We start from the raw sequence: 54,275 nt of genomic DNA on the forward strand, positions 1-54,275 counted from the left end.
TGCCCCTCTGCCCCCCTGCCCCCTTGTCTGCTTGCCCCTGCCCCTAGCCCCTGCCCGGTCTTCGAAGGCAGGGGCCAGGGGGCCTGCTCAGGCCGCTCGGACCTCGGTCCCGGCGCTCGTCGGCGCGGTGGTCGCGGGGCGTTCCTCCGGCTCCTCCGGCAGGCGCCGCATCAACAGCCCGTACCCGAGAGCCGCCGCCGTTCCCACCACCGCGCACATCCCCCACAGCCACCGCGCCCCGAACCGGTCGATGACGACCCCGGACATCAGCGGCGCGACGAGCGCGGCGGCGGACCAGGACATCGTGTACATCCCCTGGTACCGCCCCCTGCCCCGTACCGGCGAGAGCCGCACCACCAGCCCCGTCTGGGTCGGCGCGTTGACGATCTCGGCGAGCGTCCACACGCACACGGTGAGCGCGAACACCCCGACCGACCCGGCAAGGGCGGTGAGCCCGAACCCGTACCCCGCGAGGAGGGACGAGACGACGAGCAGGGACCGTGCGTCCCGGTGCTGGACGACCCGGGTCACCGGAATCTGGAGCACCACGATGAGCGCCCCGTTCACGGCGATGGCCATCCCGTAGTCGGCGGGCGAGAACCCGGCCTCCCCCATCGCCACCGGCAGTCCGACCGACCCCTGCTGGAAGACGAGGGCGATCAGGAACGAGAGCCCGACGACACCCATGTAGCGCCGGTCGCGCACCACGGTCCCGAGGCTGACCTCACGGCCCCCGGCGGCCTCGGCCGCGGCTCGCTCGGGCCGCGACTCGGGCAGCTTGAGGAAGACGAGGACGGCGCAGACGGCGGTCATCCCGGCCTCGATCAGGAACCCGGCGCGGTAGCTGACCTCGGCGATGAACCCGGCGCCCATGGAGGACACGGCGAAGCCGAGGTTGATCGCCCAGTAGTTGAGCGAGAACGCCCGTACCCGGTCCTCGGGCCGCACGATGTCGGCCATCATGGCCTGGACGGCCGGCCGGGAGGCGTTGGAGGCCACGCCGACCAGGAAGGCGACGGCGGCGATGGCGACCGGATCCCGGACGAACCCGAGCAGCGCGACGGCCGCGGCGGTCGAGGACTGGGCGACGAGCAGGGTCGGCCGCCGCCCCAGCCGGTCGGCCATCACCCCGCCCGCCAGCGAGGACACGACCCCGCCCAGCCCGTGCAGGGAGGCGACGAGCCCGGCGTACGACGCGCTGTAGCCCCGGTCGAGGGTCAGATACAGGGCCATGTACGTGGCGACGAAGGCCCCGAGCCGGTTGACGAGGGTGCTGGTCCACAGCCACCAGAACTCCCGGGGCAGACCGGTGACGGTCTCCCGGACGGCGCGGCGCAGGGCGGCGGACGGCATGGCTCCCCCAGGGCGAGGTGTAAGTGCTGCAAGGAATGTAGGGAACTTACTGACCGGCCGCTCGCCTGAGCCACTCAATTAACAGATGCAGTCAACTGTCCGCCCCCTGGGACGCCCCGCGGCCGCCCGCCCGCCGCCCGGAACACGTGGATTACGCTCTGACCCATGGCCGACGCACCGTACAAGCTGATCCTCCTCCGTCACGGCGAGAGTGAGTGGAACGCGAAGAACCTGTTCACCGGCTGGGTGGACGTCAACCTCAACGAGAAGGGCGAGAAGGAGGCAGTCCGCGGCGGTGAGCTCCTGAAGGACGCCGACCTGCTGCCCGACGTGGTCCACACGTCCCTCCAGAAGCGCGCGATCCGCACCGCGCAGCTCGCCCTCGAAGCGGCCGACCGCCACTGGATCCCGGTCCACCGCAGCTGGCGCCTGAACGAGCGCCACTACGGCGCCCTCCAGGGCAAGGACAAGGCGGCGACGCTGGCCGAGTTCGGCGAGGAGCAGTTCATGCTCTGGCGCCGCTCGTACGACACCCCGCCCCCGCCGTTGCCCGACGACTCCGAGTTCTCCCAGGCCGCGGACCCCCGCTACGCCTCCATCCCCCCGGAGCTGCGCCCCCGCACGGAGTGCCTGAAGGACGTCGTCAACCGGATGCTCCCGTACTGGTACGACGGCATCGTCCCGGACCTCCTGACGGGCCGCACGGTCCTGGTCGCCGCTCACGGCAACTCCCTCCGCGCCCTCCTCAAGCACCTGGACGGCATCTCGGACGCCGACATCGCCGGCCTGAACATCCCGACGGGCATCCCCCTCGCCTACGAACTGGACGCCGACTTCAAGCCGCTGACCCCCGGCGGCCAGTACCTCGACCCAACCGCGGCGGCAGCCGCCATCGAGGCAGTCAAGAACCAGGGCAAGAAGAAGTAAGCCTGCACGATCAAGCCCCTCACCTGCTGTTTCTCTGCGGGTGAGGGGCTTTTTGGTCACCTGGGGCCGTCTGTGGGCCGTCAGGTGCTTGATCGGACGACCGGGCCGTCAGACGCGTCGGCGCCAGCGGCGGACGCGGATGTCGAGGGCGATCAGCAGGGCCGTCGGGATGGCGACCTTGGCGGGGGCGTGGGCCCACAGGGCTAGCGTGCCGCCTGCCGTGCCGATGAGCGTGATCGGCAAGTCGCGGGGACAGATGTCGACGGTGACACCTGCACGTGGGACCATAAATATTCTCCTGAGGGTGATGCGAGTCGATAAACCAACGGAGACAGGGCCGTTCCCGCGCGAGGGGAGCGGCCCTGAATTGCTTGCGCAGCCTATTCAGCTAGGCGGTCTTCGGGCAAATCTCCAGGTGAAGGCAAGTGTGGTTTGAATGAGTGACGCATATAACTGAGTCTGCAGGCGCCTTTCGTATGTTCGGAACGCCTCCGAACATCGGGTCGATCTTGGTTGGGAGTGCGTGCATGCATGCTCAACGTGCGTGCATGCACGCATGGCGGGCCGTTGGCTAACCCTCTTTCTAATCGTGTTCGCTAACGGAGCTCGCTAACGGGGCTCGCTAACGGAGCTCGCTAACCGTGTTGGTTAAGAGTCCTCGCTAATTACACTTCATTGATCCTCCGGTAATCCCTGCCTGGCTTTCGCTCTTTCTGTCTTGGGTAAAGATTCGAGCGACAGCGCTGCGGGTGCGCTCCTGACTGGACGGCATGAGGTGTGCGTACACGCGAAGCGTTAGACCAGGGTCCGAGTGCCCGAGGTACTCGGCGAGGGCCTTGATGTTCTCCCCAGCATCCAGCAGCAGCGAGGCGTAGAAGTGGCGGAGAGCGTGCATGCCGTTCTCGCGTGACTCGGCGTACGACTGGCCTGGCGTCCGCTCGGGGATCACGCCGGCCGAGGCCAGCGCACGCTTCCACACCTCTTCGTTGAGCGACGTACGCCAGACATGCCCACCACGCGGCCCGGTGAAGATCAGCCGCTTGGTCACCGGAGGCCCGTCGGCCACCTTCCACGGCAAGGTGATCTCGACCGGCGGGAACCGCTTCATGTGGGCCCGCAACGCATCGGCGACCGGCGCGGGAAGCGGTACGTCCCGCAGCTTGCCGCCCTTGGGCGGAGCGAACACCGCCTTGCTCCGACTCAACTTGAGTTGCTGGACCACGTGAAGTGTGTCCGAGCCGAAGTCGATGGCGTCGACGGCGACGCCGAGGATCTCGCCTTGGCGGAGCCCGCAGCCGCCGCCCAGGTCGACCATGGCTTGGAAACGCTCGGGCATGCCGGCCCGGACGGCGAAGAGCCGTTCCGGTGTCCAAGGGGCGACCCGCTTCGTGTCGACTGTGGGCGGCCGGACCGAGCGGGCTGCGCACGGGTTGCGCGGAAGGTGTCCGTCGTCCACCGCCGCACTCAGGGCGGCACGAACGTTGGAGTAGATCGTCCGGGCGTACGAGCCCCGGACGCCGTTCTCCTGGAGCTTCCGCACCCAGTCGCGGATATGGGCGGGCTGGAATGACCCGAGCGGACGCGATCCCAGATGAGGGAAGGCGTGCAGGCGGAGTTGCGACTCCATCGAGGTCTGTGTGTTGGGGTCCGCTCCCTGCGTCTCCACCCAGGTCTCCGCGTACTGCTGGAAGGTGATCCGTGCCGCGCGCGGGTCGATGTACTGTCCGCGCGCCATGTCCGCCTCGATGTGGGCGAGCCACTGCTCGGCGAGTCGCTTTTGCCGGTCGGGGAAGCTCTTGGACTTCTCCGTGCCGTCCGGACCGACGTACCGGGCTCGGTAGCGCATGCCGGTGCCGTACCGCTCGGTCTTGACCCTGCGGTCCTTGCCGTCCTGTCCGCCCTCGGTTCTGTACCAGCGGTCTTGGATGTGTCCGGCCATCAGTCAGCCGCCCCCTCACGCTGCGAGTCCACCCAGCTCCGAACGTCGGCCGGGTCGAAGCGCAGGTGCCGACTGACACGGAAGCCACGGGGCCCAGTGCGCTTGCGGCGCCACTGGTAGACCGTCTCGATGCTGGGAAGCTCGAACATCTCCACTAGGTCCTCGGGGGTCAGGTACCGCGCGGGCAGGGCGCGCGGTTCGGCGGCCACGTCGGCCAGGGCGAGGCGTCGGCTAGTGCTCTGACCGGATAGGTTGGCCGGTTTGGTGATCGTGGCGGTTGGATGGGTGGTGACGTCCGATCCGACCGCTGGAGGTGCGGTGGCCGAGCCTGTCCGGGTGCGCAGACTGACCGACCAGGAGGGGCAGAAGCTGCAGCAGATCGTGCGTCGGGGCAGCACCAACTCGGTGCGCTATCGGCGTGCGATGATGCTGCTGGCCTCGGCGGGCGGGAACCGGGTGCCCGTGATCGCCCAGCTGGTGCAGGCCGACGAGGACACTGTCCGGGACGTGATCCACCGGTTCAACGAGATCGGCCTGGCCTGCCTGGACCCTCGGTGGGCGGGAGGCCGTCCCCGCCAACTCAGCCCTGACGACGAAGACTTCGTCATCCAGACGGCCATCACCCGCCCGGCCAAGCTCGGCCAGCCCTTCACCCGCTGGTCCCTGCGCAAGCTCGTCGCCTACCTCTGCAAAGCCCACGGCCACGTGATCCGTATCGGACGCGAGGCGTTACGCCGCCTGCTCGGCCGCCGCGGCATCACCTTCCAGCGCACCAAGACATGGAAGGAATCCCCGGACCCCGACCGCGAGGCGAAGCTGGACCGGATCGAGGAGGTCCTCGACCGCTTCCCGACCGGGTCTTCGCCTTCGACGAGTTCGACCCGCTCGGGGTCCGTCCACCGCGTGCTCAGGCTGGGCCGAGCAGAAGCGCCCCGACCGGCTGCCTGCCACCTACCACCGCACGCACGGCGTGCGCTACTTCCACGGCTGCTACTCGGTCGGCGACGACACTCTGTGGGGCGTCAACCGTCACAGAAAGGGCGCCGCCAACACGCTGGCCGCGCTGAAGTCGATCCGCGCTGCCCGGCCAGACGGCGCCCCGATCTACGTGATCCTGGACAACCTGTCCGCCCACAAAGGCGCCGACATCCGCCGCTGGGCCAGGAAGAACAAGGTCGAGCTGTGCTTCACCCCGACCTATGCATCCTGGGCGAACCCGATCGAAGCCCACTTCGGACCCCTTCGGCAGTTCACCATCGCCAACTCCCACCACCCCAACCACACCGTCCAGACCCGGGCCCTGCACGCCTACCTGCGCTGGCGCAACGCCAACGCCCCCGCCACCATGACGTCCAGGCCGCCGAACGCAAAGAACGCGCCCGCATCCGCAGCGAGAAAGGCATCCGCTGGGGCGGACGTCCCCTCAAGACCGCAGCGTGACCGCACTTCCCACCCAGTGCACGGCTCCTCGTGAAAGGCTGGGAGCATGTTGGGTGGACCGTCTGAGAACCCAGAACTCTGGGCCTTCCTCGAATCACTGCACCGCGGCGAACTCCTTTCCGGCACCGTCACAGCGATCGAACGGTTCGGTGTGTTCGTGGCGCTGGACGACGCTCCCGACCATCCGGTCTTCCCCGGCGTCGGATTCATCTCCTTCGCTGAACTGTCCTGGCGGCGTTTCGAGGCAGCCTCCGACGTCGTGCAGATCGGACAGCGCCTCTCATGCGAGTTCCTCCAGTTCGACACGTGGAACCTGGAGGCCAGACTGTCCTTGAAAGCCACACAGCCGGACCCCTTCCAGGTATTCGCTGACACCATCGCGGTGGGGCAGAAACTGCCTGGCCAGGTCACCAAGCTGATCCCGTTCGGCGTCTTCGTCCAGGTCGCCGACGGAATCGAGGGACTGGTTCACCTGCGAGAGCTCACCTGGACACCGGTGGAGACTCCATCAGATGTCGTCCAGGTAGGCGACAAGATCACGGTGGTCGTCACCGAGATCGACCGAGAGCGACGCAGGATAGCCCTCTCCCGACGACAAGGCTCATCCGCCGGCGTGTGATGCGCTGCCTTCCTGCGGCAGCTCCCTTGCGCGAGTGTTCCTGAACGTCTGCTCAGTCACAGGAGGCACACTCGGAAGGCCGGTGAACCTTTGCGCTCAGAGCACTAGCCCGGACCCGCTGCACATGGCGGCCTATCAGCACGAAGGAACTTGTATGCATGAGTATATGAGTCGAGTCCGAGTCTGGGGACTGACTTGCCCAGGATTTCCGGAAGAGGTCAGCCGGACCCGCCGCTGGACGAGAGACATCCTGCGCGGATCGCCCTGGCGGACGACGCGGCCCTGATCGTGAGCGAGCTGAGCACGAACGCGCTCCTGCACACGAGCAGCGGAGGGGAACGCGGGAGCTTCCACCTGGCCCTCGCGGTAGCCCCGCAGGTCATCGCCCTGTCGGTCACGGACGACGGGGGAGGGGGCAGCGCCCCGAAGGTCGAGCACCAGGTCCAGGACGCCGAGCACGGCCGGGGTCTGGGCATGGTCAGCGCCCTCGCGCACAGGGTCGTCGTCCAGGGCGCTGGCGGCGTTTACACCGTCACTGCGGAACTCTTCGTGAACGCCCAGCGGGGAGGCCACCCGTGCTGATGGACAAGCCCCGCCGAGGCTTCTGGTGCGAGTGCTGGACCGAGAACCTCAGCGACGGGACGGGATGGCCGGCGCTCCGGGCATCCTTCGACGCCTACTCCGCACCCCAGGCAGACAGATGGGTCGCCATCGCCCTGCGCACCATCTCACCGGCACTCGACCCGGACGCCTCGGACGAGGTCTGGGCCTGGCTCCACGACGGCCGCGCAGAAACCCGACGAGCCCTGCTGCGCTCAGAGCCCTGCACAGTGTCAGTCACCCAGGCCAGCACTCGCATCCGCTGGCCCACCGCCAAGACTCCGAACTCCCAGGTTGCGCATACGCCTTCAAGCCCCACGCAGGGTCCTCGACATCAGGCGAGCCTGATTAGGGTGCTTGCATGCAGGAGACGGACGGGACGAGACGCAGGCCCAGGCAACTCGGGGAACTTACCGACGTGTACGGCTTCCTGGAGGAAGTCCGACTCCGACCAGGCATGTGGGTTCACAGCAGCTCTCTGCAGCACCTGAACTCCATGCTTATCGGATACCGGGTTGCTTTGGGTATCCACGACATCGCGGAGCCCTACGACTTCTGGAACCCCGGCACTCAGGGCGGCTTTTCCGAGTGGCTGTGGCAGCGCCTGGGCCGCCATTCCGCCCTCGGCTGGGCAACGGAGATTGAGCGCGAAGCGGAGCGACTTGGCAGGCCCAGCGTGGAGATGTTCTTCGAGCTCCTGGACGAGTTCCGCACCACCGACCACCAACCTCGGGCCGAGCCAGGCACCAGCATCCGCATCCGGGCGGAGGCTCAACAGCCCCTCGCCTCAGACTGAGTTACAACTTTCTCTACTGGTTCAAGGCGGCTCGCTCCGCTCCCCGCGCGCGGCCCGGCCCCCGGCCGGGCCTGCGCTCCTGCCTCCGTCCCGCTCCAGCCCGGCCGGCGCCCGTGCCGCGCTCAGAGCGATCAACCATGAGATGCCGAAGCAGGGGTTCATCGCGGCTGGGGCGGTCGGCTACACAGCTTTACGCAGCCACTCTGGCGCGAGCCTCGAAGTTCACGGCCCCAAAAGTAGTTCTACCGACCTCATGCCGTGTTCAGGCCCGCATGCCGCCCAAGCGCTTCCAGATCGAGTACAGGCGATCGCCGCAACTCGTCTCGGAATAGAGTGCTTTTCAATTTCCTGAGCGTATTAGCCTTGCCGCTCAACCTGAAAGTCCATTTGCCGTCCTCAAGGTCAAGTACGTGCAGCCCCCGCTTCAAGCGCACATCTGAGTACTGACTTAGGTCGAGAATGTACGCCTCATACTTGACTCCCTGGCGGTGCTGGTCTGAAAGCGTAGCCTGAATCAGGTGCGCAAACCGGAGGTCAACGAGGCGTGCAAGAGTCTCATAGGCCGGGAGGGATTTTTGGGCAACATTGACGCGGAAGTAGGTGTACCCCTCTCCCCGAACATACGACGAAAGGTATTCGAGAGCCGAGGTCAAAGAATCGGCGTTATCTGCAGAAACATCCTGCTCTAGATCTCTCAATTTTCCTCGCGCCGCCTTACCGGCGGCATCTGCGACGTCTTCCTGTCCGACCTCCCGAGCGTTTGTCCGGGATCTAGCTGCCACGATCGAAGAGGCGAAAAGGTTCAAGTAATCCCTGGGTACACCACCTGAACCGAGAATCAGCCTGCCAAGCGCCGCGTCACGGGTAATACTCGACGGCTTAGAGATCCCCACGGTTTCCGTGTAGTTCGTAAGCACGGACTCCAAGAACTTCTGCGTGGCCTCAGGGTCTTCCAAAGTCACGTCCAGATCGATCTTGGATGCGTCATGCGGAATTTCAATGCCGATATGCGAGGACGGCTCGAAAGGCCGCGTCAAGCGTTCAATGCTCGCAACCTTCAGCCAGCCATCACAGTCGCGCAGCATGCTAGTCAAGTAGTCAAGCAGATGCGGTTGCGCGGAGGTGGGAAAAAGGTAGAAGTCATCGAGATACAGGTACAGGCGAACGATCTCCGCTCGCAGAACCGTGCGCAATCCCCTATTCAAATCAGCGATGATTTCGCCGAGCTCTGCATCTACTTGAGCGGCCCGGAGAGATGTGACTTTCTCGCCGAGATCCTTTAGGCGAGCGAAGGAATCACCCTGGGAAGTGCCTGCATGCTGAATCAAGGAGGTTAGTACAGTCTCCGCAACCATAAGGAAAGCGGAAGATGGGTTCATTAGTCGCAGGGTGTGGGCGTTCATCCACGCCGTTACGTGCCCTTCTCTCTCGGCGAGACGCTTAGCCTCAAGAAGGAGCGCCGTCTTCCCTACACCACGTCGACCGTAGACGAGGTGGTGACGTGACGCACCAATAGCGGCCAGACTAGCCCGGGGATCTTCCATGTACTTTAGACTGGGAAGTGCGTCAGATGTGCGCGACCTAGCTTCCAATAGCTGGATCAGTTGGTCAACTTTTGAAGAGGCGAGGACGCTCTTTGGTGTCGAGACCAAAGGCTTTTCAATATCGGTACGATGCGGCCTAAAGGTGACAGCGAGAGATTCATTCTCCGTATCGTGGACGGAATTTAGTTCTTGCTCAATAGGTCCAGCCAGACTCTGCGCTGCCGCTATCGAGTCTTCGTCCACCCAAACGAGAAACCATCGTTCGCCAGGAAATGACCTTTCCTCGACACGCACGATGGGGATGTCTGCATCGTCAAGTACCCGAGCGATGCGGGCTTCGTAATCACTTGCCGACATCAGATATATCCGTTCGTCAGGGCGAAAGATTCACACATCTGGACAAAATTGGCCGCTGTCGCTGAAAGTGCACGAGCATCGTTTTCCCAATCGGATTCGTTGATTGGGTAGATGTCATAATCAGCCTGATTGCGCAACAGGCGGGCATCCACGAGTTCAGCCTCGCGCACGACCGGGCTATCGATGCCCGCCGGGAGATTCCGCGGAAGGATGTTATGGCGCTCGTGATCGTCACCTTTAATTTCCGCGAAAGCGATGGCGCGCGCCGCTTGGTACATTGCGTAATAGAAACGACTGATAGCCGATCTGTATTGTGTCGCAAAAAGTAGAGCGTCACCCGCCCGGAGATGCCCTCCCGCTAGGAGCAGACGATCCGAGACGATCTGCTGCAGCAATTGAGCCGTGGGGAACGGATATTTGCTGCCACCTATTGGAAGTGCTGATATTGTCGCGCTCTTGCTGGTGGAAATGTGCAATAGCATTTGATCGGCAAGCGTGACTGTTGGCATGTAATCTGCACTACCCCCTGCGTAACCCTGGCCAGCGCCACAAGGTTAGTCGGCCCCGACAGCGTTCCACACTACCCACCAAACGATTGGCTCATCCAGTGTTTGCGGGATGGCTTGTAGCAGGTGCTTGCGTCGCAGGGACCCCACGTCGTTCAACGAGCGCCTGCACTCGCCGCACCACCCCGGCCGAGGGCTCGCGGACCGTCCGTCACGGGCCGGCAGTCGCGGCTTGTTCTGGTCGACGACACAAGCCAGTAGCGTGGCCGAGGCCGGTGGGGGTACAGCGAGGCATACGCGTGAGTGATCGGTCGACGCACCCGCCGTCGTGGCTGACTGTCGTCGGCTGAGGCTCAGACACTCCGGGGCCCAGCTCTGCCAAAGGACGTTCGAGGCGAAGAGTCCGTGCCATTCGCGTGCCAGATCCTGCGGGGAACCACGGGGAACAGCGGGGACTTGCCCCAGGTGCGACCAGGACTCCAACATCGCTCCGTCGCAGGTGACCACTGCAACCGCGGCCAAGAGCCCCGAGCTTCCCGAGCTGATGGCTCAGGCATCGTGGTTGCGGGTCGACCGTCGTGGCTTGCTCTGGTCGACGGCACCGGCAACGTGGTGGAGGCCGGTGGGGGTGCAGCGAGGCATACGCGCGCGTGATCGGTCGGCGTCCTCGCCGTCGTAGCTGGCTGTCGTCGGCCGGAGTAAGGACCAACCCGTATCCAGCTCTGAGCAGACGACATCGGTCACCCACCTGCGACCGCCGCGTCAGGGTCCTGCATCCTGGACACCATGACGAACCCCGAGGGTCCGTACGTGAAGGTGCACTTCCGGCTTGAGATTGAGGACGACTGGCCCCCAGCGTCGGTGGAGAGTCTGTGGGCTGTCGACCAGGGCGACGGCACCGCACGGCTCGACAACATCCCGTGGTTCGTTCGGGGCATTGCCTGCGGGGACATCGTGGCCACTGAGCCCGATGAGGAGGGGGTGCGATGGGCCGGCGAGGTGGTTCGGCGTTCCGAGAACTGCACCATCCGCCTCATCGTGTTCCGTGACAGCGGCTCGGGAGCCGCACGGCAGAGCGTGATCAACACGTTCAAGGAACTTGGCGTCGACGGCGAGGGCATAGAGCGGTTCGGCATGGTCGCCCTGGACGTCCCGCCCACCGCCGATCTCGCCAAGGTGCAACGGCTGCTCAGCCACGGCGTCGCCAAGGAGTGGTGGGACATGGAAGAGGGGTGCATCACCGCGCAGTGGCGGGCTACTTCCGTCGGCTGACGCCGTTCACGTGATCCACGGCTGGGCCGTCTCTGGGCCGTCCGAGGTCGCTCGACAGTGGCCAAGGATGACCAACGACGACCACCAGGCGCACGAGCCCACCGCCCCTGAGCAGCGAGAACGCAGGCCACCAAGATCTCAGACAACACCCAGGGCAAGAAGAAGTAGCCTTCGTGATCGCGCCCCCGGTCTGTGCTCATGGTGCGGATCGGGGGCGTGATCACGGCCTGGGCCCACTGGCCCTCAACGTCCCGGTTCTTGCGGTCGGAGCGCCAGGCCGAGGGCCTTCCAGGTGTGGTCCCCGCTACTGGGCATGGGGTGCGCGTACACCTTCAGCATCAGCCCCGGTGGGTTTCAGCGGTCTTGGGTCCGTGCAGGCAGACGGCATTACGTCCCATCTGTCCAATAACGTTGCACGCGGGCTACCGCATCTTCCTTCGTCAGTTCGGAAACCGTCTCCTCCGAGAGGCCGACGCGGTGGATCAACAGATAGACCAGATCGGCCGGCAGCGATTCCTTGGGCGTGGAGGGGGCTCCCCGGTCAGGGAGTTTTCCATCGATCACGCAGTCCCAGAACTCGCTTTCGGTGACGACCAACTGGTCGCGAAGAATGTGGCTCCACAACGCGGCCCCATAGACAGTGCGATCGACAGGGTGCGAAATACGGGTCCGCAGGATGCGCCCGTCATGCAGCGTCAACTCGTAGGTGACGTGATGAGTACCGGTACGCCCACGAGTATCCCGCACTCGCTCCCACCCCTCGACGACACAGAACCGCTCATGACGCTCACGGTCTGGTTGTGGTCGAGTCACCGCTGAACTCCCACCAGCCAGTCCACCAACTGACGGTCGTCACTCAGGGCAATCAGCTGAACCAATCCCCAGTTGTCCTGATGGTTGGGCGCTAGTCTCAGCCTCTCCTGCCAGTCGTCCGCGTACTCCCGCAAAGCGTCGACCATCTCGTTTACGGCGTCGTCAAACGTTGACCCGTCGGCCGCAATGGGGAGCCCCGGAATGAAGATCGACCATCCATCCGCCTCGGCGACGACCTCGGCCTTGGACGAACACACTGAGGACAGGTAGCGACGTAGCCGCTCGACATCCACAACCGCAGCGCAGCCACTGGCCCGACGCACCGTCGCAACCCGTCCCTCGTCTGCGGCGTCGAGAAGCTCCTTCAGGTGTGTACGCGCTTCGGTGTAGCTCTCGAAATGCACCGCGGACATGGCGACCTCCCGTAGGACTCGTGGAACCAGGGTGCCTTCCGCAATTAAGTACGTCAAGTACGTGAAGTACTTAGCCAGTGTCGGGACGCTCGGTGCAGAGCGGAGCGCCCCATGACCGCATGGTCGGCACGAGACCAACTGCCCCTGACCAGCGAAAACCCAGCTCGACAAGATCCCCAAAGTCCAGGGCGAGAAGTAAGCCTGACTGATCAAGCCCCCTACCTGCGGGTTCTCCGCTGGTGGGGGGCTTGTCGCGTTGCTGGGGCCGTCTCTGGGTTGTTAGGTCTCGTCTCGGCCTCCGCTCCGGCAGTGTGGAGGGCTGCCACGGCTGCCGTGGCGTCTTCCTGAGGGATGCCGTCGAGGATCACGGCGGGAACCTGCGTCGTGAGAATTTTGCTGCGCCACAGGCTCAGCCCCGTCAGCCGGCGCACGGCCTGAGCGACCTCCAGCACGCGGAGGCCGGCATCGGTGAGCACTACGTTAGGGGGGCGTACGAGTCCCTCTACGAGTTGTGCCCTGACGATCTTCTGACCGAGCTCAATGGTCAGGCGGACCAAGCGCAGATCACCGCGCTGATGAAGCGCTACCGAGCGCAGAAGCGATAGGCAAGGCCGAGTGTGAGTGGTGGACTACAACGGGGCGCACCACAAGAGCACCAGGGCCGTTCGCCCAGGTCGGCGCCCGAACCGGCCTCAAGTGCCCGCGACTTCACGCGGCGTGGCCATCGAGCCTGACGAGGAGGGTGACGTCGCGCCAACCGCCGACCTCGCAGTAACGCGGCGCGATCGAGGCCCCTGCCTGCGGTACAAGCGGCTTCGGTCGTCTGTTCGGGTTGGCTCAGGCGTTGGGGCGCTTGCCGTGGTTGGCCTTCTTCTTCTTGCGGCCGCGTCGTTTGTTCCCTCGCTTAGCCATGGTTCGTATCTCCCTGGTCGAGGATTTTCTACGCTTTTGTCAGTCTAGATTCGGCCCGTGGTACCCGCATCAGGGCGAAGCGGAGTTCCCTCCGGGGTGAACGAGTCGTGGAAGGTGAAGGCGTGCGGTGCGGAGCCGTGGCGGTGGAGGTGCTCCAGCCTGGAAACCCCGTCCCGCCAGGTGGGTGGCACGCCGTCGGAGGCCCACCAGAACACGTAATTCGGGTGCCCCGTCCTCTCGAACCAGTCGTAACGCCTGTTCAGCGCCTCACGGTGCGGGCCGGAGTAGACGGCGTCGAAGGCGGGGCGCAGGTCGGTCCAGAGTGAGAGGGTCGCGGCCAGGGCGGTGGTTTCCGCGGTGCGGCCCTTGCCGTACCAGGTCGGTACGGCGAACTCTCCCCATGCACCCCAGTCCGCCTCGAAGAGCGAGCCCCGGGCACCGTCTGCCGCTTCAGCATGCGCGAGGTATCCGGGGTGCCGGCTGATCCTCCGGTAGACGGCCTCACCGATGTCGTAGAACTCGTGCGTGAGAGGAGCGGGATCGGCGAGAGGTGACTTCAGGACGCCGAATGTGTACAGAGCAAGAGGGGGCATGCGTCTCTCCCTGGTCGGGGCCGTCCGGCGGGGACCCGGGCGTGGCCGACTCATCCCGTCGCGGGTGGCTCAGCCTGCGGGAACTCCCGTACGACCGTGGGCGATCGCCGAGGACGAGGTGAAGGTAGCCGCCTCCGGGGGCCATGTCGAAGTTGCGTTTTCCCTGTCCAGGTGGCCTCCTGCACCGGTCATCGCGGCATCGCGGCATCGCGCTCTCGCCCTCGCCTGATCGGCGGCGCCTCACGCCAGGGTGACGTGCATACCGCCCTCGGTCAGGGCGCCCAGGATCTCGGTGAAGAGGTCGTAGTCCTGGCCTTCCGGTGTCAGGGTCCGGGACAGGTGCTCGCGTGCGGTCGCGGCGTTCCGCCAGAGCAGGGTTGCGGGGGCGGTGTAGCCGAAGGTGCCGCGCAGACAGTCGTCGAGGGCGGCGAGGCAACCGCCGAAGTAGCCCCCCGGCCCGTTCACCGCCTCGCCGAGCGCCAGGTAGAGGCCCGGTTCGTCGGTGATGTGCCGGCCGTCGAGTTCGTAGGCGTGCCCGGCCGGCCGGTCACGGTGGGCGCGCCGGCAGGCCCGCTCGCGGACGAGATCGAGCCAGGCCCCGCGGCGCCGGGTGTCGAGGCCCGCCCAGGCATCCACGCTGTCCGGCGGTCCGACGAGCCACCGTTCCCAGATGGGCCGGGCGTGTTCGGGAACGGGTGGGAAAAGCTCTCCGCCGAGTTCCAGGTCGATCAGGTCCGTCCCGTGAGAGGACGGGCGCCAGGCAGTGACTTCGGTCCACAGCAGCCGATCGGTGAGTGGCCGGCCCTGGTCGTCATGGATCTCCAGGGCGGCCTCCTCCAGGTCCAGCGCCCGCCGGGTGCCCTTCGCCAGCGCGGCCCGCAGCTGGTCACCCTGGGTGAGTCCCCGCAGGACGAGTGGGGGTGCCGTCTGTTGGGCGGTCGGCAGGACGCGGACGAATTCCCGGCAGGAGCCCAGCCACCGGTGCCCGTCGTGCACCCGGACACGACCCGTGTGCCTCTCGGGCGGACCTTCGTAGTCGTCCAGGCCGTTGAGCACAAGGCTGTCCGCCCCCAGGAGCCGCCCCGGGCTCTCCGCGTCCTCCAGCAGCCAGGCGTCAAGTGCGTCGTCGTCCGGCACCAGCCATACCCGGCTCCCGACCCAGCCCCGCGGCTCGACGCTTTCCGCTGTCCAGCCGCACAGTTCGTACGTGCCGCGCCGAGGCTCCCCGAAGAGGCCCTCCACCGCATCGCACTCGCCCCAGACGCAGCCGTGCTTCGTCTCCGTCAGCCTGTACCGTCCATGCCCGCGATCCGCGCTGTCCCCCTGCACGTCGGCCATCATGCCCCTGCCGCCTGCTCAGAGCGAGTGAGTATGGGCACTCATGTGCGGGGTCATCGGCGGCCTGCATGTTGGGTGCATGAGATCAATGTCCCTTTCGAGGGCCGTGCTGGTGGCCGCCCTCGGCTGCTTGCTGCTGTCCGGCTGCGGTGATCAGAGGAGCACCACCGATCAGACTTCGGCAGGCGGTGCCGTTCCGGCGGTAACCCCGCCCCCGTTGGACGCTTCGTCGAGTGTCGGCGATCCGGAGACGAGGCTCCTCGCCCTGCTGACCCGCATCGAGCAGCGCTGCGCTCCCGGCACCCCCGGTGACAAGGGCCGTGGTGGCGTGCCCGAGCCCGAGGACCTGCCGGGCTGGGAGGGGGCGGCCTCTCCGGGATACGGGCCGGGTGAGACCCCGTCCGGTGTTCCCAACGCCTCGGGGGACATACCGGTTTCCGTGGCCGGCCCCACGCCCCGGACGAGAACGGCCCCTGACCTCGCCGAGGCCAAGCCGGTCGAGGAGGTCGCCCTGACCGGTGTCGAGGAGTGCGCCGGGGGCAGGCATGCCCAGCGCATCGGCGAGGCGTTCAAGGGCGTGAGGACGACCGGCTACCGGGCCATGCGCGAGAGGCTGGTGGACCTGGACTACCCGGAGTCGCGGATTCACCGGATGCCGGACCAGGCGGGCGCGCCCCGGGCCAGGCTGGACTTGCGGGTGATCGGCAGCCACCTGGCTCTGGAGGTCACCGGGGCCGACGGCAGTGTGACCGTCGAGGCGTTCGGGGTTCCGGGGACGGAGGGTGTGAGCGTGACCGATGTGCAGCGGAAGTCGAAGCAGAAACCGGAGCTGGAGCTGGAGTCGGAGTCGGACGTGCCTACGTCCTGACCGATCGGTGGATCGACGGTGTCGGGAGCTGAGCCGGTCGTCAGCGGATCGGTGGCAGCTTCCGGCGCTTCCGGGTGGTGCGGCCGATCCGGAACCGGGGCGTGGCGCCGTCGCGGATCACCAGGAGCCAGCCGGCCACGCTGAGCGCCGTGAAGCCGAGGGCGAGGATGACGCCGAGCGGCTGGCGGTCTCCGGCCAGGGAGCCTGCCGCGCGTATCAACTGCGCCACTCCGAAGGCCAGCGCGCCCCACCCCGCGAGGGTGCCGGCATGCCTACGGCGTTGCCGCCGGATGAGCCACATGCCGACGGTCAGCCAGATGGCGCCACTGGCACCGAACGCCGATGCGATGAACATCCCCGCCTCCGGACGGAAGAGAGCTGGTCGACTATGCGGCATCTGCAGGGAGAACAACGCGGCCGGTGCTCAGAGGAACCCCGTGCGGTGGGTGTCCGTGCCGCGGTGCAGGCGTACGAAGCGCAGGAGTCCGGGGACGATGCCCGCGTTGCCCATGGCCCAGCCGGTGCACGGTTCGAGGTCGCCGGGGGTGGCCCGGTGGTCGAAGTTGGACCAGCGGGCGCCTTCGCCGTCCCGGATCGCACGGGCGGTGAGGTCCGCGACGAGGACACGGGCGAAGTCGTACGAGTCCCGGTGCCTGGCCTGTTCGGTGTGCCCTGCCTGCCCTGCCTGCCCTGCCCGTTCGGTCCGTTCGGTCCGTTCGGTTTGTTCGGTTTGGGTGGTGATCCGGTCGCAGGCCAGGGCGAGGACGCCCGCGGTGCCGCAGCAGCGGCCGTTGTTGTCCCAGAAGCCGGGGCGCAGCCGCCGGGGCAGGCCGGAGTGGGTGACCGTGTGCCAGCAGCGGTCCGCGAGGGTGGTCCAGGCCGGGTCGGCGGTGACGTCCCCCAGCAGCCGGAAGACCTGTGCGTCCCCGGTCGGACCGTGGCACCAGCCGTAGCTGACGGGCTCGATGAGATCGGGGCGAAACTGAGGGGTGGAGTGCCGTACCAGGAAGCCCTCCGGACCCGCCTCGTCGCGGGCGACGACGTCCGCGGCGCCGGCCAGGGCCAGTTCGACCAGGTCCGTCCGCCCGGTCGCGTCGCCGACCCGGGCAAGCGCGAGGACGATCCCCAGCGTGCCGTGCGAGATGTGGTGCAGACGGGACTCGACATCCGGGCGGTGGGCCCAGTGGACACCGGCCGGAGTCCGTTCCGCCGTCCGCAGGTAGGGCTCCACGGCGAGGACGGCCAGCTCAGTGTCACCGCACAGCAGTGCGCCGAGGCCGATTCCCGCGTTGCCGCCCAGCAGCTCGAACAGATCGCCCCAGCGGGTGCCGTCGAAGCGTGACCGCACGAGGCGCAGCGCGCGGTCGGCGGCGGCACCGGCGGCCCTGTCGCCGAGTTCCTCGTGGACGGTCCGCAGGGCGAGCGCCACTCCGGTGCGGCCGAAGCAGAGCGAGTCGTGGTCGATGCCGGCGACGGAGTCCGCGAGGCTGCGGGCCGCGCGCAGGGCGGTGTCGGCGTAGGCGTCGTCGCCGAAGTGCCGCCATGCCTCCAGGAGCAGGGGGACGGCCCCGGCCGTCCCGCTGTAGAACGTGGGTTCGAGCTGGTCGTCAGAGGGTCTGGCCGGCCAGGCGAGGCCGCCGCCGGGGGTCTCCCGCGCCGTCCCGGTGAGCCAGCGCAGCCCGTCCACCGCGAGTTCCTCGACCTCGTCGACCGCTCCCGGTGCTGTCGTCACGGCCCGACTCTCGCATGATCTCCCGCGCCTGCCCAGGGGGCGTGCGCCGATGACAGACGGTGCCGGACCGGAGCTGTCCGCACGCTCCCGCTCGTGTCGCGCCGCCGGGAGCGGGCACGCCGGGAGCGGGCACGCCGGGAGCGGTCCCGGCGGGACAGGGCACCCGCCACGGCGCTCCCCGGCCGACTGACGGACGTAGTCCTCAGTCGGCAGTCGTCACCTCACCAGATCGACAGCGGTACCTGGTGGATCTCGTCCGCCGGGTGGCCCGTGCGTTCGTGGACGCGTTTGACCGCCTCGGCCGAGGGCGCCTCGGAGAGGCAGTAGACGTTGCCGGAGTCCGGGTCGGCCCAGGCCCGTTCGAAGTGGACGCCCTCGTCCTTCTCGACGGCGAGGTCGGCCTCGTGGGCCTCCTTGAGCTGGTCGGCGGTGATGCCCTTCATCCCGTGGTGTACGTCCATGAACTGAGGCATGGCTGCCACCTCCTGTCTTGTCTCCCGCACGTCCCCCGTCCCCCGTAAGTACCCTCCCCGCTCCTCTCCTCTCCTCTCCTCATCCTCTCCATGTTCCGCCCGTCGGTGTCGTCGCGCACAGCACGAAGGGCCCCCGACCGGAGTCGGAGGCCCTTCGCCCGTACGGCGCCACAGCGCCTTCGCCGCTACGCGGCCACGGCGCTCAGCCGCACTGGCACGGACTGCCCGACTGGCAGCCGCAACCGCAGCCCGAACCGCAGCCGCAGGCGCCGATGACCAACAGGTTCTTGATCTCGGCGGGCTGGTCGGTCGCGCGCTCCTGTGTGGGGTCGGGCGTGGTGCTGGGGGATTCGGCCATGGATCCCTCCTAGAGGTCCCTGGATGCCCTAGAGGTAGGGCCTTGCCCATTCCATGCCCGTTTCTCCGGGCGCATCAACGGCGCACAGTGGCGCCCACACGCCGACCCCGCACTTCGCGAGCCCCACCCACCTGGGGGTCACGCCACCTGGAGGTCACGCCCCCTCGGCGCCCGTCACCGGCTGGATGTCGGGCTGGAGGTCGTCCGCGTGCTCGCCCGTGACCAGGAAGACGACGCGCTTGGCGACGGCGACCGCGTGGTCGGCGTACCGCTCGTAGTAGCGGCCGAGCAGGGTCACGTCGACGGCGGTCTCGATGCCGTGCTTCCAGCGGTCGTCCAGCAGGTGCTGGAAGATCGTGCGGTGCAGCAGGTCCATCTCGTCGTCGTCCTGCTCCAGCTGGAGGGCCAGGTCGACGTCCTTGGTGATGATCACCTCGGCCGCCTTGGCCATCAGGCGCTGCGCGAGCTGCCCCATCTCCAGGACGGTCGCGTGCAGGTCGTGGGGGATGGCGTTCGCCGGGTAGCGGAGCCGGGCCAGCTTCGCCACGTGCTGGGCGAGGTCGCCGGAGCGCTCCAGGTCGGCGGACATGCGGAGCGAGGTGACGACTATCCGCAGATCGGTCGCCACCGGCTGCTGGCGGGCGAGCAGCGCTATCGCGCGCGCCTCCAGGTCGTGGTGGAGCTCGTCCACCCTCTGGTCGCCTTCGATGACGCTCTCGGCGAGCTTGAGGTCGGCGTCGAGGATCGCCGTCGTGGCGCGCCCGATCGCCGATCCCACCAGCCGGGCCATGTCGACCAGGCTGTCGCCGATCGAGTCGAGTTCCTCGTGGTACGCGTCCCGCATCAGGGTTCCCTCTCCTACGTGTGTTCCATGGGGCTCCGGGGGCCGGGGCCCGTGGCCGAAACCAGCTGCGAACCCCACGCTTCCACGTTCCGGTCTCAACGCGACCGTTTCTGCCACCCCAAATGAACCAATACTGGCTCCAAGGTGAACTCTGGGCGACGAGTGTTCGAGCTCGCACCTCCACGGCTGTGGGGATGTCGTACCCCCTGCTTAACCTGTTTGCATGGACGTGAACGCGGCGGTCGCCGCAGCGGCAGCGATCGCCGGGGTGCTCACCGGTGTCATCGCCATGCTGGCGTTCCGCTGGAGCGAACGCGACCAGAAGCGACCGACCAGGACTTCTCTGCACACCGACCCCGTACTGCCGCCGGGCGTGGACACCGTACTGAGCGTGCTGCGCTCCTCCGCGGTGGTCCTTGACGAGGCCGACGCGGTTGTCAAGGCGAGCTCGGCGGCGTACGCCCTCGGACTCGTGCGCGGCGGCAAACTCGCCATCGAGCCGATGCTCGCGATGGCCCGGGACACCCGGCGCGACGGCGAGATACGCCAGGTCGAGCTGGATCTCCCGAGGCGGGGGACCGGGCGGGGCGAGGCCCTGGCCGTCTCCGCCAGAGTGGCGCCGCTCGGCTCCCGGCTCGTCCTGCTCCTCGTCGAGGACCTCACCGAGGCCCGCCGCATCGAGGCGGTACGACGGGACTTCGTGGCGAACGTGAGCCATGAGCTGAAGACCCCGGTCGGCGCGCTCTCCCTGCTCTCCGAGGCCGTCATGGACGCCTCGGACGATCCGGAGGCCGTGCAGCGCTTCGCCGGTCGCATGCAGATAGAGGCCACGCGCCTGACCAACCTGGTCCAGGAGCTGATCGACCTGTCGAGGGTGCAGAACGACGACCCGCTGGAGGACGCGGAGCCCGTCCGGGTCGACGAGCTGGTCGCCGAGGCGATCGACCGGTGCCGCCACCAGGCCGGCACCAAGCAGATCACCATGGCCGCGGGCGGCACCGCCGACCTGCATGTCTGGGGCAACCGCGGCCAGCTGGCCGCCGCCCTCGGCAACCTGGTCGAGAACGCCGTGAACTACTCCCCGGCCCGCACCCGGGTCGGGATAGCCGCCCGCCGGGTGGGCGTGCCCGGCGGCGACATGATCGAGCTCGCCGTGACCGACCAGGGCATCGGCATCACCGACAAGGACAAGGAGCGCATCTTCGAGCGCTTCTACCGCGTCGACCCGGCCCGCTCCCGGGCCACCGGTGGCACCGGCCTCGGCCTCGCCATCGTCAAGCACGTGGCCGCCTCGCACGGCGGGGAGGTCACGGTGTGGAGCGCCGAGAACCAGGGCTCCACGTTCACCCTCAGGCTGCCGGAGGCGGGCGCGGTACGCGACCGCGCGTCGCAGCACCCCGACCCCGACCTCGACGACGAGGCCGGTACCACCGAGTCATCCCCGTACGAACCGCTTCCCGCCCCGGAGGTCCTTCCGTGACCCGAGTGCTTGTCGTCGAGGACGAGGAGTCCTTCTCCGACGCCCTGTCGTACATGCTCCGCAAGGAGGGCTTCGAGGTCGCTGTGGCGGCCACGGGGCCCGACGGACTCGACGAGTTCGAGCGCAACGGCGCCGACCTCGTCCTCCTCGACCTGATGCTGCCGGGGCTGCCCGGCACCGAGGTCTGCCGCCAGCTGCGCGGCCGTTCCAACGTCCCCGTCATCATGGTGACGGCCAAGGACAGCGAGATCGACAAGGTCGTCGGGCTGGAAATAGGAGCCGACGACTACGTCACCAAGCCCTTCTCCTCCCGCGAGCTGGTCGCCCGCATCCGCGCGGTGCTCCGCCGCCGCGGCGAGCCGGAGGAGGTCACCCCGGCCGCCCTCGAAGCGGGCCCGGTCCGCATGGACGTCGACCGCCACGTGGTCACCGTCTCCGGTTCCAAGGTCGACCTCCCGCTCAAGGAGTTCGACCTCCTGGAGATGCTCCTGCGCAACGCGGGCCGTGTCCTGACCCGCATGCAGCTCATCGACCGGGTCTGGGGCGCCGACTACGTCGGTGACACCAAGACCCTCGACGTCCACGTCAAGCGCCTGCGCGCGAAGATCGAGCCGGACCCGGGCGCGCCGCGTTACCTGGTGACGGTGCGCGGTCTCGGTTACAAGTTCGAGCCGTAGGCCGTTGAGGTAACCGCTGAGACCGCTGAGCTGCCTCGGCGGCGCGTACGACGAAGGGCGGCCCCCCTTGGGGGTGCCGCCCTTCGTGGTACGGCCGCTCAGCCCGCGTTCGTCGACGCCGACGCCGAGTCGGTCGGGGTGGCCGAGGCGCTCTCGGAGGCGTTGTTCTTCTTGCCGGCCTTGGCGCTCTCGCTCGCGGTGGAGCCCGCGAGCGGGGTGGTGGAGGTGGACGGCGAGGCCGACGGCACCGCGCTCGGGCCCCAGCCGGTGAAGTAGCTCTCGGCCGGTACGACGAACGCGCGCAGGCTCACGTCACCGGTCTTGCTGAAGGTGAACGTGATCTTCTGGGCGTTGCCGTCCGTGATCGCCTCGCGGCTGCTGGCCAGCACCGCGGACGCGTTGCCCGTGCCGCCCAGGATCAGTCGGCCGCCGCCCTGGATGGTCAGCGGCTGGGACTTGGTGGCGTGCAGCTCGGCGGTCTTGCCGGTGCCGGCGACGACGATCGACTGGAGCGTCTCCGGCTCGGTGCCGGTGTTGAAGATGGTCGCGGTGACCACCGCCGGCCCGGTCGACGTGAGGTCGGGCTGGGTGATCACGGTCGCGTTCTGGACCTTGATGGTGCCGACACTCGTCGCGGCGCTGTCCGGCTGGATCTCCAGCGTCTGGGAGTTGTTGCCGGCGCCGCAGGCGGAGAGCGCGGCGACGGAGAAGGCGAGGGCGGAGGCGGCGAGGGCGCCGCGTCGAAGGCTGCTGCTCACGGCGGCGGCAACTCCTTGAACGCACGGGCGACTCCGCTTATAAAGCCACCCTAAGTGTCTGTCAGCGGCCTTAGGTTACCGAGCCGTTCCCGCGCGGCCGCACCCGACCCTCCCCAAGCCGCTCGCTTCCCTCGGGGCTTCCCTCGTGCAGGGGGTACCCGCGGGCATCCACAAGTGCCCCTTCGGTCACTTTGGAGCGGAGCCCGTCCGGCATTCACATAACCCGCCCGCAACACCGTGCGCAAAATTTCCACGAAGGAATGCGCGACCTCCGGGAAAATTGATCACGTACTGCTTCACGTGCGCCTTCGCGTACCGTTCAGTCGGCCGACGTGATCAATTCCGGAAACGTCCGGGATCCGGCTCCGGCTACCGAACGGAGTAGCGGAAGTCGTACGCTTGGAAGCGGACATATGGGGATGTTCCGCCAGGTGGGCGAGCCTCCGGATGTGTGTAACGTGCGCGTTTCACCTCGCCCGGAGAGCCGCTCCGACCTGCGAATACCTGCTTCCGGACGGCCTCCGCAGCACGTTCCTGTTGCTGTTGTCAAGCCCCGAGATATGCCCTGACCTGCGAAAACGCCATTCAGAACCGCCGGTTTCCGTGTTACCCTGGATAGCCACGGAAGGGGTACCTGTCACATGACGTTCAAGGTTGGCGACACCGTGGTCTATCCCCATCACGGGGCCGCGCTGATCGAGGCCATCGAAACTCGCCAGATCAAAGGCGTGGACAAGACCTACTTGGTGCTGAAGGTCGCCCAGGGTGACCTGACGGTACGTGTGCCAGCGGACAATGCGGAGTTCGTCGGCGTGCGTGATGTGGTCGGTCAGGACGGGCTGGACCGGGTCTTCGAGGTGCTGCGCGCGCCGTACGCCGAGGAGCCCACGAACTGGTCCCGTCGCTACAAGGCAAACCTGGAGAAGCTCGCCTCCGGCGACGTCATCAAGGTCGCGGAAGTCGTGCGTGACCTGTGGCGTCGTGAGCGCGAGCGTGGACTCTCCGCCGGTGAGAAGCGCATGCTCGCCAAGGCCCGCCAGATCCTGGTGAGCGAGCTCGCTCTCGCGGAGAACACGAACGAGGACAAGGCCGAGGCCCTGCTCGACGAGGTCCTCGCGTCCTGACGCGGACGCCGTCCGGCTCGGCACACTGAACTCCGCACATCTGAAATGCCGCGGTGCCCGATGACACAGCAACTGTCGCCGGGCGCTGCGGCATGTGTGCGTGCACCCTCGGGGAACCCCCGATACTAGGCGTGCCGGGCCCGGGCTGCTGGCTCGACCAGTGTCACGGAAGGGTCCGGTCAAGGCGTCGCGCCCGGCACTTCCCAGGCCATACCCACGCCGCCCCCGCACACAAACCTGACAGGAACCGATGTCTGACGATTCGCGTCCTTCGCGCCCGGAACCGCGTACCGCACTGCGCACGGCGGCCGTGATTCCCGCCGCCGGCCGGGGCGTACGGCTCGGTCCGGGCGCACCCAAGGCGCTGCGCACGCTGAACGGCACGCCCATGCTCATCCACGCCGTGCGCGCCCTCGCCGCCTCCCGCGCGGTCTCCCTGGTCGTCGTCGTGGCCCCGCCCGACGGCGCGCCCGAGGTCAAGTCCCTCCTCGACGCCCACGCGCTCCCTGACCGCACCGACTTCCTCGTCGTCCCCGGCGGCGAGTCCCGCCAGGAGTCGGTCCGGCTCGGCCTGGACGCGCTGCCCCCGGACTACGACATCGTCCTGGTCCACGACGCCGCCCGCCCGCTCGTCCCCGTCGACACGGTCGACGCGGTGGTCCAGGCGGTCCGTGACGGCGCCCCGGCCGTGGTCCCCGCCCTCCCGCTCGCCGACACGGTCAAGGAGGTCGAGCCGGCCGCCGCCCCCGGCGACCCGGAGCCGGTGCTCGCCACCCCCGAGCGCGCCCGCCTGCGCGCCGTACAGACGCCGCAGGGCTTCGACCGTACGGTGCTGGTCCGCGCCCACGAGACGGTCACGGGCGCCGTCACCGACGACGCCGGCATGGTCGAGCAGCTCGGCGAACGGGTCGTGGTCGTCCCCGGTCACGAGGAGGCCTTCAAGGTCACCCGTCCCCTCGACCTGGTCCTCGCCGAGGCGGTCCTGGCCCGCAGGAGGCTGAACGATGGCTTCTGAGGTGGTACTGCCGCGGGTCGGCATCGGCACCGACATCCACGCCTTCGAGGAGGGCCGCGACCTGTGGTGCGCCGGCCTCAAGTGGGAGGGCGAGGGTCCGGGGCTGGCCGGCCACTCCGACGCGGACGTCGTCGCGCACGCCGCCTGCAACGCGCTGTTCTCGGCGGCGGGCCTGGGTGACCTGGGGCAGCACTTCGGCACGGGCCGGCCGCAGTGGTCGGGCGCGTCCGGCGTGACCCTGCTGACGGAGGCGGCGCGGATCGTCCGGGACGCGGGATTCGTGATCGGGAACATCGCCGTACAGGTGGTGGGTCCACGCCCGAAGATCGGAAAGCGGCGGGACGAGGCGGAGAAGATCCTTTCGGCCGCGGCCGGTGCTCCGGTTTCCGTTTCGGGGGCCACGACGGACGGCCTCGGATTTCCGGGCCGGGGTGAAGGCCTTATGGCGGTGGCGACGGCTCTGGTCGTCAAACAGGCGTGAAGGGTCCTGCCTGAGGGCGCAGGGAGGTACGCGACGAACCGCAGTGCACCCGCGCCCGTCCACAGTGCTGTGGATACCGGTGCCGCGCACCACCCCCGGCCCACTACCCTTGTCCCGTGACCATTCGCCTGTACGACACCAACGCCCGGCAGATCCGTGACTTCACCCCGCTCGTGCCGGGTTGTGTCTCGATCTACCTCTGTGGTGCCACCGTGCAGGCGGCGCCCCACATCGGGCACATCCGCTCCGGCCTGAACTTCGACATCATGCGCCGCTGGTTCGAATACCGCGGCTATGACGTGACGTTCATCCGCAACGTCACGGACATCGACGACAAGATCATCGCCAAGTCCGCCGACCAGGGCCGCCCCTGGTGGTCGATCGGCTACGAGAACGAGCGCGCGTTCAACGACGGCTACGCCGCGCTCGGCTGCCTCCCGCCGACGTACGAGCCCCGCGCGACCGGGCACGTACCGGAGATGATCGAGATGATGCGCGGGCTGATCGAGCGCGGGCACGCCTACGAGGCCGACGGCAACGTCTACTTCGACGTGCGTTCCTACCCGGAGTACCTCCAGCTCTCCAACCAGGAGCTGGACAACCTCCGGCAGCCCGAGGGCGAGGGCGAGACCGGCAAGCGGGACCAGCGCGACTTCGCGCTGTGGAAGGCCGTCAAGCCGGGCGAGCCCAGCTGGGAGACGCCGTGGGGGCGCGGCCGGCCCGGCTGGCACCTGGAGTGCTCGGCGATGGCCCACAAGTACCTGGGCGAGGCCTTCGACATCCACGGCGGCGGCCTCGACCTGATCTTCCCGCACCACGAGAACGAGATCGCCCAGGCCAAGGCGTTCGGCGACGACTTCGCCCAGTACTGGGTGCACAACGCCTGGGTCACCATGAGCGGCGAGAAGATGTCGAAGTCCCTCGGGAACTCGGTGCTCGTCTCGGAGATGGTCAGGCACTGGCGCCCGATCGTGCTGCGCTACTACCTGGGCACCCCGCACTACCGCTCGATGATCGAGTACAGCGAGGACGCGCTGCGCGAGGCCGAGCAGGCGTTCACGCGGATCGACGGGTTCGTGCAGCGCGTGGTGGAGCTGGCCGGGGGAGCCGTCGAGCCCTCGGCCGAGGTCCCGCCGGCGTTCGCCGAGGCGATGGACGACGACCTGGGCGTGCCGCAGGCGCTGGCCGTCGTGCACACCACCGTCCGCCAGGGCAACTCCGCCCTCGCCGCCGACGACAAGGAAGCCGCCGTCGCCCGCCTCGCCGAGGTCCGGGCGATGCTCGGCGTCCTCGGCCTCGACCCGCTGGACCCGCACTGGTCCGGCGGTGCCGAGAAGGGCGAGACCGTGCTCAACAAAAACGTGCACGGGGTCGTCGACACCCTGGTCCGGCTCGTCCTCGACCAGCGCGAGTCCGCCCGCGCCCGCAAGGACTGGGCGACCGCCGACGCGATCCGCGACCGGCTGGGCCAGTCCGGCCTCGCGATCGAGGACAGCCCCTCGGGCCCGCGCTGGACCCTCAAGTCCTGACCGCGGGTCTGTTGAAGATCGACTGTGCCGCCCGGCCCCCCGGGCGGCACACTGCATAAGACGTACGTACGAAACGAAGCTCACGGAGACGGGTAACTCATGGCAGCCAACAACCGCCGCATGTCCGGCAAGAAGGGCGCGCAGGTCGGCAGTGGCGGCCAGCGGCGCCGGGGCCTGGAGGGCAAGGGCCCGACCCCGCCCGCCGAGATGCGCAAGGGGCACAAGAAGAACCGCCTCGCCACCTCCAAGGCCAAGCAGGCCCAGCGCCGCCCGGTGGTGCGCGGCCGGGGCGGCAAGGGCACGTCCGAGATGGTCGTCGGCCGTAACCCGGTCGTCGAGGCGCTGCGCGAGGGCGTTCCCGCCTCCACCCTCTACGTCCAGCAGTTCATCGACAACGACGAGCGGGTCCGCGAGGCCCTCCAGCTCGCGGCCGAGCGCGGCGGCATCAACCTCATGGAGGCCCCGCGCCCCGAGCTGGACCGCATGACGAACGGCCTCAACCACCAGGGTCTGGTCCTCCAGGTCCCGCCGTACGAGTACGCCCACCCCGAGGACCTGGCGAACGCCGCGTACGACGAGGGCGAGGACCCCTTCATCGTCGCCCTCGACGGCGTGACCGACCCGCGCAACCTCGGCGCGGTCGTCCGCTCGGTCTCCGCCTTCGGCGGCCACGGCGTGGTCGTCCCCGAGCGCCGCGCGGCCGGGATGACCGCCGGTGCCTGGAAGACGTCGGCCGGTACGGCCGCCCGTACCCCCGTCGCCCGTGCCACGAACCTGACCCGGGCCCTGGAGGCGTACAAGAAGGCCGGCATCGTGGTCGTCGGCCTCGCCGCGGACGGTGAGCACGAGATCGGCGACCTGGAGGCGCTGGGCGGCCCGGTCGTCATCGTGGTCGGCAGCGAGGGCAAGGGCCTGTCCCGCCTGGTCGGCGAAACCTGCGACTACCGGGTCCGGATCCCGATGCCGGGTGGTGCGGAGTCCTTGAACGCGGGTGTGGCGGCGGGGATCGTGCTGTACGAGGCGGCTCGGCGGCGGGGCTGAACAACCGTACGTAACCTCACCCGTACGGGGTAATTCTGGCGTCCAGGACATCCTTGACGCGGTCCGGACACATCCGGCCGGTCAAAGCAGTGTCCTAACTCCACGTCACTCGGTTAGATGAGTGTGGACACCAGAACACCCCGCACACCCACGGGGGACCGCTCGTCGGGATTCCGCTCCGGATTCGCTTCCGGGCCAGACGACGCTCCCGCGCTGAGCATGGTGAAGGTGCCGAGCGATCCGGCGCAGGTCATCGTCAACCACGCGAGCTTCCGCGTGCAGTTGGGCGTATCGACACGGCGTACCCAGTCTCCCCGGGTCGCACGGCACATGAGCGCCACCGACGACACCACGCGTATCCCGGCCGGCGGTGCGGCGGGCAGAGCGGGGGCGGCACCCGGCCGTCGCCGCCCGGTCGTCTGGAGCGGCCGGTCCGCACCCGACGACACCGGCGCCCACCGGCTGCTCCAGGCCGTCCGGGGCGGCAGCGTCCGGCATGTCGAGGAGCCCGCGGAACCGGCCGGCGCGACCCAGGTCATCCCGCGCGTCGACGACGGCTACGGCATGCTGGACCGGACCGTCGAGACCCCGATGGTCGGCCACCCGCGCTCTCCGGCCTCCGGCGAGCACCGGCTGCTCCCCGACCTGCCGGCGGTGGGCAGCGCCTACGACGAACCCGGTTACGCCGACGACGAGTTCGAGGACTTCGACGAACCGCGGCCGGTCCGGCGGCCCGGCGACGGCGACCCGGCCCGGCATGCCTACTACCCCGGTCGCCGGATGAACCTCGGGGTGGTTCTCCTCCCGCTCCGGATCTTCCTCGGCTTCATCTCCATGTACGCCGGCATGGGCAAGCTGTGCGACCCCGTCTACTTCGACGGCGGCAAGCGCGGCTCCATGGTCACCTGGCTCAACACGCTGCATCCGTGGGAGGTCGCCGAGCCGCTGCGCCAGTTCGCCCTCCAGCACCCGGTCGGCTCCGGCCTCGTCATCGCCTTCTTCCAGGTGATCGTCGGCGTCCTGACCGTCCTCGGCTGCTGGCAGCGGGTGGCCGCGGTCGTCGGTGCGCTGCTCTCCGCCGCGCTCATCGTCACCGTCAGCTGGAAGACCGTCCCCGCGTACGACGCCCCCGACATCATCTACCTCGCCGCCTGGTCCCCGCTGATCATCGCCGGCGCCCCCGTCTACTCCGTGGACGGCCGGCTCGCGGGCAGCGCCTGGCGACGCCTCGGCCCGCACTCCGACATCTGGGACCTGCGCGCCTACGTACTGCGCCGCGGCGCCCTGATCACGGCCGTCACCATCGGCCTCACCCTTCTCGTCGGCTCGCTCCTGGGCGGTGCGGTCCGCGACTCCAGCCGAGTGGTCGTCCCCGGCCCCGGCGAGGCCCCCCGCAACAACCTCCCCGGCTCCCCGCTCCCGGGCGAGCCGACCAAGCCCCGCCGCAGCACCCCGTCGGCCTCCACGGTCCCCTCCGGCGGCGCCTCGGCGAGCCCCTCGCAGGCGGCGACCACCCCGGCGGCCGGCCACAGCACGAGCGGGGCCACCGTCACGACCCCCAGCGAGACCCAGGGCACCACCGGGCAGGCCCCGCCCCAGCACACCGCTCCGGCGCCGACCACTGCGGGCCCGACCTCGGGCGGTACCGCGACGGGTGGTGCGTCCACGACGACCGGCGGCACCGGCACGGGAGCCTCCGGCGGCGGCACCTCTTCCTCGGGCCAGCCCGGACTGGTGGGCGGCCTCCTGGGCTGACGGCCGCCGTACTTCGACCGCGCCACCGTCGTGGTTGTTCGCGCAGTTCCCCGCGCCCCTTACGGGGCACTACGCCCTGCCCCCGAAGGAACGCGGGGAACGGACAGCAGACAACGGCGCCCAGCCCTCACAGGGGCGCGGGGAACGGACAGCGGACAACGGCGCCCAGCCCTCACAGGGGCGCGGGGAACGGACAGCAGATAACGGCGCCCAGCCCTCACAGGGGCGTGGGGAACTGCGCGACAAGCCGCGATGCGCGGGCAGTGGACAACGGTGGTCGGCCCCCGTAGGGGCGCGGGGAACTGCGCGAACAGCCTCTGCCCGTTCGTAGTCGGCGAACCGGCCGGTAGTAGCCGCCTCGGTCTACCTGCCGAGCGCGGCCAGTTCCTTTGCGGCTTCCGTGAGGTCCTTCGCGGTGTCGATGGCCCGCCAGTACGCGCCCTGCGGAATCGGGAACCCGGCCAGCCGCCGGCTCCGGGCCAGGTGCGGGAATGTGGTCCGCTCGTGGTCGCCGCGCTCCGGGAGCATGTCGGCGAACTCCGGGGAGAAGACGTAGACACCGGCGTTGATCTCGAACGTCGACGGCGGCGACTCGATGAAGTCCGTGATGTGGCCGAAGCCGTCGGTCTGCACGGCGCCCCAGGGGATCCGCGGACGCGCCAGCGCCAGCGTCGCCACCGCGTCCCGCTCCGTGTGGAAGTCGGCCATGTCGCGCAGCGAGAACCGCGTCCAGATGTCGCCGTTCGTGGCGTACCAGGGCCGGTCGGTGTGGGGGAGACGCGCGGCCGCGTACTTGAGGCCGCCGCCCCGGCCCAGCGGCTCGGTCTCCACCACCGTGGTGACGGACAGCGGCAGGTCGGCCGAGGCCAGCCACTTCTGCAGGACCTCGGCGAGATGACCGCAGGAGATCACCACGTCCGTGACGCCCTCCTCGGCGAGCCACGTCAGCTGGTGGCCGATGATCGGCGTGCCCGTACCCGGGATCTCGACCATCGGCTTGGGCCGGTCGTCGGTGTACGGACGAAGCCGTGAGCCCTGGCCACCGGCCAGGACCACGGCTTGAGTGGGGCGCAACGCGGCGTTCGGATGGGTCATGCCCGAACTGTACGACGCGCCCCGGAGCCGGCTTCCCGCCGGACGGGGCCCCTTAAGGAGCCGTTACCCACTTCCCAACCGGCGTTAGGACCCGCTCTAGCTGTGCGCCGCCAGCACGCCGGACGCGAAGGACGTGTCGCAGACCGGACGGGCGTATGACTGGGCGCGGGAGGCGCCGTAGATCCGGACCGCGGCGCGGCCCAGTGCGCGGGCGATGGACGTGCAGTGCTGCGCCAGCGACGGGTGGCCGTTGACCGCCTGCTGGAGGTGGGTGAGGACCTGGCCGGGGTTCCGGTCCTGGAGCTCGGTCATCAGCTGGTCGCGCAGTACGTCCTGCGGGGCCAGGGCGACGGCCCTGGAGGAGACGTGCGCGTCGGTCACGTCGGTCGCCGTGAGCACCGAGCTGCGCGGGGACCCGGTCCAGTTGACGCGGGTGACCGCGAGGGTCCCGGAGAGCACCAGGACGACGGGCAGGACAAGGGCGAGGGTGCGGCCGATCCGGCGGGCAGGGCCGCCCCGGTGGCCGCGTCGCGTCTGAGGGGTGGTGGAGTGCTTCACGCGTGTGAGGGTAGCGTGCGGTAATGATTTGGCGACATTTAGTCACCGGTTCGGGCGATGGGGAAGTGCCGGGTTTCGGGTACGGGGTTGACGCACACTGCTCGAAAACCACCCGCTTGCCGGGGTAGATCGGGGCAACGGAAAGGGCCCCGCAGCAGGTCGCGGGGCCCTTGTCGTCAACCTGGGTGAATTCACCCTGGTCAGAGGTTTCTGCGCGGGATCGCTCAGTCGGTGAGGCGCTCGCCCGTGGACGTCGAGAACACGTGGATCTCGCCCGGCCGCGGCACGACGTGCAGCGTGGCGCCCTTCTCCGGGACCGCACGGCCGCTGACGCGGACGACCAGGTCCTTGAGGTCGTCGCCGACCTTGGCGCTGCCGTAGACGTAGCCGTCGGCGCCGAGCTCCTCGACGACGTTCACGGAGACCGCGAGACCGGCCGGGGCGTCGTCGGAGTCCTTGGACAGGGAGGCCGCGGCCTCGCCGTTGTGCTCGACGACGTCGAAGTGCTCGGGGCGGACACCGACGGTGACCGTGCGGTCGCCCTTGTCGGCGGCGGCCTGCAGCGCCTCGCGGTTCACCGGCACCACGCTGTTGCCGAACTTCACGCCGCCGTCGGTGATCGGGACCTCGACCAGGTTCATGGCGGGGGAGCCGATGAAGCCGGCGACGAAGAGGTTGGCCGGACGGTCGTACATGTTGCGCGGCGAGTCGACCTGCTGGAGCAGACCGTCCTTGAGGACCGCGACCCGGTCGCCCATCGTCATGGCCTCGACCTGGTCGTGGGTGACGTAGACGGTGGTGATGCCGAGGCGGCGCTGCAGCGACGCGATCTGCGTACGGGTCGAGACGCGGAGCTTGGCGTCCAGGTTGGACAGCGGCTCGTCCATGAGGAAGACCTGCGGCTCACGGACGATGGCGCGGCCCATCGCGACACGCTGGCGCTGACCGCCGGAGAGCGCCTTCGGCTTGCGGTCCAGGTACTCGGTGAGGTCGAGGATCTTCGCGGCCTCCTCGACCTTCTGCCGGATCTCCGCCTTGTTGACGCCGGCGATCTTGAGCGCGAAGCCCATGTTGTCGGCGACCGTCATGTGCGGGTAGAGGGCGTAGTTCTGGAACACCATGGCGATGTCCCGGTCCTTGGGCGGCAGGTGCGTGACGTCGCGGTCGCCGATGCGGATGGCGCCGCCGTTGACGTCCTCCAGGCCCGCGAGCATCCGGAGCGAGGTGGACTTGCCGCAGCCCGACGGGCCGACCAGGACGAGGAACTCGCCGTCCTCGATCGCGATGTCGAGGCCGTCGACGGCGGGCTTGGTGGAGCCCGGGTAGATCCGGGTCGCCTTGTCGAACGTAACAGTGGCCATGGCTCAGAGGCCCCCTTCTACCGGCAGGAACGTGCCGGACGATCCGTTGTAGGAAGGTGGTTGGTGTAGTCCACCAGAGTGAACTGGCTCAGGACCGTACCTGGCGTTCACCCCAAATGTCATTACCTGGAGCCCTGTGAACTTCGCGGAAATTTTCGACAGGGCCCGTCCGCGACGTGGGTACACTGCACTGGCACGTCAGCGGCGCGCGCGCGTGCATGCCTCCTTAGCTCAGCTGGCCAGAGCAACGCACTTGTAATGCGTAGGTCGTCGGTTCGAATCCGACAGGGGGCTCTTTTGGATCCCCAGGCCAGATGAGTTCTGACCTGGGGTTTTCTCGTTCAGCGCACGCGGCGGCGGCGCCGACGGAGGGCCGTGCGGCTCTCGGCGGTCTCAGTTGTGGTCTCAGTCACAGGTTCCGGGCCGGGCATGAAGGCGTCCCCCATGCGACGCATCGCGTCCTTCGACAGGTGGGACCGGCCTTTGACGTAGCGGCGTGTCTGGCTGATCTGGGTGTGCCGGAGGATCTCCATGATCGTGGGCATGTCGACCCCGAGTTCGTTCAGGATCGTGCCGGCGGTGTGACGGCTGCCGTCGTAGAGGCGGCGGTCATCGATTCCGGACTCTTCGAGCAGCTCCTTGAACTCCTCCCAGTCCTGATGCGGGTCGATGGGACGACCGTCAGGGCGTGAGAAGACGACGCGGTGTTCCTCCCACAGCTCTCCGGCGGCGGCGCGCATCTCGTCTTGCTGGGCCTTGTGCGCGACCAGGTACGGGATGAATGGAGGAGGGATAGGCACGGGATTCTGACTCTTCTTCGTCTTGGGGCGGGTGAAGACCAGTCCGCCGTCTTTCCGGTCGGGGCAGACGCTGGCGTGCTTCGTGCAGCCCTTCGGGCACGACTTGGGGCATCCACGCTTATAGCCCTTGTGTGTCGTGCAGTCCGGTGGGCACGGCTCGAACCGATGGAGGCGGGCCCCGCAGGCGTGCGGGTTGTCGCAGCCATGGCGCCAAGTGAGGCGCTGGATCTGCCACTTGGGGTGGAACAGCTCGTTCTCGAAATCAACGTAAGGCCACCGCAGACCCAGGGTTTCACCCTGCCGAAATCCCATGCCGACACCGACACACCACCGCATGAAAGAGGGCCGTTTCGCGGCAGCCTCCAGGAATGCCTTTGCCTCTTCCTTCGTGAACGGATTCGCCTCGGTCTCGTCCACGGTCGGCGGATCTACGAGGGTGGCGACGTTTTCGACAATGAGGCGGCGACGGAGCGCGATTTTCAGGGCGCGCGACAGGATGCGGTGCACCTTGAGCACGTGCGAGGGGGCGTGTCCCTCGTTGAGCATGATGCGGTACATCCGCTCCAGGTGTTCCGGCTGGAGCTTGTCGAGCCGGTGCTTTCCGATGCCGGGGATGATGTCGTTCCTGGTCTTGGACCAGTAGTCGTCAAGCGAGCGTGGTTTGAGCTTCAGGGACGCGATGTCGGTGAGGTAGGTGGTCATCCACTGTTCCACGGTCGGCTTGCGGCCGGCCTTGGGTGCGCGTCCCTTGTCGCGCAGGTCTTCCAGCTCGCGGACCTTGCGCTTGACCTCGGATTCCGTGCGGCCCCGGCGGTGGCGCCTGTCGGGACTGCCGTCGTCTTTGACGCCCATGGTCACGCGGCCGTGCCACCAGCCATCGTTGCCCAGGTAGATGGACGACTCCATGTTCGGATTGCGGGTGCTCAATGCACTCCTCCATGCAGGAAGCCGCCCCCGGAGCATCTGTCCGGGGGCGGCTTCGGGGCGGGCTTGTTCAGTTGGGGAGCAGTTCGAGGCTGTTCGCGTAGGCCTCAAGTACGTCCCAGCGGATGCGTCGGGATCGGCCGCGCTTGACGTACTTCAGCTCGCCGGCGGCCATCAGCTCGTACACGGTGGAGCGGCCGAAGCGGAGAACCTTGGCGGCTTCTTCCGGGGTGTAGAGCAACTGGGCGGGGGCCAGTACGGGGGTACTCATCGGGGTGTACTCCTCGGGTGCTCTGGGGGGTCTCTGGGGATCCGCAACATCCGCCACGCCGCAACATTGCTGGTCAGCGGCTTGAATCTGTGGCGGATGCCGTTTGTGTTGCGGATAGGTGCCGCCGCGCGGGGTACGCGGCGGCACCGTGGGGGTGTGGCTGGTCAGCCGACGCTGCGGAGGGTGCGTGTGTCGGATTCCGCGAACATGTGGCGGGTCTCGGAGGGGTTATCCGCCACAGATTCACCCCCGTTGACCTGCGGTGTTGCGGCTGTTGCGGCTGTTGCGGATTCTCCGGGGGGAGGGGGGCAGTAGCGGGCCCACGCGTCGCTGAGGTCCTCGGCGTAGTAGCCCTTCGGGGTGGTGCTGCCGACGCGGATTCCCTTGGGCTTGATCGGGGTGTTGTCGGGGCGGACGTACTGGCTCAACAGCTTGGCCAGGGCGCGGGCGGTGAGCGGCTTGATGTGCTGTCCGTCCTCGCTCATGTCGGCCCACGGCGCGTCGTCGATGCCAAGGAGGACTTCGAGGATGGCGGCGGTGGGCAGCTTGTCGACTCCGCAGAACACGCGGTCGCGCAGGTCGGTCAGCAGCCGCACCCCAAGAGAGGCCTCGTCGCCCTCGCGCGCGGCCTTGATGAGCGCGGTGCAGGCGGCGCGGGCCCGGTCGGGCCAGTGCCCGCCGGCCGCGTCCGCGACCGCGAGCAGGGGCTCCCACACATCGGCCGGCCGGTCAGTGACGCCTTCGGGCATGTCCGGCCACGCGTTCGCGATCTGCTCGTGCAGGGGGGCGGCCCAGTCGGCAAGCCGGTCCCGCAGGGCGTGGCCCTGCTTCTCGTGGACGCGGCGCCGGTAGGGCTCGCACCTCTCGTTGGGCGCCTTCTTCCGCATGCGGATGATGACCGAGCGGGTCAGGATCGTGTCCGGCAGCGAGCCGAGTCCGGCCATGGCGACCGCGCAGAACGACGGGAGGAAAGCGGCCTTCTGGTCGGATCCGTCCCCGACGCAGCGCAGGGACTTGGCGCCGCGCCGGTAGCCGGAGTTCAGGAACCCGCGGACTTCCTCGTTCCCGCCCGCTTTCGGCCCGAAGACGGTGTCGATCTCGTCGAACAGCAGGGTCGGGGTGCCCTCGTCTGCCGAGACGAGCCGGAACAGGGCGTTCGCGGAGGCGTTGACGGTGGTCGCGGAGCGCGGGGTGAGGGTCTCGATGATCTCCAGGGCCCGTGACTTCCCCGAGCCCGGTTCGGGGCTGAGGAAGGCGATGCGGGCGGTGCCGTCGAGCGCGTCCATCAGGTGGGCGTGGGCGTCCCACAGGGCGACGGCGACGTAGGCGTGTTCGGTGGGGAAGACGTTGAAGCGGCGGTGGAAGGCTTCCACCTCGTCCAGCAGCGCGGCGCCGTCGATGGGGGCATCGGGCCTGCTCATGCGGCGTTCCTCCCTTCAAGTCGGCCGGATCGGCGCGGGGTGTGGTGCGTCGGGGGGAAGGACTGAAAGGACGCCCTTCGGGCGGCCTTCCTTCGGCCGCCCACGACCGTCACGCCGCGGGCGGGCGGCGCGTCCTGCGGTCCGTCCGTGGCGGGAGCGAGGCAATCCAGGTGGGGGGAGCGGGAGGCGGTCATGCGGCTTCCCGCGGTGTGGCGTGGGCGAGGATCCACTCCATGGCGCTGCGGATCGTCGTGCGGCACTCGGCGGCCGACAGGCCCGTCGACTCCCCCGCCGCCTGGATTGCCTCTTCGACCGTGTGCCGGGGGATGTGTCCCCAGGCCACGAACCGGGCCACCTTGCACGCGCTCTCGTGCAGCGTGTTGTTGCGGCCCTTGTCTCCGCCCTTGGTGGCCGCGGCCACGATGGCGCATTCGCGTTCCAGCGCGGTCCGGGCGGCCTTGGTGCCGTCCCGAACGGGGGCCAGGGCGGGCGGTCCGGTCGGCTTCACCGGTTCGGTGAGCAGGGCGGCCAGCCATCCGGGCAGGGGCGCCACAATGGCGGCTTCGGCGACGTCGTAGGCGCCTTGGGGGGTGGTGCTGCCCGCGGCGACGACGTACCCGCCCCAGGCCCGGGTGTCGATGTGCGGACCGAGCTTCTTCACGGTGCACTTCAGCCGGACGTTGGGCGGGGTGGTGAAGTACAGGTGCTGGCCCCCGCTGGGGGTCCGCACCCGGTAGGTGAGCGGGAAGGGCTCGCCGACGCGCTCGCAGAGCGCGTTAAAGGATGTGGCGCCGTCAGGCGCTCCTTCCTGCTCTTGCGGCTTTGGTACGTCCAGGTCGACGACGACCAGACCGGCCGGGCCGGTCGCGATCCCCACGTTGTACGGGCGGCTGGCCCATGCGGTGTGGATCAGGTCGGGGTCGGTGGTGGCGCGCTGCTCCGGGGTGCGGTGCCCGCCCGCGCAGCGGCCGGTGCGGGGGCAGTCGCGTTCGGGGTGTCCGGAGGGGCGTTTGGCTCCCGGGTGCAGGGGGATGACGGGCCAGCCGCGCTCGGCGGACAGCAGGGCGGCGGCCAACAGGTGCAGGGTCTCCAGGGGCACGGTCACCGGCCTGCTCGTGCCCGGGTCGTCTACTCGCGGGATGGTGGTGGGTTGGGTCATGCTGGATTCCTCCAACAGGTCTGTTGTGGGCTGGTTGGCCGGGGCGGTCGCGTGTCTTTGGCGAGATCGGGCGACCGCCCCGGGCGTCTTCAGGCGATGTCCAGGGCGAGCTGGGCCGGTGCGGCCGGGGCCGCGGTCTCGGGGGCGAGGGTGGCGAGCAGCGCGCGGTAGGCGTAGTGGGCCTGGTGGATGACCACGCCGTTGCCGAGGATCTTGAGCTGGTCGGAGCGGGACAGTCCCAGGTCCGGGCCGGTGACCCAGCCGGGATCGGCGCCCATCATCCATTCCACGAACGCCGGGGACAGGCGGCGGTTGCCCTTCGTACCGGGCTCGGTCGGCTCCGGCGCGGACCGCCCCAACACAGCCTCCCAGCGGCGGATGGCGGGGCCGTAGTCGGTGCCGTTGGTGGCCACCCACCGGCCATCGAGTCGGCTGAGCCGCGTCGGAAGGTCGTCGTCGCCGACCGGACGCCGATTCAGCGGGCCCGCCCCCTTGTGCATGCGTGCAGTGGGCGTGGGCAGCAGGTTGACCACCACCTCGTTCAGCGGCCGGGAGTTGACGCCGATCAGGTTGGACGCGCCGGACTTCCAGTCCCGTGCCGCCGGGGTCGGCAGCAGGGTGACCGCGGTGCGCAGGTTCATCCCGCCCTGCCGTTTCGGGGAGGTGCCGGGGCCGCCGGTCCCGTCGGCGGCGGCCGGCGTGGGAAGCAGGCTCAGCCGGCCGTCGGGGGCAGCAAGAACACCACTTCGTCCTCCAGCGTGGGCCCGTGCCCGCCCGCCCGGCGCTTGTCCGGGTGCTGCGGTCCGCCGTTCCTGCCGAGCTGGGAGGTGGGGGTCTTCAGCAGCGGGATACGCGACGGCGAACCAGCGGTCCCGGCGGTGGCAGGCTCCGACCTCGGGATCTCCAGCGCGTAGGCACATCCACCGTGCGTCATACCCGATCGCGGCCAGGTCGGCGGCGACGACGTCGAGTCCGCGGCTTCGGATGGCGGCGACGTTTTCCAGGAAGACGAGCCGGGGTCGAAGGTGGCGAACGGCTTGGGCGATGGTTTTCCAGAGTCCGGAGCGGTCACCGGCGATCCCTCCCCGAGGTCCGGCGTTGGAGATGTCCTGGCAGGGAAACCCGGCGGTCAGCGCCGCCGGACGCGGCACCGACGCGGCGAGCGCCGCCCAGTCGACGGCGGTGATGTCACCCAGGTTGCGGGCGTGGGGCATGCGTTCGGCCAGCAGCCGGGAGGCGGCCGGGTCCTTCTCGGCGACCGCGACCGTGGGCAGGCCGGTCGCGGCTTCCACGGCCTGGTCCAGCGCGGCGGAACCGGTGCACAAACTGACGTTGCCGCCTTCCAACGGCACGATGGGACGGGTCATGCTCGGGGCCTCCAACAGACGTGTTGTGGACTGGTCGGCCGGGACGGTCGCGTGTCTTGGCGAGATCGGGCGACCGCCCCGGGCACGGCTAGAACGGCGGTTCGGCGTCCGCACCGCCCGCGGTCGTGCCGGTGGAGGCCCACGGGTCGTTGCCGACCGGGCCGGACTGTCCGGTGCGCTTGGCGTTGACCGTGACGGTGGTGAAGCGGACGGACGCGCCGATGTCGTCCACCTCGACGGCGAGCATGGACCGCTTCTCGCCCTGGTCGGTGGTCCAGTCGTGCTGGCGCATCCGGCCGGTGGCGACGACGCGGGAGCCCTTGCTGAGGGATTCGGCGACGTGTTCGGCGAGCTGGCGCCAGGCGGCGCAGCGGTAGAAGGCGGTAGTGCCGTCCTTCCACTGATTCGAGGTGCGGTCGAAGCTGCGCGGGGTCACGGCGATCGTGAACTTGGCGAGCGCGGCGCCGCCTTCGGTGAACTTCAGCTCGGGGTCGTCGGTCAGGTTGCCGACGAGGGTGATCGGGGTTTCTCCGAACGACATGCGGGGTTCCTCTCAGCGGGTTCGACGTCGGTAGGCGCGTTGGCGACATGCGGGTGAGCAGTAGCGCGGGGGCCGCCCGGTGGCAGCTGCATTGACCGCGCGTTTGCACTCGGGGCACCGCCTGCGGCACCCCTGAGTGGATCGGGTTTCGTCACGTGTTTCGTCACGCAGTTCTGGCAGCGGTGGCGCGTCGTGGGTGGTGATCTCCCATAGGGCGCGGGCCACGTTTTCGGTGCCGAGCGTGCGGCGCGGACGGCTTGGGGCGTCCCAGCCGGGGCGGGCGGGCAGGTCAGCTACCTTGCGCCAGCCCGCAGCGCGCAGACTCGCTCCGGTTTCGCCGTCTTGGGTGTAGGTGATGGCGCGTCGGTAGCCCGCGTTGCGGGCGGTGCGCCAGGCAGCTGCGTAGAGGGCGGAGCAGGCGTTCGTGGTGCTGTCGGTCGCCACCCGGGTGACCTCGATGGTCAGCCCGTTGTCGAAGTGGCGGCTGACAGGACGGCCCACGATGGCTACGCCGACCAGGCTGCCGTTATCGGTTTGGACGCCGAGGGAGAACTGGTGACCTTGCGGTGGGTCGTGGTGCCGGTGGTGTTGTTCGACGTAGGAGCAGGCGGCTTTCCATTTCAGCGGCCGGATGTGCAGCCGCTGTGCACCAGCCGGGGCGGTCATCGGCCACCGGCCCGGTTGCAGGTGGCGCGGGGTCCTGTCACGGATCCTTCCATCTGAGTCAGCGGTGCAGTTCGTTGCGGTTGCGGGCGATGAGCCCGTACGCGGGGGCGGTGATCTGATTGGTCTCCTGCCGGACGGGTCCGGCGTAGTGGTGGTGGGTTTCGGTGCGGACGCCTTTGAGGGAGCGCAGGGCGGATCCGACGGCGGTGGCGACCGCGGCGACGGCGGCGATGGGGAGGGTGACGAACAGGACCGAGGTGAGGGTGACGGCGGCGAAGCCCTGGCAGGCGAGCCAGATCCCGCACCCGATGCCGACGCAGGTGGCGCCGACGCCGATGCCGGCCACGGCGGTGCCCGCGGCCCACGCGGGAACGATCCGGTGGTCGGGCTGGTGGACGGGCGGGGCGGTGCCGTAGGCGGGCAGCGGGCTGGTGTCGCGGTACGCGGTCGGCATGTCGTGGGCGGGCCGGTAGGCGTCGGCGATGATCCGGCGTGCTTCGGCGGTGACTTCGGCGTCGCTCATCCGCGGCGGCCGGGCCGCACTCGGGTCGTACTCGGGCATGACGGTGGTCTCCTGCCAGGGGTCAGGTGAGGTGGCGGGCGGCGTCGGCGAGCGCGACGCACATGGCGCGGACGGGTCCGGCGGCGCCGGTGCCGGCGGTGAAGAACCCGAACAGGAAGAGCACCAGGGCGCTGAACGGTCCGAGGTAGCGGCCCCGCAGCAGGACGAAGGCGAGCACCCCGAAGAGTGCGACGGCGGACAGGGAAACGATCACGGTGCGGCCTCCCGGGAAGCGAGGCGGGCAGCACCCGGCGTCCGGGTGCTGCCCGCGTGGTGGCTTGTCGCGTTGCTTGTCGTCTGTCTTGTCGTGCGGCTTGTCGCTTGTCTTGTCTTGTCGCTTGTCGCCTCCCAGCTCACAAGCCGTTTCCGGGCCCCCGCAGGGGCGGCCACGGCACGTGTTTTGGGCGGGGCGACAGGCGACAAGTGATCACTGCCCGGGGGGTGGTCCGGGGGTGTGGCGGTGGTGGACGTAGCGGGCTTTGGTGCCCTCCCCGACCCGGACGGCGGTGCCGTCGCTTACCCAGGTCTTGAGCCAGCCGACGACGGTCTGACGGGTCGTGCCGTACTCGTCGGCCAGGGCGCGGGCGATCGCCGATGCTCCCGTCCCGTCGGTGCCGGCGGCGAGCAGCAGGGCGAGCGCGGCCTGTTGGGCCGAGTTGTCCTGCTGCTCCTCGCGCAGCGCCGACAGGTTCAGCCCGCCCGGGGCGGCCGACGGGGCCTGCTCGGTCGGGGCGTGCGGGTCGGGCGCGGTGGCGAACTCGGCGTCGATCTCCGCGCGGAAGCGGGCCAGCATCTCGTCTTCCGGCGAGGCCTGCCCCACCCCCTCGTTCAGCGCGGACAGCTTCAGCCCCGATGCCGGTCCGTATCCCCCGGCGTCGGTGTCGTTGCCGGGGGCCTGCTCGCGCATCCATGCCGTGCGGTCCGTGTCCCAGCGCCGCGCGTAGGCGGGCCCGGCCGCCTTGACGGACACGTCGTCGAGGACGGGGTGACGCTCCGAGGTGGCGGCGGTGATGTCGCGGATCTGGTTGGGCAGGATCCGCCAGGCCTTGAACAGCGCGGCCGGGGACTCGGGGGTGCCCATGAACCCGGACCCCTTGTACGGGGCCTGGTCGACGCGCAGGCCGCGGGTGCCGGGGAACATCTTGCTCAGGTCCATGCCCTCGGTCTCACCCCCGGTCAGCGCAACCCTGACCTTGGCCTCCCGGCGGATCATCAGGTTCCCCAGCACGCTGCCCGTCGCCCCCAGCGCGGTCAGCACGGTCCGCAGGCCCATGGCGCGGGCGATCCGGATGACTTCCAGGATCTTCTCCGCCATCTTGCGCATCTGCCGGTCCGCGCTGGCCAGGATCTCCGCACCCTCGTCGATCACGAGCATGATCTGAGGGATCCGCGAACTGATCGGCAGCAGGTCGGTGTTGGCCTTGGACAGCAGGTCCTGGTAGCCCATCTTGCGCTGCTTGGCGACCTTGACCGCAGTCTCCAGCATCAGCATGGCCTCGTCGAACGTGCCGGCGAGCCAGTCCACGCCCGGCCGCACCGGCTTGCCGTCCCCGGTCTGGATCTGCCCGTTGAGCGCGGGCAGCACCCAGGGCAGCCCTGCGGATCCGGCGTTCAGGTCGATCACCCAGGTCAGCACGTCCTCGGCACGGGCGAACCCGGCCAGGATCGCGTGGACCATGTTCGTCTTGCCCGACCCGGTGGGGCCGACAACGAGGGCGCACTGTTCGCGCAGGTAGGCGAGGATGTTCTCCGCGTTCGTCCGGTAGCCCCACGGGATGCCCGTGTGGACGGACAGCGGACCGTAGTCGGTGGGGTAGGTGCGCTCTTCCTCCAGGACGTTGACGGTGGTCACGTCGATGATGACCCGGCCCTGGTGGATGCCCGGGGAGGCGATGGCGTTGCAGCCGTGCGGGAGGCGGGCGTCCGCGGACAGGCGGGCGGACTCGGAGGCGATTTTGGCGTAGGTGGCGCCGCCGGGCGGGAGTTCGGCGTCGAGGGAGAACCCGGTCCCGGTCTCCCACATCTCCACCCCCAGCACGCGCACGGTCAGGGAGCACACCCGCTGGATACGGTCGACCCATTCCGTCGCGATCGCCCGGCGCTCCGCGGACAACTCCGCCGCGACCAGACGCCGTTCGGCCGCGATGGCCTCTTCCTCCCGGGCTTCTTCGAACAGGGCGCTGGAGCGGGCAGCGGCGCCGATACCGACCCCGACGGTGGCCAGGGATCCGAGGGCGGCCCAGGTCAGGGGGCCGTGGGTCATGGCCCACGTGGTCCATCCGGCGCCGACGAGCCAGGACGCGGCCCGGGTGGCCAGAGTGCGGCCGGCGTTGCGCACCCGCAGGCCCACAACGGTGTGTCCGAGGGCGCCGGCCGCGCCGACGGCCAGGGCCCAGGCGGGGGGCATGGCGGTGGCGGCGCCGGTGGTGGCGATGGCGAAGGCTCCGGTGGTCGCGGACAGGGCGCCGGTCACGGGTCCGTGACCGGCGGTCCAGTCCAGCACCGGGCCACTGCTTGGCTGCTTCTTGGCGGTGGCGGTGCTGCTCATCTCAGACGTTCCAGCCCTTCTCAGCCTCGTGGCCGTTGCGGGGGTCCTCGTGACGGGCGATGTCCTGCGCGTGGACCTGCCGGAATACCGGCCCCATGTCCTCGGCGACGGCGACGGCGCTCATCAGGGCGCCGTAGATGTCGTTGAAGCCGTTCGCGACTTCCTTCTCCAGCGGGAACTCACTGTCGGAGCGCTCGGCGAGGATCTTCATGATGCCCGCCATGCAGGTCAGCGCGGCCGGGAGTCCCTCGACCATGGCGAGGATCTCCATGCAGCCGTCCGGCTCGTAGGTGTTGGCCGCGGCCATCATGTCGATGGCGTGGTCTTCGAACTTGAACCCGGAAACAAGGGACACGTTCTCTCCTTCACCCACTTCGGGTGTCGTGTTGGTGGGGATCTTGGCCGCGGGCCGTTCGACGCTGTCCGCGATGCCCTCGCTGCCGTCCTGCGCGGCTTCCGCGTCCGCGTCGGCTTCCTGCTCGCGCAGGATCTTGCGGGTGTCCTCGTCCCGTTCGGCACGCTGCTGCGTGGCCTTGCGGACCAGGCCCCAGAACAGGCGGCGGCCGGGATACATCAGCCCCGGGATGTCGAACCTGCGTCCGATCGGGGTGGTCAGGCAGCCCAGCAGGCCCACGGGCAGGGCGAGCAGGGCGGCGAACAGGCGACGGCCGTGGAAGCGGGCAGCGGACCTGCGCAGCTCCTTGCGCGCGGCCTTGCGGGCGGGGGCCTTGCGGACCGTGCTGCGCTTGGCAGCCACCTGGTCGGCGGTACGGCCGTCACGCCGGGCACGCTGCTTGTCGACCGCCGCCCGCTGCACGGCGCGGGCCTTGCGCGCGGCCCCGCCCAGCAACCGGCCGGTCACACCCCGGCGGGCGCCCGAACGGGTCTTGCCAGCCGGGGTGTTGGCGCTGCGGCAGGCGTCGGCGACCGCACGGCGCGAGGCCGTGGTCTGCGCCCGGCGTTCGGCCCGGGATCCGCCCGCGGCCTGCTGCGCGGCCCGCAACGCCCTCACCTGCCCCGCCCGCCCGGCGGCCTTGGCACCGGCCCCCGCCCCGGTCCCGGTCCGGGAGCCGTGACGGGCACTACTGCTGTGCTGCGGCGAGCCGGACCCGGTCCGGCCGGACATGATGCCTGCTGTGCCGGTGCGGGAGGTGTTCGCCGACCCGCGGCGGGAGGACGGGGCAGGTATCCGCCCGCCGGCGCTGCCGGAGCGGACCGAACGGATACCTCCCCCGCTGCGGCCCGCCCCGGCGCTTGCACTCCGGCCCGCGGCGCGGGCGGCGGTGCGGCGTGCGTCGCGGCGGGCCGTGGGCTTGCGGGAGCGGGAAGCGGCGGCGACGCCGAGGGCGACCATCCCGGTGCCGGCGACGGCCGCGGCGACCGGCCCACCGACCAGGGAAGCGGCGGCGAGCACACCGATGGTGCTGTTCGCGCCGCTCAGGGCGAGCGGGACGATGGGCCACCCGCCGGGGGTGTGCTCCACCTCCTTGCCCTGCCCGGCCGCAGCGGGCGGGGTGTCGGGCGGCGGGGACGGTGCGGCCGGGCCGGTCTCGACGGCTACCGGCTCAGTGCTGAGTTCCGTCATGCTGTGAGCACTCCTTATGGGGAGTAGGGCCCGGCCGGGGCTGTGGAGGCGATCGGCCGGGCCTGCCGAGTCAGGGTCGAATGCGCAGCTCAGATGCTGCGGTGCGGATGGTGGGCGGCGATCTCCTGCCAACGCCTGTTCTCCGCGCTGTCCGTGCCGGTGAGGCTCACGCGGAAGTCACAGCCGAGCCGCGTGCAGCGGTGGGTCGTGGTCGACAGCGCGTCGGTCAGGCGGAAGAACAGGCTGGAGATGGTGGCCAGGCACGACAGGCAGCAGGCCACGAGCAGCGCGAGCGGCACACCGTAGGCGGCCAGCCGCACACCGATGGCCGCGGCCAGGACCGTGCCGGCGGCGCCGACGGCCAGCAGGATGAAGCGGCGGCGCGTCGTCGAGTGGTGGTTCACCAGGAGAATTCCCTTCCAGGTCAACGGAGTTGCAGACGGGCACCCCGTCGGGACGTGGTCCGCGGGGGTGTTGAGGTCAGCTCTCCGGGTCTGCCCTGCGGGTCTGCGAGAGTGCCGCTCGCCGGGGCTCACCGGGTCTGCTTCACTGGTGCGGTCGACTGCTTCCGGCAGTCGCGACGAAGGCCAGCCCACTAGTCCTGGGCTGGCCTTCATTGGTGTGTGCCGGACGGCTGGTCAGGGCTGTGCGTCCTCCGCGTCGATCAGCGCGGCGTACGCCTTGCGCACCCGCTCCTCCTTCGCCGAGAAACCTGCTGCGCGGTAGGCGGCCAGGGCCTTGCGGTAGGACAGCGGCGGGTTGTCGGAGTGGCGCAGCCACCGCAGGACGACCGTGAGCTGTTCCTCGGTCAGCGCCTCACCCGGCCGGGGCGTCTCGACACCGGCCACGGCCGCGACCGCGGTGAGCGCTGCCCAGTCGAGCGGGGTGTGTCCCGCACCCTGCGACGCGGTCAGTTCACCGGCCGGGGACACGGCACCGACCTGCGGGGACACGGGGGACACACCCGGGGACACACCCTCCTGTGTCCACTGCCCCAGCACTTGCGCCAGGTCGTCATCGGAGAACAGGGCCGGAACCTCCTGCGGGACCTCGACGGCCGGGTTCTTCGCGGTGAGCTTCGTCAGCTTCTTGTCCGCCTGGTGGCGCACCTTGTGCGCCTTGCCGCGGGCCGTGCGTTCCTCGCGTTCCAGGGCGGCGGCCGTGGTGTGCCGGTCGGCCTTGGCGCGGGTGACGGCCCGGCCGATGGCGACCTGGTCCCGCGTCGCGCTGCGGACCGCGTCGATCTGCTGCTGCGCTCCGGCAGAGATCCGGGTGGAGTCGCGTTCCACGGCCATGATGAGCGTGGCCTTGGCGGCGGCCGGGACGACCGCGCCGATGACGGCGACGACCGGGGTGGCGTACATCAGGCCGTGGGTGAACAGCACCCCGACCGAGGTCACCAGGAACACCCACCCGAGCACCGCGGGCAGGATGCCCTTGGAGCCCTGGCGGCGGTGCGCGGTCTCCATGGCCAGCGCGTACAGCCACACCGCGTCGTAGATCCCGGCCACCGTCATCGCGAGCGCCGCCGGGGCCTGGCGGGAGAGGATCTCCCCCACGGCGTACACGGTCCACCCCAGCGACATGCCGGTCAGCGCGACGGGCAGGCTCCAGTGAGCCGCCCGCCGCATCACGTGCTTGGCTTCCATGTTCTTCACTCCGTTTCTACTGGTCGTCGGGGTAGGCGCAGGGGATGCAGAGCCCGAGAGAGGCGGGGATGACGTAGCCGGCGTCGGTGCGGCACTTCGGGCAGGTCCGGCGGGCGCGCATCGCGCACTCCAGCGCGCGGCGCCTGCCCGGTGTCATCGGCCGGACCGGCAGGGCCTTGTCGAGCCGGTAGAGGTAGGCGACCAGCGGCCCGCGCCGGTAGCGCGGTCGCAGGATCTGCCCGGCCACCGGCTGGCCACCCGGGCGCAGCCCGCGGGCCCGTAACTGCCGTCTGGTCGCCAGCCCGTCGGGGGCGTAGCGCCAGGGGTAGGTGGGGATGCCGAACCGGGCGCCGTTCGGGTCGAAGCACTTGCCCCACGACGCCATCAGGCCGTGGTCCCGACCGGTGCAGGGGCGGGTAAGTCGCCGTAGCCGGTCAGCTCCAGCACCGCGCCCTCGTAGTCGATGGACGCTTCCAGCACCCGAGTGCGGCCCCCGCCCTGCTCGCGGTAGGTGACGTCGTCCGGGGCGATGCCCAGCGCGTCCCGCCAGGTCTCGAAGTCGGCCAGGTCCTCGTGGAACCTCAGCCGCAACCGGTCCGGGAACACGGTCGACACGTCAACGTCCGGCGCGGGCAGGTGCCCAAAGTCCGCAGCGAGCAGACGCAGCACCCGCAGCGGCACGGCCAGGCCGTCAAGCGTCAGTTCCTGGCTCATGCCGCTGCCCCCCGGCGGACCGGACGGCGGCGGGCCGGGCGGACCAGCGGGACCACGTTGAACAGCTCCGGGTGGTCGTCGACCACCCGCGTGGCCAGCCGGATCAGGTCGTCCGGCAGACTCGCGAACTCGGGGTCGGCCAGGATGTCGCGAGCCGCGTCCAAGCGGGCCGCGCGTTCCTCGTCGCTCTCGCCCTCGGCCCCGAGCCAGAGTTCGACCGGGGTGCCGAGGGCCAGTTCGAGGAAATCCTGGGGGTTGTCGGCCCGGTGGCCGGACACGAAAGAACGCATGGGAGCTCCCAGCTCGAAGGGGTGAAAGACGGCCGGAGACCGCGCGGAACGCAGCGGCGAGAGAGCCGGCCGGTGAGGGTGGCCACCACCGCGAGCGCGGCGGGCCACAGTGCCCCGGCCGGGAGTCGAACCCGGCCTTGCGACCATCGGGGCAGTTGAAGCGGATCGGAGGTCAGCGGCGGCGCAAGCCCCACGAGATGAGAGCGCTAACCTGGTCGGTGACGTCGGTGACCCGGCCGGATTCCAGTTCGTCGGCGCGGTCCTCCAGTTGCTTGGCCCGCTGCGCGTTGCCGTGGCCGCGGGCCCAGTCGGCGGCCTGCCGGTTGTCGTCGGCCTGGCGCCGCATCCGGTCGGTGATCTTCCCCATGTCGGGTTCCTCTCAGGTCTGCGAACAGGTGGCGGTGCGTGCCCCGGGCCGGATCCGATCCGACGCCCTTCACGGCTGGTTGCCGGGGCTGTAGAAGCGGGCGGAATGGGTGTTACCGGGGCTGCTCGGTCAGGTGCGCCGCGTCCTCGTAAGCGGTGCGGATCTCCTGCTGCTGCCAGGCCCGCTCAGCCGCGGCCGGAGCAGGTTCCTGCCGGCCGAGGTCGGCCGCCCACGCGTCCGCGCTCGCCTCCAGGTGCCAGGCCGCCGGGTCCGTCGCCATCAGCACACCCCCTCGTACGCGGCGTGCACGGCCGGGTGACCGGCCGGGTACGGGTGCGGGCGAGGGGGACGGACGGGAAGCGGCGGCTTCGTCCTCTCGTGCTCGGTGTCGGCCATCAACGACCGCCCCGGGCACGGGCGTTGTCCTCGCTGCGCTTGTTCGCTTCCGACGCCTTCCGGGCCAGGTCCGCCCGCTCCGCGTCTGTCAGACTGGTGATCACAGGTGCCTCCAACCAGGTGCCTGTACGCGGTCCCTCGGGTCGCACCCCGGGGGACCGCTCTTGTGTGGTGGGGCCGTGAATTCCGGCTCCCCCCGCCCCGCCCGGACGGACCTGCGCACTAGGTGCGATCCGCACGGGCGGGAAGAGGCAACCGGCCGTGGCGCTAGCCGCCGCGAATCGGTGGAAGGTGACCGGTCGCCCGCAGCACTTCAAGGTGCTCACGGACCGGGGATGGAACGGCGCCGCCGTGCCGGTCGATCACGGCCGCGCCCATCGCTTTCGTCGACTCACTGCCACTCCTTCAAACCGCTGAACAGGGAAAACGCACTGCAAGGGGGACCTTGTCCCCACTCGCCGGCCGTTGCTCGCGGTCACCGGGCCACCTCGCCAGTCGGGCCGAAGCCCTGTCCCCTGGCCTTCACGGACGGTCTTGCAGCGCGCTCCGCCCTTTTTTGTGCATTTGTGCAGGTCAAGCAAGCGCGACAGAGGCGTTGTCCCGACGATTCGAGATGTCCGCTCCGGCGCAATCCATAGACTGGACCGGTGGACCGGTCCAGTCAAGCGACAACTCTCCCTCGCATGAAGAGATCTGACGGTCTGTGCAGGTCGGTGGCGTGAAGGAGGGTCAAAAAAAGCTGGACCGGCGGACCGGTCCAGCTGGGTTATGGGTAATTCTGGGCTACATCGCATAGGTCTCCACCTGTTCGTAGTGAGGGGAAGGCGTGACCCCTTCCTCGCATACGAGCGGGCGACCCTCCTGGTCGTAGGCCGTGTGCAGAACCACGGCAACCGCCGTAGCTTCAGACAGGCCCAAGTGGTGGCGTTCGGTCTCAGTTGCCAAGCGGACCGTGATCACGTCCACCCCCTCTGAGGGGAAGCGGCCGGTCTGTCGGCGTACGTAGCGAGTCGTCCCCTCCGGAATGGGGGCGGTCTGCGCAAGCCGTGGGGAAGCTTCTGCGATCTCGGGTGGGAACCATGCTTCCGCGTAGCTGTGCGGACTCCCGTCCGGGAGCTGGTGAATTCGGATACGCCGCAGTGTTGAGACGCCCGGATCCATGCCCAGTACGGCGGCAACTCGTGCAGGTGGCTCCGCCCAATCGGGCTCGCCGACGCGGAGGAAGGGCATCCCGCCTGTGACACGGGCTGTGCCCGCCCGTCGTGCGCCCGCAGGGCGTGCGACGGGCGTCTCTGTCACGACGAAGCCTGTCCCCTGCTTGGCCACGACAACGCCATCGTTCCGCAGCACATCCATCGCCTTGATGGCAGTCGCGCGGGAAACCGACCATTGCTCTGCCAGATCGCGCCCTGAGGGCACGGTCTCACCCGGCGCGAACTCGCCGGCGGCGATGCGGGCGCGCAGCGACTCCGCGATCTCCTCGTACTTCAGTAGCGCCATGGCTGCCTCTCTGGTCCCTTGCTGGACTGGTCCACCGGTACACAGCATACTGCCGCTATGTCTAATTTCGGATTGGCTCCCTCCGTTCTGCGCTTCTACGGCGAGACTGTCGATGAGAGCAGGCGCCTGCACCGCTCAGCGGATGGACGTCTGGAACTGGCCCGGACCAAGGAGCTTTTGCGCCGTTACCTCCCGCCGACGCCCGCGAGCGTGCTGGACGTCGGCGGCGGGCCTGGCGTGCATGCGGAGTGGCTGGTCAAGGACGGATACGCGGTCTCTCTGGTGGATCCCGTCCCCCGTCACGTGGAGCAGGCATCCGCCATCTGCGCGGCGTCTCTTGGAGACGCGCGAGCGCTGGACGCGAGTGACCACAGCTACGACGTGGTCCAGCTACTCGGCCCGCTCTATCACCTGCCCGACGCCGCTGACCGCCGTATGGCACTCTCCGAGGCTCGGCGCGTAGTCAAGCCCGGTGGCCTGGTGGCCGCAGCGGCTATCAACCGGTATGCCTCGCTTTTCGAGCACGTCACGTATGCCCATCTGCACACTGAGCGCATGTACGAGCCGGTGTCCAAGATCCTCCGCACAGCAGTGCACGACGGCGACCACTTCACCCTGGCGTACTTCCATCGGGCAGAGGAACTTGCCGACGAACTTCGCGAGGCGGGGTTCACCCACGTCGAAGTGTTCGGGATCGAAGGGCCAGCCTGGTCCCTCGTCAAGGCGGTCGAGCAGCAGCCTGGCGACGGGCCTACCGATGACCTGATCGCCTCAGCCATGGCAGCCGCGCGGATGGCTGAGCCGTACCCGGAACTGCTCGCCGCAAGCTCGCACCTTCTCGCCATCGGGCGGGCTCCCGCTGGCGGTACCCCCTGACCCACTCTCGGGTAGCTAACTCGCGGCGAAAGACGCAGGTCAGGTCCGATCGGGCGAGGCGCCGCCCGTCTCAGCTTCCGTCTCATTCACCCTCGTCCGACGCCGTCCGCAACGGTTCACATGTCGGACGAGGGTACGGGAATGAACGAGGATGCAAGGCTTCTTGTCGCTAGGCCCCCTTCTCAGGTGGGCATCCTTCCTGTCATCCTTTAGTGCTGATCTCACGTTGGGCATAGTTGCTCAGGATGCGAACGGGGCCCCTGAATGGGTGATCGCTACGGCAATTTCGATCCGGAACAACTGCCGTTGCCGCCTGAAAATTGGGATATCTCGGAGAATGACAAGCGCCCGGAGGGCGCTTATGCGGGAGAATCTCCGGACCTGTCAGGTGACGCTATATCCGACGTGGCTCGTGAGAGTCTTCGTTACTACGGGCAAGTCCGTGACCGTTATCGACGAATGCATCGTATTAGTGAGGTCGCTTCAATCGCGGCAGGGGCATTTACTGTTGTTGCGGCGGGCCTTCGGGCGCCCGCCGCAATAACTGTTGTCTGTGCAGGGGTTGGTGTGTTTATCGCAGGAATCCGTCAGGTATTTGACCCGCTTGACGAGTGGGCGCGAGCTGTTCAAGCTTGGACGACTTTGCGATCCTCGCTGGTGCGGTACGAGGTGGCTCGTGGAACGCCTGGCGAGAGTCGAGCAAGGCGGGCACTGCTCGATACCACGTTGAAGGTGTCGGAGGATGACACTGATCGCTGGATCGCGGCAAAGAGGCGTGTCGCAAAGGAGCTGAAGACTCAGAACGGGTGACAGAGCGAGAGTGCTGTACCCGGTCTCAGTTGTGGTTTCAGTTGCCTTGCAATCCACCAGCGTCCCGAGTGGTCCGGCACAGTCGGAACTGGCTGTTGAGCAGGGAGGAAGCCCGATTCCTGGACGTCCGTGTACGCTCCCGGACTAAGATCCGACAACTTGTAATGCGTAGGTCGTCGGTTCGAATCCGACAGGGGGCTCGGACAAGGCGGGCCCCCCGCACGCAGGGCCTGTGAGCTGGTGTTCTCGGCCGCGCCCTCCGATGCCGGGCAGGTACGGCATCCACCCCGCACGGAGCGCCCGGCGGCCGGTGACGGCCGGCGCGTCGTGGGGCGGACGGCCGCCGGTCCCTTCGTCTCTCCCGGTGTTCCCGTGTTTCCCGTGTCTCCGTGTTTCCCGTGTTTCCGGCGCGGCCTCCCCGCCCGCCGAGCTGCTCAGGGGGCTCCGGCGATGCCCGGGGCGGCTCGTGCGTGAGAACCCTCATCCTCGAAACGGAACCTTGCCGCGGCTCAAACGCGTCGGTGGCCCGACGTAGCGTCCTCCGTGAGACACCCCGGTGACGCCGACAGGCCCCGGGACCGCATGGGGGCGTATCCCGCGTCGATCCGATGGGGATCCGGTTGGTAGGGAGTGGTATCGGTGCGCTTCGGGCTTTCCTTTCTTCCTGACTGCACGCCGGAGACGAAATCTCCACAGACCTACTTCAGCGACGCGCTGGAGTTGTCGGTCCAGGCCGAGATGGGCGGTCTGGATTCGGTGAAGATGACCGAGCACTATCTGCACCACTACGGCGGCTACTGTCCCAGCCCCCTGGGTTTCCTGTCCGCCGTGGCCGCCCGGACGAAGTCCGTCAGGCTGATGACCGGCTGTGTTCTGCCGGTGTTCCACCACCCCGTTCAACTGGCCGCGGAAGCCGCCCAGGTGGACGCGATCAGCGGCGGCCGGCTCGACGTGGGATTCGCCCGGGCGTATCTGCCCGACGAATTCGACGCGCTGGGCCTGGAGATGGACGAGAGCACCGACCGGTTCCGCGAGACCATCCGCGCGGTGCTGCGGATCTGGACCGAGGAGAAGGTCAGCGAGCAGACGCCGTTCTTCTCCTATCGTGAGGTGACCGGCCTGCCGCGGCCCACCCAGCGGCCGCACCCGCCGGTGTGGGGCGCCGCGGTACGGACCCCGGAGAGCTTCACCTGGCTGGGCACGGAAGGGCTGGGGCTGCTGATCACCCCGCTGATCTCGCCGCACGAGTTCCGTGACCACCTCACCCTCTACCGCGACGCGTTCCGGACCGCGCACGGCGGCTCCGCGCTGCGGCCACGGGTCGCGGCCAGCCTGCCGCTGGTGGTCGCGGACACCGACGAGCGCGCGGAGGAGCTCGCCGAGACCTACCTGCGGCGCTACCTGGACGTGTGGGCGGAGGCCGTGAGCCCGTGGGACCGGCGGGAGTCCTCGGCCTACCGCGGCTACTCCGGGTTCGGCTGGATGCTGCGCGGTCTGCGGCCCACCACGCTCTACACCGAGGGCGGCGCGATCGTCGGATCGCCGGCCACGGTCATCGAGCGCATCCGCGCGTTCAACGACCACATCGGCGGCGTCGACCAGATCCTGTGGCAGATCGATTTCGGCGCGATGCCGCTTCCCGAAGCTCGGCGGACCTTGGAGCTCTTCTGCGACAAGGTGCTGCCGGAGGTGAAATCGCTGTGACCTGAGAGTGCGGCCGTGGCGATATCACCGGTCAGAGAAATCGCAGCGGGAAAGGGGGTGAAAGACATGGAGGAATTCGACGAGTTGGTGCTGGACGACAGTGCCTTCGAGCTGGTGGACCTGGGCAAGGTGGTGCCCGCCTCGGTGACGGCCGGTTACGGCCTCACGGAGCTGTCCGCTTCCGGTGGCCAGAGCAGCTGTTGCTGCTGCTGCCCGTGCTGCTCCTGCACCTGATCGGACACGGATTTCCGGTCCTGGTCTCCGGTGCGTTTCTCCCCTGTCGGAACCGAGCGGGAAAGGGGGTGAAAGACATGGAGGAATTCGACGAGTTGGTGCTGGACGACAGTGCCTTCGAGCTGGTGGACCTGGGCAAGGTGGTGCCCGCCTCGGTGACGGCCGGTTACGGCCTCACGGAGCTGTCCGCTTCCGGTGGCGCGAGCAGCTGTTGCTGCTGCTGCCCGTGCTGCTCCTGCACCTGATCCGGGTGCTGATCCTTCCGGCACATGTGCTCTAGCCGGTGCGTGTACGTGAAAGGGGACCGGGTGGCTCTCGGTCCTCCTGCTGGCCAGTTGTCGACCAATTCACGAAGAAGCGGTGGTCATGGAAGTAGATGTCGAGAAGGTGCGGCCGCGACTGCGCGGGGACGTCTACGTCATGCGCGTCCAGGAGGGTGCGTACATACGCAGCAACCTCGGCGGGTCGATGCTCAAGGGCGCGTCGACGTACGAGTGGATCCAGCGGATCGCGCCGATGCTGGACGGCACCCGGACCCTCGGCGAGCTGTGCGCGGCCGTGCCGGAGTCCAGCCGTGCCGCCCTGGCCAAGCTGATCCTGCTCCTGCACGGCAAGGGGTACGTCAAGAACGTGCTGGACGACCGTCCGCACACGCTGACCCCCGACCTGGCCAGGACCTACGCGGCCAACATCGCCTTCGTCGAGTACTTCACCGATTCGCCGGAGCTCCGCTTCGAGCGCTACCGCGACAGCACCGTCGTGCTGGCCGGGTCCGGCCCGCTGTTGCAGGCCCTGGCCAACTCGCAGCTGCGCGCCGGTGTGCGCGCACCCGTGCTGGCGCCGTTCGCCGAGTCGCCGTTCGACCGCGACCGCGTCGCCGAGCACCTCGCCGCCGCGCGGGAACAGGACCCGGAGCAGCGGATCGGCTACCGGGACGGTGACGCCCGCGACCTCGGCCAGGTCGTGGCCGACGCCACCATGGTGCTGCACGTCGCGGACCGCCCCATGATCGACCGGGCCCGGTTGCTGCCCGTCGCGGCCGGGGCCGCGGGCGCCTCTTCCGCCCAGGCCGTGGTGGTGGGCGACGAGGCCTGGATCGGCCCGGTGACCGGCAAGGACGGCGACGCCACCGCCTGGGAGTCGGCCTGGCGGCGGCTGTGCGCGCTCGCGCCGGACACCGTCGGCGCGGATCTGCGCGACCATCCGGAGGCGGCGCCGAGCGAGTTCCTGCGCGGTCCCACGGTCGCGCTGGTCGCCAACCACCTGTGCTTCGCGGCGTTCCGGCATCTCACGGGGATCGACGAGGGCACGGGCGCCGAT

The 54,275-nt window shown here is 69.0% G+C and carries 59 protein-coding genes, 1 tRNA gene and 3 pseudogenes (1 of these 63 running past the window's edge); 23 read left to right on the top strand and 40 right to left on the bottom strand.

The genetic code is table 11. The features are described 5' to 3' along the window. Positions 1 to 87: 87 nt before the first annotated feature. Positions 88 to 1,353, bottom strand: coding sequence for an MDR family MFS transporter (locus IEZ11_RS29700; protein WP_189265994.1), 1,266 nt, complete (start codon positions 1,351 to 1,353; stop codon positions 88 to 90). 165 nt (positions 1,354 to 1,518) lie between these two features. On the opposite strand from IEZ11_RS29700, the gene IEZ11_RS29705 reads away from it, so the two are divergent. Beyond that, on the top strand, positions 1,519 to 2,280 hold the full coding sequence (locus tag IEZ11_RS29705) for a phosphoglyceromutase (RefSeq protein ID WP_189265995.1): 762 nt from the start codon (positions 1,519 to 1,521) through the stop codon (positions 2,278 to 2,280). A gap of 108 nt (positions 2,281 to 2,388) precedes the next feature. Here IEZ11_RS29705 and IEZ11_RS29710 read toward each other — a convergent pair whose 3' ends face one another. The 3 genes from IEZ11_RS29710 to IEZ11_RS29720 form a co-directional block, all read right to left on the bottom strand. Next, complete coding sequence (locus IEZ11_RS29710) at positions 2,389 to 2,568, bottom strand: hypothetical protein (protein ID WP_189265996.1); 180 nt, start codon at positions 2,566 to 2,568, stop codon at positions 2,389 to 2,391. A gap of 373 nt (positions 2,569 to 2,941) precedes the next feature. Further along, entirely contained in the window at positions 2,942 to 4,219 is a 1,278-nt protein-coding gene (locus IEZ11_RS29715; protein ID WP_189265997.1) for a tyrosine-type recombinase/integrase, read from the bottom strand. Continuing rightward, positions 4,219 to 4,437: a helix-turn-helix transcriptional regulator gene (locus IEZ11_RS29720; protein WP_189266122.1), complete on the bottom strand. Its 219-nt coding sequence runs from the start codon at positions 4,435 to 4,437 to the stop codon at positions 4,219 to 4,221. The genes IEZ11_RS29715 and IEZ11_RS29720 overlap by 1 nt, the downstream gene beginning before the upstream one ends. Positions 4,438 to 4,537: 100 nt before the next feature. On the opposite strand from IEZ11_RS29720, the pseudogene IEZ11_RS29725 reads away from it, so the two are divergent. From IEZ11_RS29725 to IEZ11_RS29740, 5 genes and pseudogenes are all read left to right on the top strand, one after another. Then, positions 4,538 to 5,659: pseudogene (locus tag IEZ11_RS29725) on the top strand (IS630 family transposase). A 46-nt stretch (positions 5,660 to 5,705) separates the two neighbouring features. Further along, positions 5,706 to 6,278, top strand: a complete 573-nt coding sequence (locus IEZ11_RS29730; RefSeq protein ID WP_189265998.1) for a S1 RNA-binding domain-containing protein — start codon at positions 5,706 to 5,708, stop codon at positions 6,276 to 6,278. Between the two features lie 154 nt (positions 6,279 to 6,432). Beyond that, positions 6,433 to 6,860 (top strand): annotated as a pseudogene (locus tag IEZ11_RS29735) (ATP-binding protein). Then, positions 6,860 to 7,230, top strand: a pseudogene (locus IEZ11_RS51160) (hypothetical protein). Before IEZ11_RS29735 ends, IEZ11_RS51160 begins: the two co-directional pseudogenes overlap by 1 nt. A 9-nt stretch (positions 7,231 to 7,239) precedes the next feature. Further along, a complete protein-coding gene (locus tag IEZ11_RS29740; RefSeq protein ID WP_189265999.1) occupies positions 7,240 to 7,674 on the top strand; it encodes a hypothetical protein in 435 nt (144 codons plus the stop codon). A gap of 251 nt (positions 7,675 to 7,925) precedes the next feature. Here the strand turns inward: IEZ11_RS29740 and IEZ11_RS29745 are convergent, their stop codons facing one another. After that, on the bottom strand, positions 7,926 to 9,575 hold the full coding sequence (locus IEZ11_RS29745) for an ATP-binding protein (protein ID WP_189266000.1): 1,650 nt from the start codon (positions 9,573 to 9,575) through the stop codon (positions 7,926 to 7,928). Next, positions 9,575 to 10,084: a hypothetical protein gene (locus IEZ11_RS29750; protein WP_189266001.1), complete on the bottom strand. Its 510-nt coding sequence runs from the start codon at positions 10,082 to 10,084 to the stop codon at positions 9,575 to 9,577. The genes IEZ11_RS29745 and IEZ11_RS29750 overlap by 1 nt, the downstream gene beginning before the upstream one ends. Before the next feature lie 783 nt (positions 10,085 to 10,867). Here IEZ11_RS29750 and IEZ11_RS29755 point away from each other — a divergent pair. Next, the gene (locus tag IEZ11_RS29755; RefSeq protein WP_189266002.1) at positions 10,868 to 11,353 is read left to right on the top strand and encodes a DUF4265 domain-containing protein; all 486 of its coding nucleotides are present in this window, start codon (positions 10,868 to 10,870) and stop codon (positions 11,351 to 11,353) included. A gap of 387 nt (positions 11,354 to 11,740) precedes the next feature. Here IEZ11_RS29755 and IEZ11_RS29760 read toward each other — a convergent pair whose 3' ends face one another. From IEZ11_RS29760 to IEZ11_RS29780, 6 genes are all read right to left on the bottom strand, one after another. Next, positions 11,741 to 12,052: a cytotoxic translational repressor of toxin-antitoxin stability system gene (locus IEZ11_RS29760; protein ID WP_229713432.1), complete on the bottom strand. Its 312-nt coding sequence runs from the start codon at positions 12,050 to 12,052 to the stop codon at positions 11,741 to 11,743. Between the two features lie 110 nt (positions 12,053 to 12,162). Continuing rightward, on the bottom strand, positions 12,163 to 12,579 hold the full coding sequence (locus tag IEZ11_RS29765; protein WP_189266004.1) for a RelB antitoxin-like protein: 417 nt from the start codon (positions 12,577 to 12,579) through the stop codon (positions 12,163 to 12,165). A gap of 218 nt (positions 12,580 to 12,797) precedes the next feature. Further along, positions 12,798 to 13,055, bottom strand: a complete 258-nt coding sequence (locus tag IEZ11_RS29770) for a ribosomal protein L7/L12 (RefSeq protein ID WP_308426503.1) — start codon at positions 13,053 to 13,055, stop codon at positions 12,798 to 12,800. 361 nt (positions 13,056 to 13,416) lie between these two features. After that, positions 13,417 to 13,491, bottom strand: a complete 75-nt coding sequence (locus IEZ11_RS52545) for a 50S ribosomal protein bL37 (RefSeq protein ID WP_099504217.1) — start codon at positions 13,489 to 13,491, stop codon at positions 13,417 to 13,419. Between the two features lie 44 nt (positions 13,492 to 13,535). Beyond that, positions 13,536 to 14,084, bottom strand: a complete 549-nt coding sequence (locus IEZ11_RS29775) for a DUF3291 domain-containing protein (RefSeq protein WP_189266005.1) — start codon at positions 14,082 to 14,084, stop codon at positions 13,536 to 13,538. Between the two features lie 240 nt (positions 14,085 to 14,324). Beyond that, entirely contained in the window at positions 14,325 to 15,425 is a 1,101-nt protein-coding gene (locus IEZ11_RS29780; RefSeq protein ID WP_189266006.1) for a barstar family protein, read from the bottom strand. Between the two features lie 214 nt (positions 15,426 to 15,639). Between IEZ11_RS29780 and IEZ11_RS29785 the strand changes: the two genes are divergently transcribed. Further along, positions 15,640 to 16,290: a hypothetical protein gene (locus IEZ11_RS29785; protein WP_189266007.1), complete on the top strand. Its 651-nt coding sequence runs from the start codon at positions 15,640 to 15,642 to the stop codon at positions 16,288 to 16,290. 40 nt (positions 16,291 to 16,330) lie between these two features. Here the strand turns inward: IEZ11_RS29785 and IEZ11_RS29790 are convergent, their stop codons facing one another. The 5 genes from IEZ11_RS29790 to phoU all read right to left on the bottom strand — a co-directional run bounded on the left by IEZ11_RS29790 (position 16,331) and on the right by phoU (position 19,697). Beyond that, positions 16,331 to 16,645, bottom strand: coding sequence for a hypothetical protein (locus IEZ11_RS29790; protein WP_189266008.1), 315 nt, complete (start codon positions 16,643 to 16,645; stop codon positions 16,331 to 16,333). A 69-nt stretch (positions 16,646 to 16,714) separates the two neighbouring features. After that, entirely contained in the window at positions 16,715 to 18,022 is a 1,308-nt protein-coding gene (locus tag IEZ11_RS29795; RefSeq protein ID WP_189266009.1) for a lanthionine synthetase LanC family protein, read from the bottom strand. Positions 18,023 to 18,243: 221 nt separating this feature from the next. Then, positions 18,244 to 18,495, bottom strand: coding sequence for an SCO4226 family nickel-binding protein (locus tag IEZ11_RS29800; protein ID WP_189266010.1), 252 nt, complete (start codon positions 18,493 to 18,495; stop codon positions 18,244 to 18,246). Between the two features lie 202 nt (positions 18,496 to 18,697). Next, on the bottom strand, positions 18,698 to 18,853 hold the full coding sequence (locus IEZ11_RS29805) for a hypothetical protein (RefSeq protein ID WP_189266011.1): 156 nt from the start codon (positions 18,851 to 18,853) through the stop codon (positions 18,698 to 18,700). A 154-nt stretch (positions 18,854 to 19,007) separates the two neighbouring features. Then, positions 19,008 to 19,697, bottom strand: coding sequence for a phosphate signaling complex protein PhoU (phoU, locus tag IEZ11_RS29810; protein ID WP_189266012.1), 690 nt, complete (start codon positions 19,695 to 19,697; stop codon positions 19,008 to 19,010). Between the two features lie 223 nt (positions 19,698 to 19,920). Here phoU and phoR point away from each other — a divergent pair, with 223 nt between their 5' ends. Then, on the top strand, positions 19,921 to 21,177 hold the full coding sequence (gene phoR, locus IEZ11_RS29815) for a two-component system sensor histidine kinase PhoR (protein WP_189266013.1): 1,257 nt from the start codon (positions 19,921 to 19,923) through the stop codon (positions 21,175 to 21,177). A 5-nt stretch (positions 21,178 to 21,182) separates the two neighbouring features. Continuing rightward, on the top strand, positions 21,183 to 21,854 hold the full coding sequence (phoP, locus tag IEZ11_RS29820) for a two-component system response regulator PhoP (RefSeq protein WP_018568744.1): 672 nt from the start codon (positions 21,183 to 21,185) through the stop codon (positions 21,852 to 21,854). Between the two features lie 98 nt (positions 21,855 to 21,952). Here phoP and IEZ11_RS29825 read toward each other — a convergent pair whose 3' ends face one another. Then, positions 21,953 to 22,612, bottom strand: a complete 660-nt coding sequence (locus IEZ11_RS29825; protein WP_189266014.1) for a DUF461 domain-containing protein — start codon at positions 22,610 to 22,612, stop codon at positions 21,953 to 21,955. Between the two features lie 641 nt (positions 22,613 to 23,253). Here IEZ11_RS29825 and IEZ11_RS29830 point away from each other — a divergent pair. From IEZ11_RS29830 to IEZ11_RS29855, 6 genes are all read left to right on the top strand, one after another. After that, entirely contained in the window at positions 23,254 to 23,736 is a 483-nt protein-coding gene (locus tag IEZ11_RS29830) for a CarD family transcriptional regulator (RefSeq protein ID WP_003953493.1), read from the top strand. Positions 23,737 to 23,986: 250 nt separating this feature from the next. Further along, positions 23,987 to 24,751 (top strand): 2-C-methyl-D-erythritol 4-phosphate cytidylyltransferase, encoded by a 765-nt coding sequence (gene ispD / locus IEZ11_RS29835; RefSeq protein ID WP_189266015.1) that lies wholly within the window; start codon positions 23,987 to 23,989, stop codon positions 24,749 to 24,751. Beyond that, positions 24,741 to 25,232, top strand: a complete 492-nt coding sequence (gene ispF, locus IEZ11_RS29840) for a 2-C-methyl-D-erythritol 2,4-cyclodiphosphate synthase (RefSeq protein ID WP_189266016.1) — start codon at positions 24,741 to 24,743, stop codon at positions 25,230 to 25,232. Before ispD ends, ispF begins: the two co-directional genes overlap by 11 nt. Before the next feature lie 116 nt (positions 25,233 to 25,348). Further along, positions 25,349 to 26,761, top strand: coding sequence for a cysteine--tRNA ligase (gene cysS, locus IEZ11_RS29845; RefSeq protein WP_189266017.1), 1,413 nt, complete (start codon positions 25,349 to 25,351; stop codon positions 26,759 to 26,761). Positions 26,762 to 26,860: 99 nt separating this feature from the next. Next, positions 26,861 to 27,802 (top strand): 23S rRNA (guanosine(2251)-2'-O)-methyltransferase RlmB, encoded by a 942-nt coding sequence (gene rlmB / locus IEZ11_RS29850; protein ID WP_189266018.1) that lies wholly within the window; start codon positions 26,861 to 26,863, stop codon positions 27,800 to 27,802. Between the two features lie 117 nt (positions 27,803 to 27,919). Then, on the top strand, positions 27,920 to 29,557 hold the full coding sequence (locus IEZ11_RS29855) for a DoxX family protein (RefSeq protein WP_189266019.1): 1,638 nt from the start codon (positions 27,920 to 27,922) through the stop codon (positions 29,555 to 29,557). Positions 29,558 to 29,920: 363 nt separating this feature from the next. Here the strand turns inward: IEZ11_RS29855 and IEZ11_RS29860 are convergent, their stop codons facing one another. From IEZ11_RS29860 to IEZ11_RS29870, 3 genes are all read right to left on the bottom strand, one after another. Continuing rightward, complete coding sequence (locus tag IEZ11_RS29860) at positions 29,921 to 30,652, bottom strand: nucleotidyltransferase family protein (protein ID WP_189266020.1); 732 nt, start codon at positions 30,650 to 30,652, stop codon at positions 29,921 to 29,923. A 96-nt stretch (positions 30,653 to 30,748) separates the two neighbouring features. Then, positions 30,749 to 31,210, bottom strand: a complete 462-nt coding sequence (locus IEZ11_RS29865) for a hypothetical protein (RefSeq protein WP_189266021.1) — start codon at positions 31,208 to 31,210, stop codon at positions 30,749 to 30,751. A gap of 224 nt (positions 31,211 to 31,434) precedes the next feature. Further along, positions 31,435 to 32,571, bottom strand: a complete 1,137-nt coding sequence (locus IEZ11_RS29870; protein ID WP_189266022.1) for an ABC transporter ATP-binding protein — start codon at positions 32,569 to 32,571, stop codon at positions 31,435 to 31,437. A 220-nt stretch (positions 32,572 to 32,791) separates the two neighbouring features. Between IEZ11_RS29870 and IEZ11_RS29875 the strand changes: the two genes are divergently transcribed. Continuing rightward, positions 32,792 to 32,865: transfer RNA gene (locus IEZ11_RS29875), tRNA-Thr, on the top strand. Between the two features lie 47 nt (positions 32,866 to 32,912). On the opposite strand, the gene IEZ11_RS29880 is transcribed toward IEZ11_RS29875, so the two are convergent. The 19 genes from IEZ11_RS29880 to IEZ11_RS29970 all read right to left on the bottom strand — a co-directional run bounded on the left by IEZ11_RS29880 (position 32,913) and on the right by IEZ11_RS29970 (position 49,331). Next, entirely contained in the window at positions 32,913 to 34,298 is a 1,386-nt protein-coding gene (locus IEZ11_RS29880; RefSeq protein ID WP_189266023.1) for a tyrosine-type recombinase/integrase, read from the bottom strand. 67 nt (positions 34,299 to 34,365) lie between these two features. Continuing rightward, on the bottom strand, positions 34,366 to 34,566 hold the full coding sequence (locus IEZ11_RS29885; protein WP_189266024.1) for a helix-turn-helix domain-containing protein: 201 nt from the start codon (positions 34,564 to 34,566) through the stop codon (positions 34,366 to 34,368). 164 nt (positions 34,567 to 34,730) lie between these two features. Then, positions 34,731 to 35,987, bottom strand: coding sequence for a DUF3631 domain-containing protein (locus tag IEZ11_RS29890; protein ID WP_189266025.1), 1,257 nt, complete (start codon positions 35,985 to 35,987; stop codon positions 34,731 to 34,733). Positions 35,988 to 36,177: 190 nt separating this feature from the next. Beyond that, positions 36,178 to 37,146: a bifunctional DNA primase/polymerase gene (locus IEZ11_RS29895; protein WP_189266026.1), complete on the bottom strand. Its 969-nt coding sequence runs from the start codon at positions 37,144 to 37,146 to the stop codon at positions 36,178 to 36,180. An 89-nt stretch (positions 37,147 to 37,235) separates the two neighbouring features. Further along, entirely contained in the window at positions 37,236 to 38,513 is a 1,278-nt protein-coding gene (locus tag IEZ11_RS29900) for a DNA cytosine methyltransferase (RefSeq protein WP_189266027.1), read from the bottom strand. Positions 38,514 to 38,601: 88 nt separating this feature from the next. Beyond that, on the bottom strand, positions 38,602 to 39,054 hold the full coding sequence (gene ssb / locus IEZ11_RS29905; protein WP_189266028.1) for a single-stranded DNA-binding protein: 453 nt from the start codon (positions 39,052 to 39,054) through the stop codon (positions 38,602 to 38,604). Between the two features lie 12 nt (positions 39,055 to 39,066). Next, a complete protein-coding gene (locus IEZ11_RS51165) occupies positions 39,067 to 39,720 on the bottom strand; it encodes an XF1762 family protein (RefSeq protein WP_229713433.1) in 654 nt (217 codons plus the stop codon). Between the two features lie 58 nt (positions 39,721 to 39,778). Then, entirely contained in the window at positions 39,779 to 40,282 is a 504-nt protein-coding gene (locus IEZ11_RS29915) for a hypothetical protein (RefSeq protein ID WP_189266029.1), read from the bottom strand. Between the two features lie 22 nt (positions 40,283 to 40,304). Then, positions 40,305 to 40,496 carry a hypothetical protein gene (locus tag IEZ11_RS29920; protein WP_189266030.1) on the bottom strand — a complete coding sequence of 64 codons (192 nt, stop codon included), beginning with the start codon at positions 40,494 to 40,496 and terminating at the stop codon, positions 40,305 to 40,307. A gap of 213 nt (positions 40,497 to 40,709) precedes the next feature. Next, positions 40,710 to 42,830 (bottom strand): hypothetical protein, encoded by a 2,121-nt coding sequence (locus IEZ11_RS29925; protein WP_189266031.1) that lies wholly within the window; start codon positions 42,828 to 42,830, stop codon positions 40,710 to 40,712. A 1-nt stretch (position 42,831) separates the two neighbouring features. Further along, entirely contained in the window at positions 42,832 to 44,415 is a 1,584-nt protein-coding gene (locus tag IEZ11_RS51170; RefSeq protein WP_229713434.1) for a hypothetical protein, read from the bottom strand. 89 nt (positions 44,416 to 44,504) lie between these two features. Next, a complete protein-coding gene (locus IEZ11_RS29935; protein ID WP_189266032.1) occupies positions 44,505 to 44,819 on the bottom strand; it encodes a hypothetical protein in 315 nt (104 codons plus the stop codon). Positions 44,820 to 45,053: 234 nt separating this feature from the next. After that, positions 45,054 to 46,064, bottom strand: coding sequence for a hypothetical protein (locus IEZ11_RS29940; protein ID WP_189266033.1), 1,011 nt, complete (start codon positions 46,062 to 46,064; stop codon positions 45,054 to 45,056). Positions 46,065 to 46,080: 16 nt separating this feature from the next. Further along, a complete protein-coding gene (locus IEZ11_RS29945) occupies positions 46,081 to 46,449 on the bottom strand; it encodes an RRQRL motif-containing zinc-binding protein (RefSeq protein ID WP_189266034.1) in 369 nt (122 codons plus the stop codon). Then, positions 46,449 to 46,778, bottom strand: coding sequence for a hypothetical protein (locus IEZ11_RS29950; protein WP_189266035.1), 330 nt, complete (start codon positions 46,776 to 46,778; stop codon positions 46,449 to 46,451). Before IEZ11_RS29950 ends, IEZ11_RS29945 begins: the two co-directional genes overlap by 1 nt. Beyond that, complete coding sequence (locus IEZ11_RS29955; RefSeq protein ID WP_189266036.1) at positions 46,775 to 47,068, bottom strand: hypothetical protein; 294 nt, start codon at positions 47,066 to 47,068, stop codon at positions 46,775 to 46,777. Before IEZ11_RS29955 ends, IEZ11_RS29950 begins: the two co-directional genes overlap by 4 nt. Positions 47,069 to 47,240: 172 nt before the next feature. After that, entirely contained in the window at positions 47,241 to 47,435 is a 195-nt protein-coding gene (locus tag IEZ11_RS29960) for a hypothetical protein (RefSeq protein ID WP_189266037.1), read from the bottom strand. A 112-nt stretch (positions 47,436 to 47,547) separates the two neighbouring features. Further along, a complete protein-coding gene (locus IEZ11_RS29965; RefSeq protein WP_189266038.1) occupies positions 47,548 to 47,715 on the bottom strand; it encodes a hypothetical protein in 168 nt (55 codons plus the stop codon). 899 nt (positions 47,716 to 48,614) lie between these two features. After that, a complete protein-coding gene (locus IEZ11_RS29970) occupies positions 48,615 to 49,331 on the bottom strand; it encodes a GntR family transcriptional regulator (protein ID WP_189266039.1) in 717 nt (238 codons plus the stop codon). A 57-nt stretch (positions 49,332 to 49,388) separates the two neighbouring features. Here IEZ11_RS29970 and IEZ11_RS29975 point away from each other — a divergent pair, with 57 nt between their 5' ends. The 6 genes from IEZ11_RS29975 to IEZ11_RS30000 form a co-directional block, all read left to right on the top strand. Beyond that, positions 49,389 to 50,207, top strand: coding sequence for a class I SAM-dependent methyltransferase (locus tag IEZ11_RS29975; protein ID WP_189266040.1), 819 nt, complete (start codon positions 49,389 to 49,391; stop codon positions 50,205 to 50,207). A gap of 264 nt (positions 50,208 to 50,471) precedes the next feature. Further along, positions 50,472 to 51,017, top strand: coding sequence for a DUF4231 domain-containing protein (locus tag IEZ11_RS29980; protein ID WP_189266041.1), 546 nt, complete (start codon positions 50,472 to 50,474; stop codon positions 51,015 to 51,017). Positions 51,018 to 51,656: 639 nt separating this feature from the next. Further along, on the top strand, positions 51,657 to 52,721 hold the full coding sequence (locus IEZ11_RS29985; RefSeq protein ID WP_189266042.1) for an LLM class flavin-dependent oxidoreductase: 1,065 nt from the start codon (positions 51,657 to 51,659) through the stop codon (positions 52,719 to 52,721). A gap of 66 nt (positions 52,722 to 52,787) precedes the next feature. Then, positions 52,788 to 52,955, top strand: a complete 168-nt coding sequence (locus IEZ11_RS29990) for a thiomuracin/GE37468 family thiazolyl RiPP peptide (RefSeq protein WP_159027190.1) — start codon at positions 52,788 to 52,790, stop codon at positions 52,953 to 52,955. Between the two features lie 77 nt (positions 52,956 to 53,032). Continuing rightward, complete coding sequence (locus tag IEZ11_RS29995; RefSeq protein ID WP_107067791.1) at positions 53,033 to 53,200, top strand: thiomuracin/GE37468 family thiazolyl RiPP peptide; 168 nt, start codon at positions 53,033 to 53,035, stop codon at positions 53,198 to 53,200. A gap of 121 nt (positions 53,201 to 53,321) precedes the next feature. Next, a protein-coding gene (locus IEZ11_RS30000) for a hypothetical protein (RefSeq protein ID WP_189266043.1) crosses the window boundary here: on the top strand, positions 53,322 to 54,275 show its 5' end (the start). It continues 1,032 nt past the right edge of the window; 954 of the gene's 1,986 nt are visible here — the first part of the coding sequence; its start codon is at positions 53,322 to 53,324; its stop codon lies off the right edge, out of view.

The sequence above is a fragment of the Streptomyces fuscichromogenes genome (assembly GCF_014645815.1).
Lineage (GTDB): Bacteria > Actinomycetota > Actinomycetes > Streptomycetales > Streptomycetaceae > Streptomyces > Streptomyces fuscichromogenes.

What these genes read in the sequence shown, in the direction of transcription:
- IEZ11_RS29700 (WP_189265994.1), bottom strand. Translation starts at nt 1,353, where the DNA reads ATGCCGTCCGCCGCCCTGCGCCGCGCCGTCCGGGAGACCGTCACCGGT.
- IEZ11_RS29705 (WP_189265995.1), top strand. Translation starts at nt 1,519, where the DNA reads ATGGCCGACGCACCGTACAAGCTGATCCTCCTCCGTCACGGCGAGAGT.
- IEZ11_RS29710 (WP_189265996.1), bottom strand. Translation starts at nt 2,568, where the DNA reads ATGGTCCCACGTGCAGGTGTCACCGTCGACATCTGTCCCCGCGACTTG.
- IEZ11_RS29715 (WP_189265997.1), bottom strand. Translation starts at nt 4,219, where the DNA reads ATGGCCGGACACATCCAAGACCGCTGGTACAGAACCGAGGGCGGACAG.
- IEZ11_RS29730 (WP_189265998.1), top strand. Translation starts at nt 5,706, where the DNA reads ATGTTGGGTGGACCGTCTGAGAACCCAGAACTCTGGGCCTTCCTCGAA.
- IEZ11_RS29740 (WP_189265999.1), top strand. Translation starts at nt 7,240, where the DNA reads ATGCAGGAGACGGACGGGACGAGACGCAGGCCCAGGCAACTCGGGGAA.
- IEZ11_RS29745 (WP_189266000.1), bottom strand. Translation starts at nt 9,575, where the DNA reads ATGTCGGCAAGTGATTACGAAGCCCGCATCGCTCGGGTACTTGACGAT.
- IEZ11_RS29750 (WP_189266001.1), bottom strand. Translation starts at nt 10,084, where the DNA reads ATGCCAACAGTCACGCTTGCCGATCAAATGCTATTGCACATTTCCACC.
- IEZ11_RS29755 (WP_189266002.1), top strand. Translation starts at nt 10,868, where the DNA reads ATGACGAACCCCGAGGGTCCGTACGTGAAGGTGCACTTCCGGCTTGAG.
- IEZ11_RS29765 (WP_189266004.1), bottom strand. Translation starts at nt 12,579, where the DNA reads ATGTCCGCGGTGCATTTCGAGAGCTACACCGAAGCGCGTACACACCTG.
- IEZ11_RS29775 (WP_189266005.1), bottom strand. Translation starts at nt 14,084, where the DNA reads ATGCCCCCTCTTGCTCTGTACACATTCGGCGTCCTGAAGTCACCTCTC.
- IEZ11_RS29780 (WP_189266006.1), bottom strand. Translation starts at nt 15,425, where the DNA reads ATGATGGCCGACGTGCAGGGGGACAGCGCGGATCGCGGGCATGGACGG.
- IEZ11_RS29790 (WP_189266008.1), bottom strand. Translation starts at nt 16,645, where the DNA reads ATGTTCATCGCATCGGCGTTCGGTGCCAGTGGCGCCATCTGGCTGACC.
- IEZ11_RS29800 (WP_189266010.1), bottom strand. Translation starts at nt 18,495, where the DNA reads ATGCCTCAGTTCATGGACGTACACCACGGGATGAAGGGCATCACCGCC.
- IEZ11_RS29805 (WP_189266011.1), bottom strand. Translation starts at nt 18,853, where the DNA reads ATGGCCGAATCCCCCAGCACCACGCCCGACCCCACACAGGAGCGCGCG.
- phoU (WP_189266012.1), bottom strand. Translation starts at nt 19,697, where the DNA reads ATGCGGGACGCGTACCACGAGGAACTCGACTCGATCGGCGACAGCCTG.
- phoR (WP_189266013.1), top strand. Translation starts at nt 19,921, where the DNA reads ATGGACGTGAACGCGGCGGTCGCCGCAGCGGCAGCGATCGCCGGGGTG.
- IEZ11_RS29830 (WP_003953493.1), top strand. Translation starts at nt 23,254, where the DNA reads ATGACGTTCAAGGTTGGCGACACCGTGGTCTATCCCCATCACGGGGCC.
- ispD (WP_189266015.1), top strand. Translation starts at nt 23,987, where the DNA reads ATGTCTGACGATTCGCGTCCTTCGCGCCCGGAACCGCGTACCGCACTG.
- ispF (WP_189266016.1), top strand. Translation starts at nt 24,741, where the DNA reads ATGGCTTCTGAGGTGGTACTGCCGCGGGTCGGCATCGGCACCGACATC.
- rlmB (WP_189266018.1), top strand. Translation starts at nt 26,861, where the DNA reads ATGGCAGCCAACAACCGCCGCATGTCCGGCAAGAAGGGCGCGCAGGTC.
- IEZ11_RS29855 (WP_189266019.1), top strand. Translation starts at nt 27,920, where the DNA reads ATGAGTGTGGACACCAGAACACCCCGCACACCCACGGGGGACCGCTCG.
- IEZ11_RS29860 (WP_189266020.1), bottom strand. Translation starts at nt 30,652, where the DNA reads ATGACCCATCCGAACGCCGCGTTGCGCCCCACTCAAGCCGTGGTCCTG.
- IEZ11_RS29870 (WP_189266022.1), bottom strand. Translation starts at nt 32,571, where the DNA reads ATGGCCACTGTTACGTTCGACAAGGCGACCCGGATCTACCCGGGCTCC.
- IEZ11_RS29885 (WP_189266024.1), bottom strand. Translation starts at nt 34,566, where the DNA reads ATGAGTACCCCCGTACTGGCCCCCGCCCAGTTGCTCTACACCCCGGAA.
- IEZ11_RS29890 (WP_189266025.1), bottom strand. Translation starts at nt 35,987, where the DNA reads ATGAGCAGGCCCGATGCCCCCATCGACGGCGCCGCGCTGCTGGACGAG.
- IEZ11_RS29895 (WP_189266026.1), bottom strand. Translation starts at nt 37,146, where the DNA reads ATGACCCAACCCACCACCATCCCGCGAGTAGACGACCCGGGCACGAGC.
- IEZ11_RS29900 (WP_189266027.1), bottom strand. Translation starts at nt 38,513, where the DNA reads ATGACCCGTCCCATCGTGCCGTTGGAAGGCGGCAACGTCAGTTTGTGC.
- ssb (WP_189266028.1), bottom strand. Translation starts at nt 39,054, where the DNA reads ATGTCGTTCGGAGAAACCCCGATCACCCTCGTCGGCAACCTGACCGAC.
- IEZ11_RS51165 (WP_229713433.1), bottom strand. Translation starts at nt 39,720, where the DNA reads ATGACCGCCCCGGCTGGTGCACAGCGGCTGCACATCCGGCCGCTGAAA.
- IEZ11_RS29915 (WP_189266029.1), bottom strand. Translation starts at nt 40,282, where the DNA reads ATGCCCGAGTACGACCCGAGTGCGGCCCGGCCGCCGCGGATGAGCGAC.
- IEZ11_RS29925 (WP_189266031.1), bottom strand. Translation starts at nt 42,830, where the DNA reads ATGAGCAGCACCGCCACCGCCAAGAAGCAGCCAAGCAGTGGCCCGGTG.
- IEZ11_RS51170 (WP_229713434.1), bottom strand. Translation starts at nt 44,415, where the DNA reads ATGACGGAACTCAGCACTGAGCCGGTAGCCGTCGAGACCGGCCCGGCC.
- IEZ11_RS29940 (WP_189266033.1), bottom strand. Translation starts at nt 46,064, where the DNA reads ATGGAAGCCAAGCACGTGATGCGGCGGGCGGCTCACTGGAGCCTGCCC.
- IEZ11_RS29945 (WP_189266034.1), bottom strand. Translation starts at nt 46,449, where the DNA reads ATGGCGTCGTGGGGCAAGTGCTTCGACCCGAACGGCGCCCGGTTCGGC.
- IEZ11_RS29950 (WP_189266035.1), bottom strand. Translation starts at nt 46,778, where the DNA reads ATGAGCCAGGAACTGACGCTTGACGGCCTGGCCGTGCCGCTGCGGGTG.
- IEZ11_RS29955 (WP_189266036.1), bottom strand. Translation starts at nt 47,068, where the DNA reads ATGCGTTCTTTCGTGTCCGGCCACCGGGCCGACAACCCCCAGGATTTC.
- IEZ11_RS29960 (WP_189266037.1), bottom strand. Translation starts at nt 47,435, where the DNA reads ATGGGGAAGATCACCGACCGGATGCGGCGCCAGGCCGACGACAACCGG.
- IEZ11_RS29965 (WP_189266038.1), bottom strand. Translation starts at nt 47,715, where the DNA reads ATGGCGACGGACCCGGCGGCCTGGCACCTGGAGGCGAGCGCGGACGCG.
- IEZ11_RS29970 (WP_189266039.1), bottom strand. Translation starts at nt 49,331, where the DNA reads ATGGCGCTACTGAAGTACGAGGAGATCGCGGAGTCGCTGCGCGCCCGC.
- IEZ11_RS29975 (WP_189266040.1), top strand. Translation starts at nt 49,389, where the DNA reads ATGTCTAATTTCGGATTGGCTCCCTCCGTTCTGCGCTTCTACGGCGAG.
- IEZ11_RS29980 (WP_189266041.1), top strand. Translation starts at nt 50,472, where the DNA reads ATGGGTGATCGCTACGGCAATTTCGATCCGGAACAACTGCCGTTGCCG.
- IEZ11_RS29990 (WP_159027190.1), top strand. Translation starts at nt 52,788, where the DNA reads ATGGAGGAATTCGACGAGTTGGTGCTGGACGACAGTGCCTTCGAGCTG.
- IEZ11_RS29995 (WP_107067791.1), top strand. Translation starts at nt 53,033, where the DNA reads ATGGAGGAATTCGACGAGTTGGTGCTGGACGACAGTGCCTTCGAGCTG.